Annotated in this window: 51 protein-coding genes, 1 tRNA gene, 1 pseudogene and 1 riboswitch (1 of these 54 only partly in view); of the genes and pseudogenes, 38 read left to right on the forward strand and 15 right to left on the reverse strand. The window is 70.5% G+C overall.

All coding sequences use genetic code 11. The annotated features are described in order from the left end of the window. Positions 1–1,031: HAMP domain-containing protein (locus AC4F3Q_RS09650; protein ID WP_491039783.1), on the reverse strand; the 1,031-nt coding region annotated here is incomplete at its 3' end. A gap of 246 nt (positions 1,032–1,277) precedes the next feature. On the opposite strand from AC4F3Q_RS09650, the gene AC4F3Q_RS09655 reads away from it, so the two are divergent. The 30 genes from AC4F3Q_RS09655 to AC4F3Q_RS09800 all read left to right on the forward strand — a co-directional run bounded on the left by AC4F3Q_RS09655 (position 1,278) and on the right by AC4F3Q_RS09800 (position 29,915). Beyond that, complete coding sequence (locus tag AC4F3Q_RS09655; RefSeq protein WP_210727386.1) at positions 1,278–1,565, forward strand: flagellar FlbD family protein; 288 nt, start codon at positions 1,278–1,280, stop codon at positions 1,563–1,565. A gap of 3 nt (positions 1,566–1,568) precedes the next feature. Continuing rightward, positions 1,569–2,336, forward strand: coding sequence for a motility protein A (locus AC4F3Q_RS09660; protein WP_168447643.1), 768 nt, complete (start codon positions 1,569–1,571; stop codon positions 2,334–2,336). Further along, on the forward strand, positions 2,333–3,265 hold the full coding sequence (locus tag AC4F3Q_RS09665; RefSeq protein ID WP_491039784.1) for a flagellar motor protein MotB: 933 nt from the start codon (positions 2,333–2,335) through the stop codon (positions 3,263–3,265). The genes AC4F3Q_RS09660 and AC4F3Q_RS09665 overlap by 4 nt, the downstream gene beginning before the upstream one ends. Before the next feature lie 2 nt (positions 3,266–3,267). Then, entirely contained in the window at positions 3,268–3,795 is a 528-nt protein-coding gene (locus tag AC4F3Q_RS09670; protein WP_491039785.1) for a flagellar basal body-associated FliL family protein, read from the forward strand. Positions 3,796–4,008: 213 nt separating this feature from the next. Next, positions 4,009–4,860, forward strand: coding sequence for a flagellar motor switch protein FliM (locus AC4F3Q_RS09675; RefSeq protein ID WP_491039786.1), 852 nt, complete (start codon positions 4,009–4,011; stop codon positions 4,858–4,860). Continuing rightward, positions 4,857–5,612 carry a flagellar motor switch protein FliN gene (gene fliN, locus AC4F3Q_RS09680; RefSeq protein ID WP_491039787.1) on the forward strand — a complete coding sequence of 252 codons (756 nt, stop codon included), beginning with the start codon at positions 4,857–4,859 and terminating at the stop codon, positions 5,610–5,612. The genes AC4F3Q_RS09675 and fliN overlap by 4 nt, the downstream gene beginning before the upstream one ends. Further along, positions 5,612–6,259, forward strand: a complete 648-nt coding sequence (locus AC4F3Q_RS09685) for a flagellar biosynthetic protein FliO (protein ID WP_491039788.1) — start codon at positions 5,612–5,614, stop codon at positions 6,257–6,259. Before fliN ends, AC4F3Q_RS09685 begins: the two co-directional genes overlap by 1 nt. A gap of 89 nt (positions 6,260–6,348) precedes the next feature. Continuing rightward, positions 6,349–7,191, forward strand: a complete 843-nt coding sequence (gene fliP / locus AC4F3Q_RS09690; RefSeq protein WP_491040031.1) for a flagellar type III secretion system pore protein FliP — start codon at positions 6,349–6,351, stop codon at positions 7,189–7,191. After that, entirely contained in the window at positions 7,191–7,466 is a 276-nt protein-coding gene (fliQ, locus tag AC4F3Q_RS09695) for a flagellar biosynthesis protein FliQ (RefSeq protein WP_168447648.1), read from the forward strand. The genes fliP and fliQ overlap by 1 nt, the downstream gene beginning before the upstream one ends. Position 7,467: 1 nt before the next feature. Next, positions 7,468–8,232, forward strand: coding sequence for a flagellar biosynthetic protein FliR (locus tag AC4F3Q_RS09700; protein WP_491039789.1), 765 nt, complete (start codon positions 7,468–7,470; stop codon positions 8,230–8,232). Position 8,233: 1 nt separating this feature from the next. Continuing rightward, positions 8,234–9,469 (forward strand): EscU/YscU/HrcU family type III secretion system export apparatus switch protein, encoded by a 1,236-nt coding sequence (locus tag AC4F3Q_RS09705; RefSeq protein WP_168447650.1) that lies wholly within the window; start codon positions 8,234–8,236, stop codon positions 9,467–9,469. Beyond that, complete coding sequence (locus AC4F3Q_RS09710; RefSeq protein WP_491039790.1) at positions 9,466–11,526, forward strand: flagellar biosynthesis protein FlhA; 2,061 nt, start codon at positions 9,466–9,468, stop codon at positions 11,524–11,526. The genes AC4F3Q_RS09705 and AC4F3Q_RS09710 overlap by 4 nt, the downstream gene beginning before the upstream one ends. Further along, the gene (locus AC4F3Q_RS09715; RefSeq protein ID WP_168447652.1) at positions 11,504–12,808 is read left to right on the forward strand and encodes a hypothetical protein; all 1,305 of its coding nucleotides are present in this window, start codon (positions 11,504–11,506) and stop codon (positions 12,806–12,808) included. Before AC4F3Q_RS09710 ends, AC4F3Q_RS09715 begins: the two co-directional genes overlap by 23 nt. 28 nt (positions 12,809–12,836) lie before the next feature. After that, positions 12,837–13,094, forward strand: a complete 258-nt coding sequence (gene csrA, locus AC4F3Q_RS09720) for a carbon storage regulator CsrA (RefSeq protein ID WP_098458489.1) — start codon at positions 12,837–12,839, stop codon at positions 13,092–13,094. Between the two features lie 132 nt (positions 13,095–13,226). Next, positions 13,227–15,629, forward strand: coding sequence for a chemotaxis protein CheA (locus AC4F3Q_RS09725; RefSeq protein WP_491039791.1), 2,403 nt, complete (start codon positions 13,227–13,229; stop codon positions 15,627–15,629). Further along, positions 15,629–16,063, forward strand: coding sequence for a chemotaxis protein CheW (locus AC4F3Q_RS09730; RefSeq protein WP_168447654.1), 435 nt, complete (start codon positions 15,629–15,631; stop codon positions 16,061–16,063). Before AC4F3Q_RS09725 ends, AC4F3Q_RS09730 begins: the two co-directional genes overlap by 1 nt. A 14-nt stretch (positions 16,064–16,077) precedes the next feature. Then, positions 16,078–17,322, forward strand: a complete 1,245-nt coding sequence (locus AC4F3Q_RS09735) for a methyl-accepting chemotaxis protein (RefSeq protein WP_491039792.1) — start codon at positions 16,078–16,080, stop codon at positions 17,320–17,322. 280 nt (positions 17,323–17,602) lie between these two features. Further along, entirely contained in the window at positions 17,603–18,691 is a 1,089-nt protein-coding gene (locus AC4F3Q_RS09740; RefSeq protein WP_491039793.1) for a substrate-binding domain-containing protein, read from the forward strand. After that, positions 18,688–20,337, forward strand: a complete 1,650-nt coding sequence (locus AC4F3Q_RS09745; protein ID WP_491039794.1) for a HAMP domain-containing methyl-accepting chemotaxis protein — start codon at positions 18,688–18,690, stop codon at positions 20,335–20,337. The genes AC4F3Q_RS09740 and AC4F3Q_RS09745 overlap by 4 nt, the downstream gene beginning before the upstream one ends. A 127-nt stretch (positions 20,338–20,464) precedes the next feature. Then, positions 20,465–21,574 carry a protein-glutamate methylesterase/protein-glutamine glutaminase gene (locus tag AC4F3Q_RS09750; RefSeq protein ID WP_491039795.1) on the forward strand — a complete coding sequence of 370 codons (1,110 nt, stop codon included), beginning with the start codon at positions 20,465–20,467 and terminating at the stop codon, positions 21,572–21,574. Further along, complete coding sequence (locus tag AC4F3Q_RS09755; RefSeq protein WP_491039796.1) at positions 21,571–22,392, forward strand: CheR family methyltransferase; 822 nt, start codon at positions 21,571–21,573, stop codon at positions 22,390–22,392. The genes AC4F3Q_RS09750 and AC4F3Q_RS09755 overlap by 4 nt, the downstream gene beginning before the upstream one ends. Next, the gene (locus tag AC4F3Q_RS09760) at positions 22,389–22,772 is read left to right on the forward strand and encodes a response regulator (protein WP_168447658.1); all 384 of its coding nucleotides are present in this window, start codon (positions 22,389–22,391) and stop codon (positions 22,770–22,772) included. Before AC4F3Q_RS09755 ends, AC4F3Q_RS09760 begins: the two co-directional genes overlap by 4 nt. Then, entirely contained in the window at positions 22,769–23,242 is a 474-nt protein-coding gene (locus AC4F3Q_RS09765; protein WP_491039797.1) for a chemotaxis protein CheX, read from the forward strand. Before AC4F3Q_RS09760 ends, AC4F3Q_RS09765 begins: the two co-directional genes overlap by 4 nt. An 11-nt stretch (positions 23,243–23,253) precedes the next feature. Continuing rightward, positions 23,254–23,622, forward strand: coding sequence for a response regulator (locus AC4F3Q_RS09770; protein ID WP_210727388.1), 369 nt, complete (start codon positions 23,254–23,256; stop codon positions 23,620–23,622). Continuing rightward, entirely contained in the window at positions 23,619–24,104 is a 486-nt protein-coding gene (locus tag AC4F3Q_RS09775) for a hypothetical protein (protein ID WP_491039798.1), read from the forward strand. The genes AC4F3Q_RS09770 and AC4F3Q_RS09775 overlap by 4 nt, the downstream gene beginning before the upstream one ends. A gap of 106 nt (positions 24,105–24,210) precedes the next feature. Continuing rightward, positions 24,211–25,674 carry an NCS2 family permease gene (locus AC4F3Q_RS09780; RefSeq protein ID WP_491039799.1) on the forward strand — a complete coding sequence of 488 codons (1,464 nt, stop codon included), beginning with the start codon at positions 24,211–24,213 and terminating at the stop codon, positions 25,672–25,674. An 83-nt stretch (positions 25,675–25,757) separates the two neighbouring features. Beyond that, a complete protein-coding gene (manA, locus tag AC4F3Q_RS09785; protein WP_491039800.1) occupies positions 25,758–26,948 on the forward strand; it encodes a mannose-6-phosphate isomerase, class I in 1,191 nt (396 codons plus the stop codon). An 81-nt stretch (positions 26,949–27,029) separates the two neighbouring features. After that, on the forward strand, positions 27,030–28,070 hold the full coding sequence (locus AC4F3Q_RS09790) for an LCP family protein (RefSeq protein ID WP_491039801.1): 1,041 nt from the start codon (positions 27,030–27,032) through the stop codon (positions 28,068–28,070). A gap of 58 nt (positions 28,071–28,128) precedes the next feature. After that, positions 28,129–28,584 carry a MarR family winged helix-turn-helix transcriptional regulator gene (locus AC4F3Q_RS09795; RefSeq protein ID WP_168447663.1) on the forward strand — a complete coding sequence of 152 codons (456 nt, stop codon included), beginning with the start codon at positions 28,129–28,131 and terminating at the stop codon, positions 28,582–28,584. Then, a complete protein-coding gene (locus tag AC4F3Q_RS09800; RefSeq protein WP_491039802.1) occupies positions 28,581–29,915 on the forward strand; it encodes an MFS transporter in 1,335 nt (444 codons plus the stop codon). Before AC4F3Q_RS09795 ends, AC4F3Q_RS09800 begins: the two co-directional genes overlap by 4 nt. Positions 29,916–30,071: 156 nt before the next feature. On the opposite strand, the gene AC4F3Q_RS09805 is transcribed toward AC4F3Q_RS09800, so the two are convergent. The 4 genes from AC4F3Q_RS09805 to AC4F3Q_RS09820 form a co-directional block, all read right to left on the reverse strand. After that, positions 30,072–31,238, reverse strand: coding sequence for a nucleotide sugar dehydrogenase (locus AC4F3Q_RS09805; RefSeq protein WP_168447665.1), 1,167 nt, complete (start codon positions 31,236–31,238; stop codon positions 30,072–30,074). An 81-nt stretch (positions 31,239–31,319) separates the two neighbouring features. After that, positions 31,320–32,192, reverse strand: a complete 873-nt coding sequence (gene rfbA, locus AC4F3Q_RS09810) for a glucose-1-phosphate thymidylyltransferase RfbA (protein ID WP_491039803.1) — start codon at positions 32,190–32,192, stop codon at positions 31,320–31,322. A gap of 57 nt (positions 32,193–32,249) precedes the next feature. Then, on the reverse strand, positions 32,250–33,203 hold the full coding sequence (locus AC4F3Q_RS09815; RefSeq protein ID WP_491039804.1) for an NAD-dependent epimerase/dehydratase family protein: 954 nt from the start codon (positions 33,201–33,203) through the stop codon (positions 32,250–32,252). After that, positions 33,204–34,214: a glycosyltransferase gene (locus tag AC4F3Q_RS09820; protein WP_491039805.1), complete on the reverse strand. Its 1,011-nt coding sequence runs from the start codon at positions 34,212–34,214 to the stop codon at positions 33,204–33,206. Positions 34,215–34,485: 271 nt separating this feature from the next. Between AC4F3Q_RS09820 and AC4F3Q_RS09825 the strand changes: the two genes are divergently transcribed. Beyond that, positions 34,486–34,998 carry a GtrA family protein gene (locus tag AC4F3Q_RS09825; protein WP_491039806.1) on the forward strand — a complete coding sequence of 171 codons (513 nt, stop codon included), beginning with the start codon at positions 34,486–34,488 and terminating at the stop codon, positions 34,996–34,998. Further along, the gene (locus AC4F3Q_RS09830; protein ID WP_491039807.1) at positions 34,995–35,855 is read left to right on the forward strand and encodes a glycosyltransferase family 2 protein; all 861 of its coding nucleotides are present in this window, start codon (positions 34,995–34,997) and stop codon (positions 35,853–35,855) included. The genes AC4F3Q_RS09825 and AC4F3Q_RS09830 overlap by 4 nt, the downstream gene beginning before the upstream one ends. A gap of 8 nt (positions 35,856–35,863) precedes the next feature. On the opposite strand, the gene AC4F3Q_RS09835 is transcribed toward AC4F3Q_RS09830, so the two are convergent. From AC4F3Q_RS09835 to AC4F3Q_RS09850, 4 genes are all read right to left on the reverse strand, one after another. Then, positions 35,864–37,543 carry an ArnT family glycosyltransferase gene (locus AC4F3Q_RS09835; RefSeq protein WP_491039808.1) on the reverse strand — a complete coding sequence of 560 codons (1,680 nt, stop codon included), beginning with the start codon at positions 37,541–37,543 and terminating at the stop codon, positions 35,864–35,866. Positions 37,544–37,545: 2 nt separating this feature from the next. Beyond that, positions 37,546–40,485, reverse strand: a complete 2,940-nt coding sequence (locus AC4F3Q_RS09840; RefSeq protein ID WP_491039809.1) for a glycosyltransferase — start codon at positions 40,483–40,485, stop codon at positions 37,546–37,548. A gap of 338 nt (positions 40,486–40,823) precedes the next feature. After that, positions 40,824–41,948, reverse strand: a complete 1,125-nt coding sequence (locus tag AC4F3Q_RS09845) for an O-methyltransferase (protein ID WP_491039810.1) — start codon at positions 41,946–41,948, stop codon at positions 40,824–40,826. 29 nt (positions 41,949–41,977) lie between these two features. Next, positions 41,978–43,531 carry a glycosyltransferase family 2 protein gene (locus tag AC4F3Q_RS09850; RefSeq protein WP_491039811.1) on the reverse strand — a complete coding sequence of 518 codons (1,554 nt, stop codon included), beginning with the start codon at positions 43,529–43,531 and terminating at the stop codon, positions 41,978–41,980. A gap of 126 nt (positions 43,532–43,657) precedes the next feature. Between AC4F3Q_RS09850 and AC4F3Q_RS09855 the strand changes: the two genes are divergently transcribed. Continuing rightward, positions 43,658–45,430, forward strand: coding sequence for a glycosyltransferase family 2 protein (locus tag AC4F3Q_RS09855; RefSeq protein ID WP_491039812.1), 1,773 nt, complete (start codon positions 43,658–43,660; stop codon positions 45,428–45,430). Between the two features lie 45 nt (positions 45,431–45,475). Here the strand turns inward: AC4F3Q_RS09855 and serC are convergent, their stop codons facing one another. After that, positions 45,476–46,594 carry a phosphoserine transaminase gene (serC, locus tag AC4F3Q_RS09860; RefSeq protein ID WP_491039813.1) on the reverse strand — a complete coding sequence of 373 codons (1,119 nt, stop codon included), beginning with the start codon at positions 46,592–46,594 and terminating at the stop codon, positions 45,476–45,478. Between the two features lie 84 nt (positions 46,595–46,678). On the opposite strand from serC, the gene AC4F3Q_RS09865 reads away from it, so the two are divergent. The 3 genes from AC4F3Q_RS09865 to AC4F3Q_RS09875 all read left to right on the forward strand — a co-directional run bounded on the left by AC4F3Q_RS09865 (position 46,679) and on the right by AC4F3Q_RS09875 (position 49,673). Continuing rightward, entirely contained in the window at positions 46,679–47,380 is a 702-nt protein-coding gene (locus tag AC4F3Q_RS09865; RefSeq protein ID WP_168447676.1) for an iron-dependent transcriptional repressor DtxR, read from the forward strand. Between the two features lie 104 nt (positions 47,381–47,484). After that, positions 47,485–47,671, forward strand: a riboswitch (cyclic di-AMP (ydaO/yuaA leader). Then, positions 47,659–48,471, forward strand: coding sequence for a C40 family peptidase (locus AC4F3Q_RS09870; RefSeq protein ID WP_491039814.1), 813 nt, complete (start codon positions 47,659–47,661; stop codon positions 48,469–48,471). (Overlaps the previous riboswitch by 13 nt.) Positions 48,472–48,683: 212 nt before the next feature. Next, positions 48,684–49,673, forward strand: a complete 990-nt coding sequence (locus AC4F3Q_RS09875) for a universal stress protein (protein WP_491039815.1) — start codon at positions 48,684–48,686, stop codon at positions 49,671–49,673. Positions 49,674–49,683: 10 nt separating this feature from the next. Here the strand turns inward: AC4F3Q_RS09875 and ddaH are convergent, their stop codons facing one another. The 4 genes from ddaH to AC4F3Q_RS09895 form a co-directional block, all read right to left on the reverse strand. Further along, complete coding sequence (ddaH, locus tag AC4F3Q_RS09880; RefSeq protein ID WP_491040032.1) at positions 49,684–50,493, reverse strand: dimethylargininase; 810 nt, start codon at positions 50,491–50,493, stop codon at positions 49,684–49,686. Between the two features lie 2 nt (positions 50,494–50,495). Next, on the reverse strand, positions 50,496–51,236 hold the full coding sequence (locus tag AC4F3Q_RS09885) for a hypothetical protein (protein ID WP_491039816.1): 741 nt from the start codon (positions 51,234–51,236) through the stop codon (positions 50,496–50,498). 2 nt (positions 51,237–51,238) lie between these two features. Beyond that, positions 51,239–51,748: an OsmC family protein gene (locus AC4F3Q_RS09890; protein WP_168447680.1), complete on the reverse strand. Its 510-nt coding sequence runs from the start codon at positions 51,746–51,748 to the stop codon at positions 51,239–51,241. 78 nt (positions 51,749–51,826) lie between these two features. Beyond that, complete coding sequence (locus AC4F3Q_RS09895) at positions 51,827–52,315, reverse strand: MarR family winged helix-turn-helix transcriptional regulator (RefSeq protein WP_491039817.1); 489 nt, start codon at positions 52,313–52,315, stop codon at positions 51,827–51,829. A gap of 38 nt (positions 52,316–52,353) precedes the next feature. Between AC4F3Q_RS09895 and AC4F3Q_RS09900 the strand changes: the two are divergent. Next, a pseudogene (locus tag AC4F3Q_RS09900) lies at positions 52,354–53,121 on the forward strand (EamA family transporter); the annotation flags it as partial. 103 nt (positions 53,122–53,224) lie between these two features. On the opposite strand, the gene AC4F3Q_RS09905 reads toward AC4F3Q_RS09900, so the two are convergent. Continuing rightward, positions 53,225–53,297: transfer RNA gene (locus AC4F3Q_RS09905), tRNA-Arg, on the reverse strand. A 422-nt stretch (positions 53,298–53,719) separates the two neighbouring features. Between AC4F3Q_RS09905 and AC4F3Q_RS09910 the strand changes: the two genes are divergently transcribed. Continuing rightward, positions 53,720–56,349 carry the 5' portion of a hypothetical protein gene (locus tag AC4F3Q_RS09910; RefSeq protein WP_491040033.1) on the forward strand. It continues 2,260 nt past the right edge of the window, so the window shows 2,630 of its 4,890 coding nt (coding positions 1–2,630); the start codon lies at positions 53,720–53,722; its stop codon lies beyond the right edge, outside the window.

Raw genomic sequence — 56,349 nt, forward strand, 5'->3', positions numbered from 1 at the left:
CCCATCTGCTCGGCGCCGGCGGCGACGGTCTGGACGTTGCGGGAGACCTGCTCGGCAGCGGCAGCGACGACGCCCGCGGCGGCGGAGGCCTCGTGCGCGCCGGAGGCGAGCTCGGAGTTGGTCGCGGCGAGGTCCTGCGCGCCTGCGGCGACCGCGCTGGCGTCGGCCGCGACGAGCTCGAGGGTCGCCCGGAGGTTCGCCTGCGCGGCGACGAGCGACGCGGCCATCTGACCGATCTCGTCCTTCGCGGTGAAGTCGACCTCGCTCGTCAGGTCGCCCTCGGCGAGACGCTCGAGGGCGTCACGCACCGCGGCGACGGGACGGCGGATCTGGCGCGTCACGAACACACCGAGCGCGAGCAGGACGGCCATGACGACGGCGATCGTCGCGATCATGACGGTCATCATGAACGTGGACAGTGCGTCGGCCTCGTCCTGGATGCGGTCGGCGGTCTGCGTGACCTGGACGGTCGTCTCGGAGAGCTCGGTGACGACCTCGGCGCCGAAGTTCGCCGCCTTGCCCGTGCGCAGGTAGTGCACGGTGAGCATGTCGCCCGCGATCGCAGCGGGGACGAGGCCGCGGGTCAGGACGTCGGAGTACTGGGTCCAGGCGGTCGTCAGGTGCTCCTGGTTCGACGACTGCTCGCCGGTCACCTCGACGAAGAGGGAGAAGAGCACGTCGAGCGACGCCGTGGCGCTCTGCGTGGCCGCCTCGACCTCGGCGGCGGCGTCGGTGCGCTGGTCCGCGGTCGACGCCGCGAGGTCGAGCGCGGCGGCGCGGGTGCGCCACACCTCGTTGTTGACGTCGAGGACGGCGTCGTGGAGCCGCTCGGTCGCGTCCGCCATCGAGCCCATGCTCGTGCGTGCCTGGACCAGGCCGACGGCGCCCGTCGCGCCGATCACGAGGCAGGCGACGAGCGCGCCGACGACGAGCCCCATGATCTTGGTGCGGATCGACACGTCACGGAGCCGGCTGGCGAGCGGTGTGCGGGCGGGACGGTCTTCGACCGTCTCTTCCGAGGGGGTGGACACGATGGTCTCCTCATGCTGGTGCTTGTGCGGTGGGGACGTGCGCCACGTCACGTCCCTCATGAGGTGTTCATCGGCCGACGGTGGGCGTGTTCAACAGGACTTTGGAAGCGTTTTCCCAGGGTGGTGCTGTCATCTTCGACAAACGGGACACACCGGCTCTGGTCAATGTCTCATATCGCGGCCGGGGGCACCGATCTGGCTCGTGACGGTTCATGGACGGACCGGTGACGACACCAAGGATCGGTGATGGTTGTGATTGTTGTGACGCGCCTGAACGGGCCGCGCTTCGCGGTGAACCCGGATCTGGTGCAGCGTATCGACAGTGCGCCCGACACGATCCTGACGCTGATGGACGGCACCAAGTACATCGTCCAGGAGGACATGGAGACGGTGATCGACCTCGTGGTCGACTACCGGGCCCGGCTCGTCGCGCGTGCGCAGGAGCTGCAGGCAGAGTCCATGTACGACCAGACGACCGAGCGGCCGTCCGGGTTGAGCGTCGTGCCCACCCTCACCGACGACGAGAGGTCCTGACGCATGGATCCGGCAACCATCATCGGGCTCGTGGTGAGCTTCGGCGGGATCATCGCGATGATCTACCTCGAGGGCTCCCAGATCCAGAGCATCCTGCTCCCTGCCCCCATGATCCTCGTGTTCGGCGCGACGATCGGCGCAGCCCTCGCGAGCTCGACGCTCGTCGACTTCAAGGGCGCGATGCGGGCGATCCCGCGGGCGTTCACGGCGAAGGTGCCCTCTCCGGACGCGTCGATCGAGCGCATCGTGCAGCTCGCCGACCGCGCCCGCCGCGAGGGCCTGCTCGCGCTCGAGGACGAGGCGCGCACGATCGACGACCCGTTCCTGCGCGACGGTCTGCGTGCCGCGATCGACGGCACGGACCCGGAGGACCTGCGGGTCATCCTCGAGGACCGCATCGACGCGAAGCGTCGCGCCGACAAGGTCATCTACAAGTTCTTCAACACGATGGGTGGATACGCCCCGACGATCGGCATCGTCGGCACCGTCGTCTCGCTCGTGCACGTGCTGTCCAACCTCGCGAGCCCGGACGAGCTCGGGCACATGATCGCCGCGGCCTTCGTCGCGACCCTCTGGGGCCTCGCGAGCGCCAACCTCATGTGGCTGCCGCTCGGCGGCCGTCTCGCCCGCATCTCCGATCTCGAGTGCGCTCAGATGGAGATCGTCCTCGAGGGCCTCCTCTCCGTGCAGTCGGGCGCCAACCCGCGCCTCGTCGGTGAGCGCCTGCGCAGCCTCCTCCCGCCCGGCCAGCAGGTCAAGGACGCAGCATGAGCAGGCGCCGCAAGCGGGTCGAGGAAGAGGAGCACGAGAACCACGAGCGGTGGGCCGTCTCCTACTCCGACATGATGACGGTGCTGATGGCGCTGTTCCTCGTCATGTACGCGATCAGCACCGTCGACCAGACCAAGTACGAGGAGCTCGCGCAGTCGCTCTCGTCCGGGTTCGGTGCGGGGGACTCGGTCGTCCTCGTCGACAAGGCCGGGCTGATGAACGAGCACGGCGAGGTCCTGAACGTCAAGGACATCAACGACATCGCGCCGAGCATCTCGTCGGGCGTCGTCACGGGGTCGTTCGACGGCTCCGAGGGTGAGTTCTCGGCCCAGGACTACGCCGAGGCCGAGGCCGAGTACGACCACCTCGAGGAGATCCGCGACCACATCGAGGAGAACCTCGCGCGCGTCAAGCTGTCGGACGCCGTCACGTTCCGCATCACCGAGCGTGGGCTCGTCGTCGGCATGATCACGACCGACGTCTTCTTCGACACCGCGTCGAACGAGCTGACGAAGACGTCGCGCAAGGTGATCGACGCTGTCGGGAAGCCGCTGCGGACGATCAACAACGAGATCGCGATCGAGGGGCACGCGGACATCGTCCCGACCGGCTCGACCGCGAAGACGAACTGGGAGCTGTCGTCCGCACGCGCGACGACGGTCCTGCGCCGCATGGTCGAGAAGTCGCGGCTGGAGCCCGCGCGGATGTCCGCCGTCGGCTTCGGCGACGCCCGCCCGCTCGTCGACAAGACCGACACGAAGTCGCTCGCGGCCAACCGCCGTGCCGACGTCGTCGTGCTCAGCGACAAGCCCGAACGCATCCGTGAGCTGCTCACGGTCGTCGACGAGAACCGCAAGAAGAAGAGCTCGGCCGTGCAGGACGGCGAGGCCACGGCCGCAGCCCCCGCGAGCCAGCAGGAGAAGGAGTAGCCATGGCCGTCGTCGAGCAGCGCGTGATGGGCGCCAAGCCCAAGATCGGCGCGAACAAGATCCAGCCGCGCGAGCGCACGGAGACCGCTGCCCCCGAGCCCGAGTCCACCGAGAAGGCCAAGGGGCGCGGCAAGCTGCCGTGGATCGTCGTCGGCCTCCTCGTCGTCGCGATCCTCGCGGGAGCCGCCTACTTCTTCCTCGTCGCGGGCAAGGACGACGGCGCCGCGAAGGAGCCGCCCGCACCCGTCGCGGGCGAGATGGTGACCCTCGAGTCGATGAACATCAACCTCGACGGCAACCACTACCTCCGCATCGGCCTGGGCCTCCAGCTCACCGAGGAAGCCCACGAGATCGACCTCGTCAAGGCCCAGGACGCCACGATCGCGCTCTTCTCCGGCCGGCCGGTCACCGAGATCAAGAGCGCGGAAGGGCGTGCCGCGCTCAAGAACGAGCTGACCGCCTCGCTCCAGGAGATCTACGGGGCGGACCAGGTCATGGGCGTCTACTACACGGACTTCGTCGCCCAGTAGCCGCACGCGGCGGCAGGCGCGCGGTTCCGCGCCTGCCGCCGCGACCGGCCCGCGCCTGGCGAAGTGGTCGACGCCCGCGCGTCGACGCGCTCTGCGCGTGGTGCCGCAGTACTTCTCATTTCGGACGTGCCCGTGCCGATCGAGGTTGTCGTGACGGAACAACGCAACCTTCGGCCAGCTCCGACGGTGGAGACCTACGACTTCCGCCGACCCATGACCCTGGCGCGCGAGCACTCTCGTGCGATCGAGGTCGCGGGCGAGACGTTCGCACGCCAGTGGGGGACCCAGCTCACCTCCCGCCTGCGCGTCGTCTGCGGCGTCGGTCTCGAGACCGTCCAGATGATCTCGTACGACGAGTACATCGCGACGCTCGCCGACCAGACGCTCATGGCGGTCGGCTCCGTCGAGAACGGCCGGTCGACGGCCGTCCTCCAGACGCCCGTCGAGCTCGCGCTCCTGTGGGTCGACTACCTCCTCGGGGGGCCCGGCCTGCGCGGGGTCGTCCCCGCCCGTGAGCTCACCGAGATCGAGACGGCGCTCCTGACGGACCTCGTGCAGTCCAACCTGCACGACCTGCGCTACGCGTTCGCCGCCGTCGCACCGCTCGACATCAAGCTCGGCGGGTTCCAGTACAACCCGCAGTTCGCGCAGCTCGTGCCCGCGTCGGAGCCGGTCATCGTCCTGACGTACACGATCGCGATCGGTGACGACCGCGACACCGCGACGTTCATGGTCCCGGCCGAGCACCTCCTCGACGCGCTGCGCGCAGGGGAGGCCGCGAGCAAGAGCCGCGCCGCCGACGCCGAGACCGAGGCGGCCCGCGCCAAGATGCACGCCGGCATGCGTGAGGTCCCCGTCGACCTCACGGTGCAGCTGCGCCCCCTGACCGTCCACCCGCGCGAGATCCTCGCGATGCAGGTGGGGGACCTGATCATGCTCAACCACTCCGCATCACGTCCGTTGGACGTGGTCGTCGACGACAAGGTCCTGGCCCATGCGGTGGCCGGGGCGAACGGCCGTCAGCTTGCCTGCCAGGTCGTGGATTTTGAGGAGAACGAACGATGAAGAAGACCCAGGCGGCCCTGGCCGTGGAGTCCGAGCTCGCGCTCAAGGCGGCGCTCGCGCTCGTCGAGCTGATCCCGTCGGACGTGCCCCTGGCCGTCCGCAGCGTCGAGGCTGACGACCTCGCGCCGACCGGCGCCGGGGTCGTCGCGAACGTGGTCGGTGCGGTGAGCGCCGAGCTCGTCGTCGTCGTCGGCGAGACGGTGGACCGTGCGCTCGGCGGTGCGGGCGGTGCGTCCGTGTCGCTCGCCGACGCGCTGCGCCCGTCCCTGCAGGCGGCGTCCGACTCGTTCGGCGAGGGTGTCCTCTCCGACGTGCGCATCGCGCCCGACGCCTCCGACCTGCTCGTCGTGCCGGGCACGCACCTGTTCGCCCTCACGGTCGCTGACGAGGTCCAGGGCTGGTTCGCCGTGCGGATCAAGCAGGCGCCCGCGCCTGCGGCCCCGGCCTCCGAGGCCAAGCCCGTCGAGGAGAAGAACATCCGCCCGATGGACCTGACGAACATGTCCACGATGCGCATGCTCTACGACGTCGAGATGACGCTGACCGCCGAGATCGGCCGCGCCAAGCTCCCGGTCCGCCAGGTCCTCGAGCTCGTCCCCGGCGCCGTCATCGAGCTGGACCGCGTCGCGGGCAGCCCCGCCGACCTCATGGTCAACGGGCGCCTCATCGCGCGCGGCGAGGTCGTCGTCGTCGACGAGGACTATGGCCTGCGCGTCACGGAGATCGTCGACCTGGGGCAAGCAGGTCTGTGATGGGTGACACCGTCGTCGTGCTGCTGCGCGCCCTGGTCTCCCTGGGCGTGGTTCTGGGCCTGATCTGGTGGGCAGGCCGACGCCTGAGCTCCGGCAAGGGTCCGGTCGGCGGCGCGGCGACGGGTCCGCGCGCCGGGCGCGCCACGGGCGTGCTCGGTCGCGGTCTCGGCCGTGTGCGCGACGCGCTGCGCGGTGGCGGCAGCGCCGCGCAGGCGCCCGCGATCGTCGTGCTCGGCAAGCAGGCGCTCACCCCGAAGGCGGGGCTCGCGCTCGTCGAGGTCGGTGGTCGACGCCTGCTGCTGGGCGTGGGGGAGCAGGGCGTGACCGTGCTCGACACGCAGGACGCGCCTGCCGCGCAGCCCGCGGCCGTCGCCGTCCGCCCGGACGACGACCTCGTACGCGAGGCGACCCCGGTCGCCGCGGTGAGCGAGAGCGGGGCGGTCTTCGCAGCCGAGCTCGACCACGCGGTCACGGAGGTCCCGGTCGACGTGGACGAGCCGGCCGAGCCTGCGGCTCGCGTCGCCGCGGACGACGGCGACGCGCAGGTCCTGAGCCTCACGTCGCGCGGGAGCACCCTCGACGGGTCGATCCTCTCGCCCACGACGTGGCGTCGCGCCGCGACGGCCCTCCAGCAGGGACGGCGATGACCTCCACCTTCACCACGGCGCGCGTGCGCTCGAGCCGCGGCCCTGCGCCGCGCGAGGTCGCCATGCTCCTCGGCCTCGTCCTGCTCACGATGCTCGCGATCGTGCTCGCCGGCGTCGTCACCGCGCCCGCCGCGCAGGCTGCGCCCACCGCGCAGGCCGCGCCCGCGACCGCGGTCGCCGCGCAGGTCGCGCACGTCCTGCCCGCCGCCCCTGGCGACCCCGTGCCGCCGACGCCGCCCACCTCGCCCACCGACCCGGCCGGCGACCAGGGCACCCTGTCCGTCTACGTCGACGGCGACCGCGCGAAGCCGTCGAGCTCCGTCGTCGTGCTCCTCGGCATGACGGTCCTGTCGGTCGCGCCCGCGCTGCTGCTCATGATGACCAGCTTCACGAAGATCTTCGTGGTGCTCGGCCTCACGAGGAACGCGCTCGGACTGACGAACGTCCCGCCGAACCAGGTGCTCGCCGGGCTCGCTCTGTTCCTGTCCCTGTTCATCATGCAACCGGTCCTGAGCCAGGTGAACGACCTCGCGCTGCAGCCCTACCTCGACGGCTCGATGGACTTCACGAGCGCGGTCGAGGTCGCCACCGGGCCGCTGCGCGACTTCATGCTCGCGCACACCCGCGAGGACGACATCGCGCTGATGACCCGAATCTCCGACAGCCCGAACCCCGAGACTGCCGCGAGCACCCCGATCCTCACGGTCATCCCCGCGTTCATGCTCTCCGAGCTGCGCGCCGCGTTCATCATCGGGTTCGTCATCTTCGTGCCGTTCCTCGTCATCGACCTCGTCGTGTCCTCGGCTCTCATGAGCATGGGCATGATGATGCTCCCGCCCGTGATGATCTCTCTGCCGTTCAAGCTGCTGCTGTTCGTCCTCGTGGACGGGTGGGCGCTGATCATCACCCAGCTCGTAGGGACGTACACCTGATGGACACCTCAGCCGTCCTGGACATCGCAGCCGAGGCGCTCACGATCGCGGCCAAGCTCGCCGCGCCGATCCTCATCACCTCCCTCGTCGTGGGCTTCGCCATCTCGCTCGTGCAGTCGATCACCCAGATCCAGGAGGTCACGCTCAGCTTCGTGCCGAAGGCGATCGCGGTCGCGGTCGCGCTCCTGGTGACCGGGCACTGGATGATCGAGGAGATGGTGGCGTTCACCAACGAGCTCTTCAGCCGCATCCCTGGGCTCCTCGGCGGCGGCTGACATGACGGTCACGCTCGCGCTGACCACCATCGAGGCGATCGCGCTCGCCAGCGTGCGGATCGCCGCGTTCCTCGTGATCGCCCCGCCCTTCAACCATCGCGGGCTCTCGGGGCAGGTCAAGGCCATGCTCGCGTTCGGTCTCGCGCTTGCGGCCGCGCCGCGCGTCGGGACGACGGGCGGAATGTCGTCGGCCGAGTTCATCACCGCGCTGACCGTGAACGTCGTCATCGGTGCGGGCATGGGCTTCCTCGTGGCGCTCATCTTCTCCGGGATCACGGCCGCCGGCTCCTTCATCGACTTCTTCGGCGGCTTTCAGATCGCGCAGGCCTACGACCCGGGTTCTCAGGTCAACGGCGCGCAGTTCACGCGCCTGTTCCAGATGACCGCGATCGTGCTGCTGTTCGCGACGGGCGCTTACCAGGTCATGCTCCTCGGTGTCGCGACGAGCTTCGAGGTCGTGCCGGTCGGCGCGGGCCTCGACCTGTCCTTCCTCGGCGCCAAGCTCACCGAGACGATCACGACGATGTTCGTGTGCGCGCTGCAGATCGCGGGCCCGCTCATCCTCGTGCTGTTCCTCGCCGACGCCGGTCTCGGCCTGGTCACGCGCGTCGCCCCCGCGCTCAACGCGTTCGTCCTCGGGTTCCCCCTGAAGATCTTGCTCTCGCTCACCTTCGGGGTGTTCGTTCTGCTCGGCCTCCCCGAGATGGTGTCCTCGCTCACGGGCAAGGTCCTCATGTCGTTCGCGGACATGATGGGGGTGGGCTGACATGGCGGGTGAACCGGCCGGGGAGAAGACCGAGAAGGCCACACCGCAGCGGATGAAGAAGCTGCGCAAGGAAGGCGCCCTGCAGAGGTCGCAGGACGTCTCCGCGTGGCTCGGCGTCGGGGCCGCGGCGGTCATGATGCCCGCGGCGATCGGCAACGCGAAGCGTGTGGGGGAGGAGCAGTTCCGCAGTCTCGGCGACATCGTCGCCGACCCGACCGCGGACCGGGCGGTCCGGTTCTTGTCCGACGGGCTCGGCTCGGTCCTCGTGTCGCTCGCCCCCGTGCTCGCGGTCGTGGTCGTGGCCGCGATCGTCGCGAACGTCGCCCAGGGTGGCCTGCACATCGCGACGAAGAAGCTCAAGCCCACGTTCAAGCAGTTCAACCTCGTCCAGGGCATCAAGAAGACGTTCGGCGCCCAGGCGCTGTGGCAGGGCCTCAAGGCGCTGCTCAAGACGGTCGTCATCGGCGTCGTGCTCTACACCGCGATCCAGGGGCTCGTGCCGGTCCTCATGACGGCCGGCGGCCTGTCCCTCTCGACGATCATCGGCGTCGGCAGCGGCGGCGTGCAGAAGCTCGTCGTGTGGGCGGTCGCCGCAGGCCTCGTCCTGGCAGCCGCGGACCTCTTCGTCATCATGAAGCGCAACCGCAAGCAGACGCGCATGACGAAGAAGGAGATCAGCGACGAGAACAAGCAGTCCGAGGGTGACCCGCACATCAAGGGTCAGCGCCGTGCGCGCCAGATGGCGATGAGCCGCAACCGCATGATCGCGAACGTCGCCGACGCCGACGTCGTCGTCGTCAACCCGACGCACGTCGCGGTCGCGCTGCGGTACACGCCCGGTCAGGGTGCCCCGAAGGTCGTCGCGACCGGCAAGGGGGCGGTCGCCACCCGCATCCGTGAGATGGCGACCGAGCATCGTGTCCCGATGGTCCAGGACATCCCGTTGGCCCGGGCTATTCATGCAATGTGCCGAGTGGACGATGAGATCCCCGAGGAGCTGTTCACCGCGGTCGCGCAGGTGCTCGCGTTCGTCATGGCGCTCAAGCGTCGCGGCGCCTCGGCAGGCCAGCACACGATGGCCACGCCGACGCCCGTGCCGCCCACGCCGACGGCTGCCGAGCGCGCCAGACGGCGGCGCGCGGCCCGGGTGGCGAGCCGCGCGAGCGCGCGGCCGCCGGGCCACGAGGACAGCACGAGCGGGACACACGCAGGATCGACGGGACGGGAGACTCGATGAAGAAGGCTGGGCTCAGCAAGCTGGCGGTGCCGATCGGCGTCGTCGGTGTCGTCCTGCTCCTCGTCGTGCCGCTGCCCGCGGCCATGCTCGACGTGCTCATCGTCGTGAACATCACGTTCTCCCTCGTGATCCTGCTCACCGCGATGTACGTCAAGCGCCCGCTCGACTTCTCCGTGTTCCCGTCGATCATCCTGATCGCGACGCTGTTCCGGCTCGGGCTCAACGTCGCGTCGACGCGTCTCGTGCTGCGCGACGCGTTCGCCGGCGAGGTGATCCACGCGTTCGGCAGCTTCGTCGTCGGCGGCTCCCTCGTCATCGGGCTCGTGATCTTCATGATCCTCGTCGTCATCCAGTTCGTCGTGATCACGAACGGTGCCGGCCGCGTCGCCGAGGTGGGCGCACGCTTCACGCTCGACGCGATGCCCGGCAAGCAGATGGCGATCGACGCCGACCTCAACGCCGGCATCCTCACCGAGGAAGAGGCCCGCAAGCGTCGCGCCGAGGTCACCGCCGAGGCCGACTTCTACGGCGCCATGGACGGTGGCTCCAAGTTCGTCAAGGGCGACGCGATCGCCGGCATCGTCATCACGATCATCAACCTCGTCGGTGGCTTCATCATCGGCATGATGCAGCGCGGCATGTCCGCGGGCGAGGCGCTCGAGACGTACTCGCTCCTCACGGTCGGCGACGGTCTCGTCACGCAGATCCCCGCTCTCCTGCTGTCCGTCGCGACCGGCCTCATCTGTACCCGTGCGAGCGCCGAGGACGACCTCGGCACCGCAGCGTCGGGCCAGCTCCTGCAGTCACGCTCGGCGCTCAGCATCGCTGGCGGCGGCGCGATCGTCCTCGGTCTGATCCCGGGCATGCCCAAGCTGCCGTTCTTCGTCGTCGGCATCTTCCTGCTCATCGCGTCGCAGCGGCTCAAGGCGAACGAGGCGAAGGCGGCCCGCGAGGCCGAGCAGGCTGCCGCGACCCAGCTCCCGGGTGCTCCGGCGAAGGACACGAACGAGCAGCTCATCGAGGAGATGCGCGTCCACGCGCTCGAGATCCACCTGTCTCCGGACCTCGTGGACCTCGTGCGCCCCGGCGCGTCCGACGACCTGCTGGGCCGGATCCGCTCGCTGCGCCGCAAGATCGCGCTCGACCTCGGCATCGTCGTGCCGCCCGTGCGCACACGCGACTCGGTCGAGCTCGCGCACGCGACGTACGCGGTGCGCGTGGCCGGCGTCGAGGTCGCGCGCGGGTTCCTGCCGCCGGGCCGCGTGCTCGCGCTCGGCGACGACCTGTCCTCCCTGCCTGGCGACCAGGTCCGCGAGCCCGTGTTCGGGCTCGACGGCAAGTGGGTCCCGGCCGAGCTGCGGTTCGCGGCGGAGATGTCGGGTGCGACGGTCGTCGACCGCGTGTCCGTGCTCATCACGCACCTGTCGAACGTCGTCACGCAGAACGCCGACCGCCTCCTGTCCCGTGAGGACGTCCGCGTCCTGACCGAGGGCGTCAAGCAGGTCAACCCGTCCGTCGTCGAAGAGCTGATCCCCGGGATCATGTCGCTCGGCGAGGTGCAGCGCGTCCTGCAGGGCCTGCTCTCGGAGGGGGTCGCGATCCGCGACCTGTCACGCATCTACGAGGCGCTCACGCTGCGCGCGAAGGTCTCTGCGGACCCCGAGGGGCTCGTCGAGGCGGCGCGCCGCGAGCTCGGCCCGTCGATCACCGCGAGCCACGCCCGCAACAACGTCCTGCGCGTCATCACGCTCGACCCTGTGCTCGAGCACTCCCTCCTCGAGGGGCTGCGTCCGGGGGAGGGCGGCACGCAGCTGTCGATCGACGTGCCGCGCGCCGAGGCGATGCTCGTCTCGTACCAGCAGGTCCGCGCGCAGTCCGAGGGCCGAGGCGAGCACCCCGTGCTCGTGTGCGCGCCCGCGATCCGCCCCGCGCTGCACCGCCTGGTCGCAGGCCAGGTCGGCCCCGCGACCGTGCTGTCGTACACCGAGGTGACGGGCTCCGGCATCCAGATCGAGACGGTGGGGGTGGTCCGCGATGTCGCGGCAGTTGCTGCTTGACGGGCCTGACCTCGAGAGCCTCATGGCGCGCGTGCGCCGGGAGCACGGCCCGACGGCGCGCATCGTCAAGGCCGAGCGCGTCCGCTCGGGCGGCATCGGAGGCTTCTTCGCGCGCGAGTACTTCGAGGTCACGGTCGACGTTCCGGACCCGAACGGCGTGAACGCTCGCACGACGGCGCGTGCGCCCGAGGTCCCGCGGCCGCGCGTGCGCGGCCTCGCCGACCTGCTCGACGCGGCCGACGCCGCGGAGCAGGGTGCCCTCGAGCGGTCGACGACCGCCCAGGCGCACGCCCCTGTCGAGGGCCCGGCGCTCTCCACGACAGGCGACACGTTCGCGTCCGTCCTCGACTCCGTGCGCAACCTCGCGGTCGGCACGGGGGTCGTGAACGAGCCCGAGGGGTTCGTCGCGGCGCGGCCGCGCAGCGTCAGCCGGGACGACGTCGTGCTGGGCCGCCTGCCGGACGACCAGCCTGTGCGCGCCGCCGGCGACGGGCGTGACGTGCGCACCGACGTGCGCCACGAGGCGTCCCGTCTCGACCCGAGCGCGCCGGAGGTCGTCCCGTCCGCGGTCGTGGGCACCGCACGTGCGTCCGTCGTCACGCGCAGCAGCGGCTCGACCGTGAGCGAGCTGCTCGACGTCGGCGTGCCGATCGAGCTGCTGCGCGACGTCGCAGGCCACGTCGACGCGGCCCCGGGCCTGCGGCTGCCGCTCTCCGAGATCTTCATGCACGTGCCGCGCGCCCCACGGCCCCTGCGCGCGCCCGGCGCGGTCGTCGTCGTCGCGGGTGCGGGCCAGCTCGCGGTCGACGCCGCACGCGTCATCGCGCGCCGGCTCGGCATCTCTGACGCCGACGTCGCCCTCGCGGGGGACTTCACCGTCGAGAGCGGCGCGGGCCGCTGGGTCATCAGCGCGGCGGCCGCCCGCAAGCTCGCGACGGAGGCGGGCCGCGCCGGGCTGCCGCTCGTCGTCGCGCTCTGCGTGAGCTCCGAGCGCTACGCGCGCGCCGAGGCCGCCGACTTCCTCGAGGACCTCGACGCCGACCAGCTGTGGGCCGCCGTCGAGGCGGACCGCTCCGCGAAGGACACGACCCGCTGGCTGGGTGCCGTGGGCCGGGACCTGGACTTCGACGCGCTCGCCGTCTCGAAGGTCGCCGAGTCGACGGCGCCCGCCCAGGTGCTCTCCTACGGCGTCCCGGTCGGCTTCCTCGACGGCCTGCCCGCGTCCGCGCCCGTCTGGGCCGCGACCCTCGCGGAGCACCTCGAGGACGCGGTCTGGGACTGAGACGCCGAGCGGACGGTAGGATTCAAGAATGCTGGTGCTGAGCAGGAAGGTCGGGGAGCGGTTGCTCATCGGCGACGACATCGTCGTCACGATCCTCGACTCCCGGGGCGACGGGGTGCGTATCGGCATCGATGCGCCCCGCTCCCTCAAGGTGCACCGCGCCGAGGTCATCGAGGCCGTCACGGCCGCCAACAAGGAGGCGCTCGCCGCCCCGGCGGTCAGCGAGGACCAGGTCCTCGACCTGCTGCCGCCCGCGCCTCGTCCGGCGACGCCGCCGCAGGACTGACCGCTCGCGGGTCGTCGCCCGCGTCGCCCAGATCACCGGGGTTCCCGCAGGTTCGCGGCTCATCTTTCTCACGTGCCGTCCGATAGGTCGGCTGTCGGGCACCAAGCCCGCCATGACGTGAGAAGGAGTGCCATGGACGGCGTCGACGAGATCGTGCGCGAGTTCCTCATCGAGAGCTACGAGAACCTGGACCAGCTCGACCAGGACCTCATCGCCCTCGAGTCGAACCCTGGCTCACGCGAGCTGCTCAGCTCTATCTTCCGCACGATCCACACGATCAAGGGCACGAGCGGGTTCCTCGCGTTCCACAAGCTCGAGTCGGTGACGCACGTCGGTGAGGGCCTCCTCGTCGAGCTGCGCGACGGCAAGCGCGAGATGGACCAGCCGACGACCGACGTGCTCCTCCTCATGGTGGACACGGTCCGCGCGATCCTCGCGCAGATCGATGCCGACGGCTCCGAGACGGGCGTCGAGACCGACGCCGTCGTCGCCCGGATCCAGGGCATGCTCGACGCCGGTCCCGGCGCGAAGCCCGCCGCCGCGGCCCCCGCGGAGGAGTCGGCCGCCGAGGAGCCCGCGCCCGCCGAGGTGTCGGCGCAGGACACGGACGACGACGAGGACGACGAGCCCGAGGCCGTCGCGGAGCCCTTCGAGGTCCCCGCGCCCGTCGAGGATCCCGCGCCGAAGCCGGCCGTCGGCGCACGCAAGGTCGTCCCCCGCGGCGCACGCGCCGCGACCGCGACCGCCACGGAAGCTCCCGTCACGGGAGCGCCCGTGACCCCTGCCGGCAACAAGCAGGTCGGGCGCACGAGCGAGAGCGCACCTCAGCGCGGCTCGACCGCCGAGACCTCCATCCGCGTCGACGTCGACCTGCTCGACGAGCTGATGCGTCAGGTCGGCGAGCTCGTCCTCGTGCGCAACCAGATCGCCCAGATCACCGGTCTCGACGCGAACCCCGAGCTGACGCGCTCCTCGCAGCGCCTCTCGCTCATCGCCACGGAGCTGCAGGAGGGCGTCATGAAGACGCGCATGCAGCCCATCGACCACGTGTGGAACAAGATGCCGCGCGTCGTCCGTGACCTCGCGGCGGCGCTCAAGAAGAGCGTCGACCTCGAGATGATCGGCGGAGAGACCGAGCTCGACCGCTCGCTCCTCGAGTCCGTCAAGGACCCGCTGACCCACCTCGTGCGCAACGCCGTCGACCACGGCATCGAGGACCCCGCCGGCCGCGCGGCCGCGGGCAAGCCCGAGAACGGCGTCCTGACGCTGCGTGCGTACCACGCGGGCGGCCAGGTCATCGTCGAGGTGCGCGACGACGGCAAGGGCATCAACCCCGAGACCGTCGCCGCCAAGGCGCTCGAGCGTGGCCTCAAGACCGTCGAGCAGCTCGACGCGATGAGCATCAACGAGATCCAGTCGCTCGTCTTCCTCCCCGGGTTCTCGACGGCGTCGGCCGTCACGAACGTGTCGGGTCGTGGCGTCGGCATGGACGTCGTCCGCTCGAACATCGAGGCGATCGGTGGCCAGGTCGAGGTCGAGTCCGAGGTCGGGGCGGGCACCGTCTGGCGCCTGCGCATCCCGCTCACGCTCGCCATCATGCCCGCGCTCACCGTCGCGTCGGGCACCGAGATCTACGCGATCCCGCAGGTCAACCTGCTCGAGCTCGTCGCGCTCGACACCGAGCGCACCGCCGAGGCGATCGAGCACGTCGGCAACTCGGAGGTCTACCGCCTGCGCGGGGACCTGCTCCCGCTCGTGCGCCTGACCGACGTGCTGCGCTCCCCGTCGAAGGCGGACGGCTCGATGGTCATCGCCGTCCTGCGCGCCGACAACCAGCGCTTCGGCCTCGTCGTCGACCGCGTGATGAACAACGAGGAGATCGTCGTCAAGCCGCTCGCCTCGCAGCTCAAGACCGTCGGCACGTACGCCGGGGCGACCCTCATGGGTGACGGCCGTGTGGCCCTCATCCTCGACGTCCAGGCGATCGCGCGCCGCAGCCTCGCAGGCGACTCCGCCGAGATCGCGGTCGCTCGCGACCGTGTCGAGGCGGTCTCCGCCGGCGCCGACGGCCAGGACCTCCTCATCGTGGCGATCGACGACGCCCGCCGGGCAGCGGTCCCGCTCTCCGCGGTCACGCGGCTCGAGCAGATCGACGCGCACCGCATCGAGCAGCTCGGCAACCGCGAGGTGCTGCAGTACCGCGGCGAGATCCTCCCGGTCGTCCGGCTCGACTCGATCCTGGGTGGCTCGGGCATCTCGCGCGAGGGGCTCCTCGACGTGGTCGTGTTCAGCCGCGGCCAGCGCTCCGTCGCCCTCGTGGTCGGCGAGATCCTCGAGATCGTCAACGACCGTGGTGCGGAGCGCCGTCCTGCGGACTCGTACGGGCTCGAGCAGCTCGTCGTGCTCGCGGGCAAGGTCACCGAGCTCGTGGACCTGCCGCTCGTCCTGCAGACGGGCGACCCCGAGTACTTCAACGACGTCGTCGTCGAGCCTGACGGCGCGTCCCTCCTCGAGGCACGGACGGTGAACGCCTGATGGCTACCCAGCACGTCACTTTCATGATCGACGGCGCCACGTACGGTGTCCCCGTCATGCACGTCCAGGAGACCCTGGGCCACCAGGCGCACACGCACGTGCCGCTCGCCCCGAAGGGCGTCGCAGGTCTCGTGAACCTGCGCGGACAGGTGGTCCTCACGGTCGACCTGCGCCCGCTCCTCCGGCTCGACCCCCTGCCTGAGGGCAGCGAGCCGATGATGGTCGTCGTCGAGGTGGACGGGGAGGCCGTGGCGCTCCTCGTCGACACCGTCGGGGAGGTGCTCGAGGTGGACGACGCCCAGTTCGAGCCGGTGCCCGACACGCTCGACCCCGCCGTCCGCGACCTCGTGGTCGGCGTCTACAAGCTCGAGCGCACCCTGCTGCTCGCCCTGGACATCAGGGCTGCGGCGACGCTCAAGGAACAGAAGTCCTGAGGAGAAGAGTCACCATGAGCACTGGCTCGCACACCACCGCCACCAGGCCGACGGTCGCCCGTACGTCGTACCCCACCGCCCACGGCAACGCGGAGCGCAGCGACGTCGCTGCTGCTCCGGTCAAGCTGAGCAGCATCCGCAAGCAGTTCGTCGCCATGCTCACCGGCTCGATGGCCCTCGCGGTCCTCGTCACGGGCGTGAGCGTCTACTACCTGCTCCAGGCCGACAGCCAGACGGGCATCATCGTCGTGGTCGCGGTCGCCGTCGTCTGCGGGCTCGCCCAGTGGGTCCAGGCGACGCGCACGGCGAGCGGGCTGCGCCGGTCGGTCGCAGGCCTGCGCGGCGCGCTCGGCGCCGTCGCGCAGGGCGACTTCACGGTCCCTGCTCCCGTCTACCGGCTCGACGAGCTGGGCCAGGCGGCCCAGGACCTCAACGCCGCCCGCGAGTCGCTCGCGCGGCTCATCGCGAACGTCGAGGCGCAGACCGAGACGCTCGGCGGCTCGGTGTCGTCCCTGACGGGGAGCGCCACCGCGGTCACGTCGGGCGTCCAGGAGACGTCGGCGCAGGCCGGCGTCGTCGCCGCTGCGGCCGAGCAGGTCTCGCGCAACGTCGAGGCTGCTGCCGCCGGTGCTGAGGAGATGGGTGCGTCGATCCGTGAGATCGCGCAGAACGCCTCCGAGGCCGCGCGGGTCGCGCAGCAGGCGACGACCGTCGCGGCCACGACGACCGAGACGGTGTCCCGCCTGGGCGAGTCGAGCCAGGAGATCGGTGCGGTCGTCCGCGCGATCACGGGTGTCGCCGAGCAGACGAACCTCCTCGCGCTCAACGCGACGATCGAGGCCGCACGCGCAGGCGAGGCCGGCAAGGGCTTCGCCGTCGTCGCCTCCGAGGTCAAGGACCTCGCCCAGGAGACGGCGCGTGCGACCGAGGACATCGCCCGCAAGGTCGAGGCGATCCAGAACGACACGGCCCAGGCCGTCGCGGCGATCGAGGAGATCTCGGGGATCATCGCGTCGATCAACGACTACCAGCTCACGATCGCGTCCGCGGTCGAGGAGCAGACGGCGACGACGAACGAGATGTCGCGCTCCGTCGCCGAGGCGGCGACCGGCTCGACCGAGATCGCGACGAACATCATCGGCGTCGCGACGACGGCGAGCGCTGCGGACTCGGCCGCTCAGGAGACCGGGGCGATCGTCGCGTCGCTCGGGGACCTGACGAACGCGCTGCGTCGCGAGGTCGAGCACTTCAAGCGCTGACACGAGCTGCGCCAGAGGCGCGGGCCGTCCCGGAGGGGGCGGCCCGCGCCTCTGTCGTCTGCCCGCACGTGCGCTGCACGCTCATGCCCGCACGCCCGTGCCAGGAAGCCTCCGCACAGCCGGGCAAGAGCGTGCCGGGCGCCTCCCGCACGCGGTGCCGACCGCGCCGGAACGGCTCATTCTCGGGACTCCGGCGCCGATGAGAATGGTGGGACGTCTGTCCCACGCTTTCGAGGAAGACCCGTGGCCACGACCGGGTCTCGACGAGGAGAACAGCGCGATGCGATCTGCACGGACAGCTGCGGCGGCCTTCATGGTCGCTGCGGTAGCGATGACTGCGGCCGGTTGTGCGGCCGGCCAGGGGGACGACGCGTCCCTCGTCGGCGTGGCGATGCCGACGACCACCCTCTTGCGGTGGGTCGACGACGGCGAGGACGTCCAGGAGCAGCTCGAGAACCTCGGCTACGACGTCGACCTGCGGTACGCGGAGAATGACGTCGCCGTCCAGGTCCAGCAGATCGGCGACATGATCGACGCCGGCGTCGACCTCCTGATCATCGGTGCGATCGACGGTACCGCGCTCAAGGACCAGCTCGCGCGGGCCGCGAGCGCCGACATCCCGGTCGTCTCCTACGACCGTCTGATCCGTGACACCCCCGACATCGCGTACTACGCGACGTTCGACAACCTCTCGGTCGGAGTCATGCAGGGGCACAGCCTCGCCCGCGGTCTCGGGCTCGAGGATGCGGACGGCAACAAGATCGAGGGCGCGGGCCCCTTCTCGGTCGAGCTGTTCGCAGGCTCGCCCGACGACAACAACGCCACCGTGTTCTACGAAGGGGCGATGAGCGTGCTCGACCCCTACATCGCGGCGGGTGACCTCGTCGTCACCTCCGGCGAGAAGGACTTCGCGACGATCGCGACCGAGGGGTGGGACTCCGCGAAGAGCAACGAGCGGATGACGAAGCTGCTCTCGACGCACTACTCGGGCGGGGAGCGGCCGGACGGCGTGCTCGCACCGAACGACGGTGTCGCGATCTCGGTGCTCGAGGCGATCAAGTCCCACGGCGCGCCAGCAGGCGTCGTCGTGACCGGTCAGGACGCGGAGCTCGCCTCGGTCAAGTCCATCGTCGCCGGTGAGCAGACCAGCACCATCTACAAGAACACCCAGCTCCTCGCCGAGGTCGCGGTGTCGATGGGGCACGCGCTCCTCACGGGCCGTGAGCCGGAGACGAACGACATGACGAGCTACGACAACGGGGTGAAGGTCGTCCCGACGATGCTGCTCACCCCCCAGCTGGTCACCCAGGACAACCTTGAGCGCGTGCTCGTCGAGTCGGGCGCGTTCACCGCGGAGGAGATCCGATGAGCACCGTCAGCGAACCCACCATGGCGCCCGACGGCGTCGAGCCTGGAGGCCGTCGCGTGCGGCTGGCCTGGTTCTGGGACCGTCCGGTCGGCGTGAAGTTCGGCGTCGTCATGGGCGTCCTCGCGGTCGTGTTCGGCATCGTCGGCGGGCTGGGTGCCTTCGCGCTCCAGCGCGCGGGCAGCGACATGGAGGAGATCAACCTGCTGTCGGGCGAGCTGCAGAAGGGCTTCGGCGACCTGCGCACCGCGCAGGACCGCAGCCACCTGCACATCCGTCGCGCTGCGCTCGCGCAGTCGCCGGAGGAGCGCCAGCAGATCTTGACCTCGACGGACTGGAACGACCGTGAGGTCGCCCGCCTGATCGGCGTGCTGGACGGGTACGAGCAGTCGCAGACGCAGCAGTGGGAGGACTTCAAGACCCGCTGGGCGGACTGGACGTCCTATCGCGACGCGACGGTGCGCCCGCTCGTGGAGAAGGGCGACGCGCAGGCCGCTGCGACGGCGCTGACCGCGGACGCGGCCGGCGACCCGGACCGTGCGGGCCGTGCGCTCGAGCTCGCTCAGGGCTCGGTGGAGTTCCGCGTCGGCGAGGTCATGCAGGCGGCGAGCAACCGGATCAGCCTGACGATCGTCGCGCTGCTGACGGGCTTCGTCGTCGGTGCGATCGTGGCGGGTGCGCTCGCGGTCGTGGTGACGCGCCGGATCACGAGGGACATCCGCGAGATCGACGCGTCGGTCGAGGCGCTCGCGCAGGGCGACCTGACGCGCACGGTGTCGGTCAGCTCGAACGACGAGCTGGGCCGCATGGCCCGGTCGTACGACGTCGCGCAGCGGCACCTTCGTGAGGTCGTGACGTCGGTGATCGTCGAGTCCGACGGCGTGACGGACGCGGTCTCGCACCTCACGGCAGCGTCGACGCAGGTCGCCGCGGGCGCGGAGGAGACGTCCGCGCAGGCGGGCGTCGTCGCTGCGGCCGCGGAGCAGGTGTCGCGCAACGTCCAGGCGACGGCGGCCGGCTCCGAGGAGATGGGCTCGTCGATCCGGGAGATCTCGCAGAACACGAGCCAGGCCGCCCAGTTCGCGACGACCGCGGTCGCCATGTCGAACGAGGCGTCGCGCACGGTCGGCGAGCTGGGTGAGTCGAGCCAGGAGATCGGTTCGGTCGTCAAGCTCATCACGTCGATCGCGGAGCAGACCAACCTGCTCGCGCTCAACGCGACGATCGAGGCGGCTCGCGCCGGCGACGCCGGCAAGGGCTTCGCCGTCGTCGCGAGCGAGGTCAAGGACCTCGCGGGCGAGTCGGCACGTGCTGCCGAGGACGTCGCGCGTCGCATCGCCCAGGTGCAGACGCAGACGCAGTCGGCGGTCGCCGCGATCAGCGAGATCGTCACGATCATCGACTCGATCAGCGACTACCAGATGACGATCGCGTCGGCGGTCGAGGAGCAGACGGCGACGACGAACGAGATGGCGCGCGCGGTCACCGAGGCCGCTGCGGGCTCGGGCGAGATCGCCGCGAACATCACGGGCGTCGCGACGGCGGCCGAGCAGTCGGCTGCCGCGGTCTCGGACATGTCGACGACCGTGTCGGACCTCGCGACGATCTCGCAGCGTCTGCGCAGCCACGCGCACACCTTCTCGGTGTGACCCTCAGCGTGGCCGTCGTGCGGCCGATAGGGGTCATGACGATGCGTCGTCTCTCGCGCACGCAGGGCGGGCCAGCACGGCCCGCCCCAGGACTCCCGGGCGACCGGAACGACAGGAGGAACGTCTGATGGCGATCAGGGTTCTCGTGGTCGACGACTCGGTCGTCATCCGTCGGCTCGTCGTCCAGGCGCTCGAGAGTGACCCGGGCATCGAGGTTGCGGGGACGGCGGCGAACGGCCAGCTCGCTCAGAGCAAGTTCGAGCAGCTGCGGCCGGACGTCATCACGATGGACGTCGAGATGCCGATCATGAACGGCGTCGAGGCGGTCCGTGCGCTGCGCGCCAAGGGCGTCCGCGTCCCGATCATCATGTTCTCGACGCTGACGGCGCGCGGTGCGACGGCAACGCTCGACGCGCTCGCTGCCGGGGCGACGGACTACGTCACCAAGCCGGCGAACGTCGGTTCGGTCCAGGAGAGCCTCAAGCAGGTCGCGGAGCAGCTCGGCCCGAAGATCCGGGCGCTCGCTCCGCGGTCGCTCCGCAGCTCGCTGCCCGCCGCACGGCGGGGCGCCCCGGCAGGGACGCCCGAGCCGGTCGTCCGCAAGGCCGTGACGCTGCCGAAGGCGCCGACGCACCCGGTGCGTGCGGTCGTCGTCGGCTCGTCGACCGGAGGGCCCGAGGCCCTGTCCCGGCTCGTGTCCGGCCTGCAGAAGCCGCTGCCGGTGCCGATGTTCGTCGTGCAGCACATGCCGCCGGTGTTCACCGCTCAGCTCGCCGCGCGGCTGGACCGCATGGGACCCTCGACGGTCGTCGAGGCGACCGACGGGATGGTGCCGCGCGCGGGGACGATCTACATCGCCCCGGGCGACTGGCACATGGTCCTCGCCGGGCGGTCGGCGAACACGCACGTCAAGCTCCACCAGGAGCCGCCCGTGAACTTCTGCCGCCCGAGCGTCGACGTGATGTTCCAGTCGGTCCTCGCGTGCTACGGCAAGGACATCCTCGGCGTCGTGCTCACGGGCATGGGGTCGGACGGCAAGGTCGCCTCGGGCGAGATCGTCCAGGCCGGCGGCACCGTCATCTCGCAGGACGAGCAGACCTCGGTCGTGTGGGGCATGCCGGGAGCCGTCGCCGCCGCAGGCGCGACGCACCGGATCCTGCCGATCGACGAGATCGCCCAGGCGATCACCGCGCGCGTGAACCGCGCAGACCAGTTCATCGAAGGGAGGACGGCATGACGCTCACATCCGAGAGCTTTTCGTTCGTCGCCGACCTCGTGCGGCGCAGGAGCGCCATCAGCCTTGCCCCGGGCAAGGAGTACCTGGTGGAGTCGCGGCTGCTGCCGCTGGCCCGCCGGACGGGCAAGTCGGTCGACCAGTACATCGCCGACCTGCGCAGGCGGACCGACATCGACGAGCAGGAGCTCGTCGTCGAGGCCATGACGACCAACGAGACGTCGTGGTTCCGTGACATGCAGCCGTTCACGGCGCTCACGAACCACATCGTCCCGAGCCTCCTCGAGGGTCGGGTGCTGCCGACCCTGAGGATCTGGTCGGCGGCGTGCTCGACGGGCCAGGAGCCGTACTCGATCGCGCTCACGCTCGACGAGTGCCTGCCGCCCTCCGTGCGCGCCGAGATCACCGCGACCGACCTCTCGACCGAGGTTCTCGACAAGGCGCGGTCGGGCTGCTACACCCAGCTCGAGGTGAACCGGGGCCTCCCGGCGAAGCACCTCGTGCAGCACTTCACCCGTGCGGGTGCGCAGTGGGAGATCAGCAAGGAGCTCCGCTCCCGCGTGCGGTTCATCAAGCACAACCTGCTCGACGCCCCACCGACCGGAGGACCGTTCGACATCGTCTTCCTCCGCAACGTCCTCATCTACTTCGAGCTGCCCGTCAAGCAGGACATCCTGCGACGGCTGCGCAGCGTCGTCCGTCCCGGCGGCTACCTGGTCCTCGGTGCAGCCGAGACCACGGTCGGCGTGGACGACACGTGGCAACGCATTCAGGTCGACCGAAGCTCCATCTACCGCCTGGGAACAGGGAGAGACTCATGAAGGCCCTTGTCATCGACGACTCGCGCACCATGCGCCGGATCGTCTCCTCCGTGCTCCGAGGGATCGGGTACGAGGCGATCGAAGCAGGTGACGGCCAGGAAGCTCTCGACGCCCTCCAGGCGAACGACGGCGTCGTCCTGTGCTGCATCGACTGGAACATGCCCGTCATGGACGGCCTGACGTTCGTCACCAAGGTGCGCGAGCGCGCCGAGTGGCGCGACATCACGCTCATGATGGTGACGACCGAGGGGGAGCACGGGCAGATCGTCCGTGCGCTCGCGGCCGGCGCGCACGAGTACCTGATCAAACCGTTCACCCCGGACGCGCTCCGGGACAAGCTGGAGCTGCTCGGGCTGCTCCCCGTCCAGGAGGTCCGATGAGCGCCCTCGACACCACTCTGATCGCTGACCCCTCGCAGATCCTGGGCGTGGCCCAGGACGTCTTCGCCGCGCTGATCGACGACGGCGAGGTCCTCGTCCACGAGGGTGTCGTCCCCGAGTCGTTCGACGTCCCGGTGACGGCGTGGGTCGACATGCTGCGTGCCGACTCGCCCCACGGCGTGCGTACGATGGTCCGGGCGGAGGAGGCGGACGCCCACCTCGTCGTTCGTGCCCTGCTGCGCATGGAGCCTGACGAGGTGGTGGGCGAGGAGGACCTCGTCGACGCGTTCGGCGAGATCGCGAACGTCGTCGGCGGCAACCTGAAGTCGCTTCTGCCCGAGCACGCCGAGCTGACGCTGCCGACCGTGGCCGCGGAGCCCCCGGTGCTCGGACGCGAGATGATGGTGGCGCAGACTCCGCTCGAGTGGCGTGGTTCGTGCTTCGTCATCTCGCTGTGGATGCTGGTCTGAGAGGAAGAACCATGGAGCTGAACGTTCTCGTCGCTGACGACAGCCGCGTCATGCGGCAGATCGTCATCCGTACGCTGCGCCAGGCCGGGTACGACGACTGGCAGATCAGCCAGGCGGCGGACGGCCAGGAGGCGCTCGAGATGGCGCTCGCCGAGCAGCCGGACCTGATCCTGTCCGACTGGAACATGCCGCGCATGAGCGGCATCCAGCTGCTGCAGGCGCTGCGCGCCCAGGGCAGCGACATCCCGCTGGGGTTCGTGACGTCGGAGGGGTCTGTCGAGATGCGCGAGCAGGCGGACGCGGAAGGGGCGCTGTTCCTGGTGTCCAAGCCGTTCACGCCTGAGGCGTTCCGCGACGCGATCGACCCGCTGCTCGCATGAACGGCACCCCGCTCCCCGCAGCGCTCGAGGTGCGTGAGCTCCTCGAGGGTCTCGTCGGTCGTGACTTCGACACCAAGACGGGCGGCCCGATGGTCGACCCGGCCAAGGGTGCGTGCGTGGCCGAGTACGTCGACGACCAGATGCAGCTCGCCGCGATCATCGCCGCGGACCTCGGTCTCGCGTCGGCGGCTGGCTCGGCGATCGGCCTGATCCCGGCGAAGGAGGTCGAGGCGTCCGTCAAGTACAAGGAGATGTCTGCGGCCCAGATCGAGAACTTCTCCGAGATCCTCAACGTCATGGCGTCGCTCTTCAACGCGGACGGCGCCCCGCACCTGCGCCTGACGAACGTCACGCCTCCTGGCCAGGCCCTCGCGGCCGACGCGCAGAAGCTCCTCATGGCGTACGTCCCGCGGCTCGACGTCACGATGGAGATCCCGGGCTACGGAGGCGGCGCGCTGTCCGTCGTCGTCGCGCCGGACTGATCCGCCCCGATCTCCCTCGGGCTGCCTCGGCGGCCCGGGGGAGATCGTGCGTTCATCAGGTGGGAGAGCGGCGCATGAACTTGCGCGCGCGTGGGAATATGCGCCCATGACTTCCTCCCCCTCCACGTCGACGGCGCCGAGGGGTGCTGTCGACCGCTTCTTCAAGATCTCCGAGCGTGGCTCGACGATCGCCGCCGAGGTCCGTGGCGGCCTCGTCACCTTCTTCGCGATGGCGTACATCGTGGCCCTCAACCCCCTGATCATCGGCACGACCCAGGACGGCACGGGCCAGTTCCTCGGCGGCGGTGCAGCCCCGGACCTCGCGAAGGTCGCGGCGGTCACGGCGCTCGCTGCAGGCGTCCTGACGATCCTCATGGGTCTGCTCGCCAACTTCCCGATGGCTCTCGCTGCGGGCCTCGGGCTCAACGCCGTCGTCGCGTTCCAGATCGCGGCCATGCCCGAGATGACCTGGGCCGACGCGATGGGTGTGGTCGTGCTCGAGGGTCTCGTGATCCTGGTCCTCGTCCTCACCGGCTTCCGCACAGCGGTGTTCCGGGCGGTGCCACGCACCCTGAAGGTCGCGATCTCGGTCGGCATCGGCCTGTTCATCACGCTCATCGGCCTCGTCAACGCGGGCTTCGTGCGCAAGGCCCCGAGCGGCGTCGCGCTCGAGCTCGGCATCGGCGGGTCCCTGCAGACGTGGCCGGTCTTCGTGTTCGTCGTCGGTCTCGTGATCGCGATCGTGCTCACGATCCGCGGTGTGCGCGGTGCGCTGCTCATCGCGATCGCCGCGGGCACGGCCCTCGCGTTCGTCATCGAGGCCGTCGCGAAGCTGGGCCCGGCCGTCGAGAACCCGAAGGGCTGGAACCTCAACGTGCCGGGCCTCGACGGCTCGCCCGTCGCGGTGCCGGACTTCTCGCTGCTCGGGCAGTTCTCGCTGCTGGGCTCGTTCGGCAAGCTCGGCATCGTCGCGGTGCTGCTCCTGGTGTTCTCCCTCCTGCTCGCGGACTTCTTCGACACGATGGGCACGATGGTCGCCGTCGGCTCAGAGGCGAAGCTGCTCGACGCCGAGGGCAACCCGCCGAGGTCGACGCAGATCCTCGTCGTGGACTCGATCGCCGCGGCAGTCGGCGGCATGGCGTCGACGTCGTCGAACACGAGCTACGTCGAGTCGACGTCGGGTGTCGCAGCGGGAGCGCGCACGGGCCTCGCGTCGGTCGTCACGGGCGTGTGCTTCCTGCTCGCGACGTTCCTCGCGCCGCTCGTCCAGCTCATCCCGAACGAGGCGGCCGCGCCCGCGCTCGTGATCGTCGGCTACCTGATGATGACGCAGGTCCTCGACATCGACTGGAAGGCTCCCGACGTCGCGATCCCCGCGTTCCTCACGCTCGCCGTGATGCCGTTCTCCTACTCGATCACTGCGGGGATCGGCGTGGGCTTCATCGCGCACGTGGTCGTGAAGCTCGCGAAGGGCGAGGTGCGGCGCATCCACCCGCTCATGTGGGTCGCTTCCCTGATGTTCATCGCGTATTTCACGATCGAGCCCCTCAAGGCCCTCCTGGCTGGGTAGTGTCGTCAGCGACGTCCTGCGGCCCCGTACGCTTGAAGCGTGCGGGGCCGTAGTCGTGGACGCCCAGCACGGGGAGGGACTCGATGTACCGCCTGACGAACGCGGTGAAGTACTACGACTGGGGCTCGACGACGGCGATCCCCGGCTTCCTGGGGACGGAGCCCGACGGGCGCCCGGTCGCCGAGGTCTGGATGGGGGCTCACCCGTCGGGGCCGTCGTGGGCAGCCGGCCGCAGCCTCCTGGAGATGATCGAGTCGGAGCCAGCCGAGATGCTCGGCGAGCGGGTGGTGGGGGAGCACGGTCCGCGGCTGCCCTTCCTCTTCAAGATCCTCGCCGCGTCCCGGCCGCTGTCGCTGCAGGTGCACCCGAACCGCGCGCAGGCGATCGAGGGTTTCGCACGCGAGAATGCGGCCGACGTCCCGCTCGCGATGCGCGAGCGCAGCTTCCACGACGACCAGCACAAGCCGGAGATGCTCCTCGCGCTGACCCGGTTCGAAGGGTTGTGCGGGTTCCGCAGCCCGCGCCGGGTCCTGGAGCTCCTGGAGCCGCTCGGTGGCCCGCTCGCGGAGACGATCCGTACGGCGCTGCTCGCCGACCCGTCGGCCCGCGGCACGCAGGCGGCCTTCGAGGGCGTCCTCGAGGCGCGCGGGAGCGTGGCGCCCTCGGACATCGAGGAGACGGTCAAGGGGTGCGAGGCGCAGCTCGTCACCGGGTTCGGTGACCACCGTGCCTACGGCACCGTGGTCGCGCTCGCGCACTGGTACCCGGGTGACCCGGGTGCCGTCGCGTCTCTCATGCTCAACCGTTTCACGCTCGAGCCGGGGGAGAGCGCGTTCGTGGGGGCTGGAGTCGTGCACGCGTACCTCGCAGGTCTGGGGCTCGAGACGATGGCGAGCTCGGACAACGTGCTGCGTGCTGGCCTGACGCACAAGAAGATCGACGTCGCCGCCCTGCTCGAGTGCACGGTGTACGACGACAGCCCGGTCGTGCGTCCGGTTCCTGTGCCGGGGCGGGGCGGGCAGCCTGCGACGATCCGCGCGGAGGCGCGGGAGTTCGCGCTCGCGCTGGCGGCGCCGGCGCGAGCGGGCGGTCCTCAGTACGTGACGCAGGACGGTCCGCGCGTAGCCGTGTGCACGCGAGGCTCGCTCGGGCTGCGCGCGGCCGACGGCTCAGAGCTCGCGCTCACGAAGGGCGAGTCCGTGTTCGTCCCTCACTCGGCGGGGCGTCTCGAGGTGCGCGGCGACGGCGAGGCGGTCGTGGTCTTCGTCCCGTGAGCGGGTGGTCTTCGCCGTCGGCGGTGTGAGGCCGGGGCGATCACGTGCCTCGGGTCCGGGGTGTCCACCTACGTTGGACGCATGGTGCGAGGCAGGTGGAGCCGACGGCGGCTGCTGACGGTGATGGCGTTGTCGCTCGCGGGGCTGCTGGTCCTGGGGGCCGGGGTCGTCGCCGGCGGTGTCCTGTGGGCGGACAGCCGCATCGAACGGATCAGCGACCCGTTCGCGGGGCTCGACGACGCTGAGCGCCCGACGGTCGCCCCCGAGGTGGCGCAGGGCGACGGTGCTCCGCTCAACTTTCTCGTGCTCGGCTCGGACTCCCGCATCTCCGCGGGTTCCCCTGAGGACTGGGAGGTCGGCGCGCAGCGCACGGACGCGATCATGGTCGTGCACGTCGCAGCGGACCGCCGTGACGTGACCGTCGTCGGCATCCCGCGCGACTCGTGGGTGCCGATCCCGGGCCATGGCGAGGCCAAGATCAACGCTGCGTACTCGTGGGGCGGGCCTGCGCTGATGATCCGCACGGTCGAGCAGCTGCTCGACGTGCGGATCGACCACTTCGCGGTCGCGGACTTCGAGTCGTTCAAGGACCTGACAGATGCGCTCGGTGGGGTCCAGGTGTCCGTCCCCGAGGACACGTACTCGAAGGGCGAGCTCGTCGTGAAGGCGGGAGAGCAGCGTCTCGACGGCGAGCAGGCGCTCGCGTACACGAGGCAGCGGTACGGGCTGCCCGGCGGCGACCTCGACCGGATGCGGCGCCAGCAGGCGTGGATGCGGTCGATCGTCCAGGAGACCGCGACGACCGGGACCCTCTCGAACCCGGTGCGGCTCGCCAACCTCGTCGAGATCATCACCGGTGCCGTCGCGGTCGACGACAGCCTGGACCGGGAGGCGCTCCTGTCGCTCGCGACGAGTCTGCGGCACCTGCGGGGTGACGACGTGGAGCTCTTGACGGTCCCGCTCGCGGGGTTCGGCTGGAGCCCCGACGGGAAGCAGTCGATCGTCGAGCTGGACCACGGGGGGCTCGAGCTGCTCGCCGAGACGATCGCCGACGACACGGTCGACGACTACGTTCGCGACAACGCGGAGGAGCTCAACGTGCTGGACGGCGTCGTCCGGTAGTGACCCAGATCCCCCTATCTTTACCTCAGGTAATGAACTAAGGTAACGATCTGTGGGGATGGACGACGAGTGCAGCAAGCCGAAGCGACGTGGGACCTCTCAGGCCTCGCTCGGACGTGACCTCGCGGCCGCGCTCACGAAGGTCAACCGCCGCATGCGCGCCGCACGGGGCGAGCAGTCGCTCTCCGAGGGGCAGCTCGGCGTCCTGACCGCCCTCGACCGGCACGGGTCGATGTCGCCGGGCGCGCTCGCCGAGCACGAGCACGTGCGCCCGCCGGCGATGACCCGCACCGTCGCGCACCTCACCGAGATGGGGTTCGTGGCGAAGGTCGACCACCCGACCGACCGTCGCCAGGTGCTCGTCGAGCTCAACGACGCGGGCCGCGCGGTGATCGCCGAGGTGCGTCGCCGCCGCGACCAGTGGTTGACCCAGCAGCTCGGTGCACTGACCTCGGAAGAGCGAGCCCTCCTCGCAGACGCTACGAAACTGATGACACGGATCGCCAACGCATGAGCCAGACCTTCGCCTCCCTCAAGTTCTTCAACTACCGCGTGTGGTTCGTCGCCGCACTCATCGCCAACATCGGCACCTGGATGCAGCGTGTCGCCCAGGACTGGCTGGTCCTGACCGACCTCTCGAACAGCTCCGGCGTCGCCGTCGGCGTCGTCACCGCGCTGCAGTTCGCCCCCGCGCTCTTCCTCTCCCCGTGGGCGGGCGTCCTCGCCGACCGGCTCGACAACCGTCGCCTCCTCATGGTCACCCAGGGTGCGCAGGGAGTCCTCGCCCTCGCCCTCGGTGGCCTGGTCCTGAGCGGCCGCGCCGAGCTCTGGCACGTGTACGTCCTCGCGACGCTCCTCGGCGTCGCGACCGCGTTCGACGGACCTGCCCGTCAGACGTTCGTCGCCTCGATGGTGCCGGACTCAGGCCTGCCGAACGCCGTCGCGCTCAACTCGGCGTCGTTCAACGCGGCGCGCATGATCGGCCCCGGCCTCGCCGGCTTGCTCATCGCCGCCGTGGGGGGCACCGGCTGGGTCTTCCTCATCAACGGCGTGTCCTTCGCCGCGACGATCGGCGCCATGATGCTCATGCGTCGCACCGAGCTGCGCCCCCGGCCGCGCGTCGAGCGCGCGAAGGGCCAGCTGCGCGCGGGTGTCGCCTACGTCCGGCACCGCTCGGACATCATGGTCATCATGATCGTCGCGGGCGTCGTGTCTGCGCTCGGACTCAACTTCCAGCTCACGTCCGCCCTCATGGCGACGACCGTGTTCGGCAAGGGAGCGGGGGAGTACGGCATCCTCGGCTCGATCCTGGCGATCGGCTCGCTCGGCGGAGCGCTGATGGCGGCGCGGCGCAAGCGTCCGCGCGTGCGACTCGTCATCGGCGCCGCGTTCGCGTTCGGTCTCGCAGCGGGCGCGATGTCCCTCATGCCGACGTACGCGACCTTCGCCGTCGCGTCGATCGTCGTCGGCTTCTGCACGCTGACGATGCTCACCTCGGCGAACGCCGCGATCCAGGTCAGCACCGACCCCGCGTTCCGCGGCCGCGTCATGTCGCTCTACATGATGGTGCTCATGGGCTCGACCCCGCTCGGCTCGCCGCTCGTCGGCTGGATCGGGCAGACGTTCGGCGCACGCTGGTCGATCGGCGTCGGCGCGATCGCGTCGCTCGTCGTCGCGGTGGGCGCGCTCCTGTGGACGCGCAAGCACTGGAACTTCGAGCTGCGCTACCGCGTCAGCGGGCGGCCGCACGTGCAGGTGCACTACCTCCCGCCCGTCGACTCACGGGCTGCCGTCCTGCGTTCCGAGGCCACCGAGCAGTCGCGGGACACGGCGACCGCGGCGTAGCTCTGCGCCTGGGCCCGCACCCCGTGGTGGGCTGGATCGGGGACCTGCGTCGGACCCGCTGGGCTGACGGCGATCGGGTTCTGGAGCAGGGCGAGGGCGTTGTTCGCCGCCCATACCATCACCCGGATCGCCTGCGTGGACCTCAGAGGCCCGACGCTAGTCCCGCCCGTAGATGTCCCGGGTGTACACCTTGCTCGCGATGTCCGCGAGCTCCTCTGCCTGTCGGTTCGCGACGACGACGTCGGCGCACGCCTTGAACTCTTCCAGGTCTCGGATCACGGGAGAGCCGAAGAACTCGGTGTCCGCAAGGCTCGGCTCGTAGACGACCACCTGGATGCCCTTGGCCTTGATGCGCTTCATGACACCCTGGATCGACGAAGCCCGGAAGTTGTCCGAGCCGGCCTTCATCACCAGGCGGTACATCCCGACGACCTTCGGCTTCCGACGCAGGATGTCGTCGGCGACGAAGTTCTTGCGGGTCGTGTTCGACTCGACGATCGCTGAGATCAGGTTCTGGGGGACGTCGCGGTAGTTCGCGAGCAGCTGCTTGGCATCCTTCGGGAGGCAGTAGCCGCCGTATCCGAACGACGGGTTGTTGTAGTGAGTGCCGATGCGGGGGTCGAGACCGACGCCCTCGATGATCTGTGCCGTGTCGAGCCCGTGCGTCGCGGCGTACGTGTCCAGCTCGTTGAAGTAGGCGACGCGCAGCGCGAGGTACGTGTTGGCGAACAGCTTGATCGCTTCTGCCTCCGTCGAGTCCGTGATGAGCACGGGGACGTGGGGCTCGAGCGCGCCAGCGCGCAGGACCTCGGCGAAGACCTGTCCGCGCGGGGAGCTGTCGCCGACGACGATCCGCGACGGGTGCAGGTTGTCGTGAAGGGCCTGTCCCTCACGCAGGAACTCCGGGGAGAACGCGATCCCGGCATCCGGGTACCGAGCCCGTAGGCCTGCCGTGAAGCCGACCGGAACGGTGGACTTGATCACCACGTACGCGCCCGGGTTCACGCTGAGGACCTGGCTGACGACACTCTCGACCGACGACGTGTCGAAGTAGTTCGTCTCCACGTCGTAGTCGGTAGGTGTCGCGACGATGACGATCTCCGCCGCGGCGTAGGCAGCGTCTGCCTCCGTGGTCGCCGTGATGTTGAGCGGGACGTTGGCGAGGTGATGCTCGATGTCGCGATCCTCGAGAGGCGAGCGCCCCTCGTTGATGGCCGCGACCCTCTCGCCGTCGATGTCGACCGCAGTGACCTCGTGGTGGCGTCCCAACAACACCGCGAGCGAGAGTCCGACGTAGCCTGTGCCAGCAACTGCGATCTTCATGAGTTCCAGCCTAGAGGATCACGCCGCGACAACCGGGCCACGCCCCGGGACCCAGGGAGTGGTGCGGTGTGGCCCGACCTATCAGCGGCGCTCCTGGTCCAGCAGTCCCAAGAGGTAGCTGCCGTAACCGGACTTGGCGAGGGCGGTACCCCGCTCAGCAAGCTCTTCGTCGGAGAGGAACCCACGGCGCCACGCGATCTCCTCAGGGGCGCCGATCTTGAGCCCTTGGCGGTTCTCGATGGTTCGCACGAAGTCGCCTGCCTCAAGGAGGGAGTCAAATGTGCCGGTGTCGAGCCACGCGGTGCCGCGGGGCAGCACGCCGACCTGGAGACGACCCTGGCGGAGATACTCCTTGTTGACGTCCGTGATCTCGTACTCGCCTCGTGGTGAGGGTGCGAGCGCCTTGGCGATCTCCACGACGTCGTTGTCGTAGAAGTAGAGGCCGGGCACCGCATACGAGCTTCTCGGGTGCGTGGGCTTCTCTTCGAGGGAGAGCGCGTGCCCTGCATCGTCGAACTCGACGACGCCGTAGGACGAGGCGTCCGCGACGCGATAGGCGAAGACAGCGCCGCCGTCGACGTCGGCGAAGCGCTGGAGCTGCGACCCGAGACCCGGGCCGTAGAAGATGTTGTCGCCGAGCACGAGCGCGGCCTTCTCTGAGCCGATGAACTCCTCGCCCAGGACGAATGCCTGCGCGAGCCCGTTGGGCTCCGCCTGGACGGTGTACTCGATGGAGATCCCGAACTGTGAGCCGTCACCCAGAAGCCGCTCGAACTGCTCTGCGTCGTGCGGCGTGGTGATCACGAGAACGTCACGGATGCCCGCGAGCAGCAGCGTCGACAGGGGGTAGTAGATCATCGGCTTGTCGTACACCGGCACGAGCTGCTTGCTGACGCCAAGAGTGATGGGGTGCAGTCGAGTGCCGGAGCCGCCGGCCAGGATGATTCCACGCATGGTGACCATGATGCCGCATCGAGGTTGCCCGTGGTCGGATCTGCCCGAGCCTGCGGGTCAGGGAACCTCGGCCAGGTCGCCACGGAGATAGCACGCGAGCACGTCGGCGTACGTGGCACGGATGCCAGCCTCGTGCGTGGTCCGTCGGGCCCCCACGACCTCGTGGGCGTAGCGCGAGACCACGCGGAGGTCCCGGACGTGCGCGGCGGTGTCGACCGGAGGGACATGGAGCTCGCCTGCCCGGCGGTGGCTGATCTGCCGGACGAGCGCCGTCAGTGCGCCGATCGACAGCGCCGACCCGTGGGAGAGGTGCCGCACCCGCGACGAGAGGTCCCCGTCAGCTTCCGCGCGTGCGAGGAATGCGGCTGCCAGCTTGGCGGCGTCGTCGACGTAGAGATAGTCGCGGAGCGTGTCGAGGGGAGCGAACACCTGCACCGTCTGGCGTCGGACAGCCTGCAGGCAGAGCTTCGAGACGAGTCCCTGGTTCTTCGTCAGGTCCTGGCCGGGGCCGAACAACGTGCTGATCCTGCCGAGGACATGGGGAAGGCGACCGGAGAGCGCCGCGGACGTGACCTGCTCGTTGGCCCGCTTGGCCCGCGCGTACGCACTCGTGGGTGCAGGCGCAGTCGACTCGTCGTAAGGCCCGAGCCTGTGGCCGGCGTACACCGAGGCCGACGACGCGAGGAAGAACGCGCCGCGGCCGGAGCAGGCCCGCGCCGCGAGCGCACGGACGAGTCCGTCGAGGACGGCCGTCTCGCGCTCGAACAGGCTGGGGTCGGATCCGATGACGCCAGCTCCCGCCGCCCAGAAGATCGACCACCGTCCTCCGTCGGCGGCCGCGAGGAAGCGGTCCAGGTCCTCGCACAGCGTCCGGACGGCATCAGGCGCGTCGTCCCAAGGCACGCGGGCGCCAGCGAAGAGGCGCGTGCCAGCGCTCCCGGCGAGGTGACGATCGAGCGCGCGCCCGAGGAGCCCTGACCGCCCGACCACCCAGACGAGGTGGGTGTCCATTCAGTCCTCCGCAGCCGCCCGCTGGCCGAACCGCTTGGCGGGATCCTCGAGGGTGACGTAGTTCGGACGCCCCATCGACATGCTCGCAGCGAGACCGAGGTACTCGGCGATGATGCCCAGAGAGCCGAGCGTCACGCCACCGATGACGAGGACGCACACGATCACGGACGTCCAGCCGGCGACGTCAGGTGCACCAGTGATGCGGGCTGCCACCAACCAGGCCGCGAACAGCAGGCCCCCGACCGCGCACAGGCTCCCGAAGGCCGACACCAGTCGCAGGGGGCGGTTGCCGGAGGACAGGACGAGCCGCCAGAAGTGGGAGACCAGGGAACGGAGTCGGTAGTTGGCCGCCTCCCGGCCCTCGGACCGCATGTTCACGCTGATCGTGGCGACGTCGGTCGTCACCCAGCCGAGCGCGATGTCGAGGTAGACGTTCGGACCCGCGTACGCCGAGACGGCCCGCCCGACATCCCCGGCGATCAGTCGGTACGAGTGGAAGGCAGGCGTGTCTCGGGAGGTCAGGAGCGGCAGGACGAGGCGCTTGGCGATCCAGGACGCGGCGTTGCGCAGCGCGCCGTGCGGCGGCGAGTTGCCGGGTGCCGCATAGACGAGGTTGGCGCGCTCGGCGTACGCGGCGTCGATCAGGAGGGCGATCGCGGCGGGGTCGTGCTGGCCGTCCTCGTCCATCGTGACGATCCAGTCGCCGCCCGAGGCGCCCATCCCAGCGATGGTCGCGGCGTGCTGACCGAAGTTTCGGGAGAGCCATACCGGCCGGACCCACGGCTTCTCGGCGGCAAGCGCGCGGATCGCCCGGTCGGAGTCGTCAGGCCCGTGGTCCCACACCAGCAGCACCTCGTGGATGACGAACTCGCGCCCGGCGGGCGTCACCTGCGCGCTGCGGAGGCCCTCGAGCTCGGCGATCAGGGGCGGGAGCGTGGCCGCCCCCCGGTAGACGGGGATCACGACGCTGACAGACACGGGCGACGGAGCGGGACGCTGCGTGCTGGCCAAAGCACCCTCCACTGGTTGGTCGCCCCTGGGCGATCGATCGGCTGACGTCGACCTCCGGACCCAGCTCTTGGACCGTCGCGAAGGCACGCGACAGCACCGGTGCGCCCGAGCGACGGTCCCATGCTAGCCGTGCCGGGGCAGCGTCGATGGACGAGAGGCGTCAGCGGCGACCTCGTCGCGGCTACAGTTGATCTGCTCAGGGCCGCCCTGGGTGATGCCTGCCCCGGCGTCTGTCGACGGTCACCGACCGGTTAGAACGTGAGGCGTGAACGTGATCCGACCAGTCCGCGGCACAGGCCGCACCCGGGCGGTCCGTGCGATCCTCGCCGACCGGCGCGTCGCCTACGTGATCGTCGGAGGGCTCAACACCCTGCTCGGCACGGCCTGGTTCGTCGCCTTCCAGCTGCTGTTCCAGGCGCTGGACGTCGGTCGCTTCGACTACATGGCCGCCCTGGTCTGCGCCCAGGCGGCTTCCATCATGACGTCGTTCCTGGCGCAGCGGTACTTCGTCTTCAGGGTCCGCGGGCACTTCTGGGCAGACCTCGCGCGCTTCGCCACCGTCAGCATGACTGCCTTCGGCGTGAACCTCGCCCTGCTACCGATCTGCGTGGAGCTCCTCGGGTGGCCGAAGATCCCCGCGCAGCTCGCGGTCACGGCGATCATCGCCGTCGCGACGTACATCGCCCACCGGGACTTCTCGTTCCGGCGGCCTGGCACGGCCCCGAGCCCGGGCGACGACGTCCGCACCGATACGGGGCGCACCGACACGGAGGCACTCTCATGAACCCGCGCGTCTCGATCGTGGTCCCGGCATACAACAACGGGGCCGTGATCGCCGAGACCTTGTCATCGATCCTCGCGCAGACCTGGCAGGACCTCGACATCGTCGTCGCCGACCATGCCTCCACGGACGACACCCTCAGCGTCATCCAGCGGTTCGCAGCCACGGACGAGCGCATCCGGGTGTTCTCCACCCCAGCGGGGGGCGGTGCCCTGCGGAACTGGAACCGCGTGACAGAGCTTGCGCATGGCGAGCTGATCAAGCTCGTCTGCGGCGACGACGTGCTGTATCCCACCATCGTGGAGGAGCAGGTCGCCGAGTTCGACAAGGCGTCCGCCGAGGGGCGCCCGGTAGTTCTCGTCGCCTCGCAGCGGGACCTGATCGACACGACAGGCAGCACGTTCGTCCGTGCGCGCGGCCTGGGTGCCCTCGACGGCCGCACCGACGGCAAGGTCGCGCTGAGGGCCACGGTGCGCGCGGGTGGGAATCTCTTCGGGGAGCCCGCCTGCGTGCTTCTGCGCCGCGAGACCCTCGTAGCTGCCGGAGGCTGGCACGACCTCCGCTACTACCTCGATCTCGGGGGATACGCGGGAGTGCTGGCGGCTGGCGACATGATCGCGCTCCGGCGTCCCCTCGCCGCGTTCCGTGTGGGCGGGGGACAGTGGTCCGTCAGGCTCGCCGGACAGCAGGCAGCCGACGCCGCCCGGTTCCACCGCATCGCCCAAGGGCTCGCGCCAGACGTCATCACCGACACAGACGTGCGGATGGGGGACTGGCGCGCGAAGATCCTCGCTCTCCAGCGCCGCGCCGCCTACGTCTTCCTGAGTGCACGGGCGGGACTGCGGTCGAGCGCACGCTGACCGAGCGGTCAGCGTCGCGCAGGATCCGGCATCTCGTACAGCACGATCGTCGGGCCTGCCGTCACGTCGCCGGCCACGCCGCGAGCGACGTGCCGGAGCTGCCGCACCACGTTCAACGGCTCGAGAGGGGTGACGGCGGCGTCGATGTTCGAGGAGCTCCAGCGGCGGACCTCGACGAACTGCTCGTCAAGCTGCTCGTAGAACTCCTGCTCGCGCGCGTAGCGCGCCTCCCGCAGATAGCGCCCGTACATCCCGCTGCTCGTCACGACGTACCGTGCCCGCGGCGCGCGCTCGTCGTCGGCGCTGACCCGCAACCTCCCATCGACCGTCTCGAAGCTGTCGAAGATCGGCCACGGTGCTCCCGGGAGCAAGGGCGTGTAGCCCTCGTAGACCGTGTTGTCCTGGGTGATCCCGTTCGCCTCGAAGTACTTGAGAGCCTCGGCACGGTTGTCGGGCGCGGTGAATCCCACGAGGGCAGCGGCCGACGTCGCGATCTGGTTCGCGAGCACGATGCCGACCACCGTCGCGGCAACCGGAGCCGCAGCACGCCCGAGCCGCGCTGCGCGGAGCACCTCAGCCAGGTGGGCCATGCCGACCGGGGCGAGCAGGAGCACCGTCGTGTACATCGGGAGTCCCCAGCGGTTCCAGTGCAGCGTCAGCACGCTGATCCCGAGCCACATGACGACACCAATGAGGTAGGGGAGCGCGATCAGCACACGTTGCGTGACCAAGCGCCATGCGCCGAGCAGCGCGAGCAGGGTCATGAGCACTCCGAAGTACCGGAAGCCGTCGTCGGCGTAGAAGCCGAGGTTGCCGAAGAACCCGAGTCCGTCTGCACCGAGGTGTCCCGTGGAGTTCTGGCCGACGAGCTGCTCGCGAACGGCGGTGAAGTTCGTGAACAGGACCGGCGACAGCACGAAGACGCAGACGAGGAACGCCACCGGTGCCACGAGCAGATGAGCGACGGTGCGGCGTCCTGCGTGGTCGCGCAGGCCGGCGGCGATGACGCACGCCGCGACGATGACGCCCGCGAGCGCGCCCGGGTACTTCGCGATGAACCCGACCGCCACTGCCGCGCACGCTGAGAGAAGCCACACCCAGCCCGGGCTCTCCATGTATCGCATGCACGCGTACACCACGATGAGCCCTGCCAGCACGAGCGGGACGTCTGGGGTGGCGTAGTGGCTGTTGCTGATCAACGGGGGGAAGAACGCGATCGTGGCGGCTGTCAGGACGCCGATGCGCGGCGACAGACGCCGACCGATCATCATCCCGAGCGGGATGCACAGGATGCCCAGCGCCGCGATGACCGCTCGGGCGATCAGGTAGAAGGGCGCCTGATCGTCCGCGTAGACCAGCTCGGGCGGGGCTCCGTGGACGAGATACCCGTACAACATGTATGCGAAGTACGTGAGCTGGATCTCGAGGTGGTCGGGGCGCGAGAACGCCGCAGGCTCGAAGGAGTTGCGTTCAGCCATGTCGATCGCGCCGCGGACGACGACCCACTCGTCCGGGTGGAGCTGCAGGGGCAGGCCCCAGCCGAGGCCGACGAGCCGCAGGACGGATCCGCCAGCGAGGACGATCACGAACCAGAACCAAGGGTTGAGCGTGAACCGAGGCAGCCGGGAGCGGATACGCGCACGCGCGGGAGCGTCCGTGGCGTCCCGTCGTCCCGTGGTGATCGGCACGGTCACGTCGTCGGCTCCGAAGCCCGGTCGCGGCGCAGGGCGTGCACTGCCTCGACCAGCGTGAGTGCACGGGCCTCGAAGCTGTGCTCAGCTCCCACCCGGTGGGCGAGAGCGATCCTGGTCGCGTCGTCAGGGAACGCAGCTGCGAGGCCTGTCGGTGAGGCGAGGGCGACCAGGTCTTCGGGGCTCGAGTACTCGAGGACAGCGCCGTCGAACAGCTCGCTGATCCCGGTGACGGGGTCGCTGACGACCCGGGCGCCGCTGGCCACAGCGTCGAAGATGCGGTTGGCGATGAACCCGTCACGTGCCATGTCGGTCCAGTGGTCGTTGAGGACGACCCCGGCCCCGCGATACAGGTCGCCCAGCTGCTCGTTCGGGAAGTACGTGCCCTGGTGGAGCGACGCGGGGATGTAGGGCTCCCACCGCGTTCCCCAGACCTTCGGTTCGAGTCCTGCCCGGATGGCGTCCATGACGATCGCACGCGGGTGGTCGTGACGTGCCTGTCCGACGAAGACGACGTCGTCCGTGCGCCCGGCACCGTCACCCTGGGGGTGGAAGACGCGTGGATCGGTCGCCTGATGCAGGACCCGCACCTGCGTGCCCGTTGCTGCAGTCATCCGCGCGGCCCACGTGTGCGAGGCGGCGAACACGAGGTCGAAGCCGGCGATCTCCTCGGCGGAGACCTCGTCCGGGTGGCTGATCACCCACAGGATGTTGAGGCGGCCGGGCTGAGGGCTCGCCACGTCAAGGCCTCGCACGACGAGGGCGACGTCGTCGAAGGCGCTCGCGGGACCGTGATGCGCCCCATGACGCATGACGACGGCTTCTTGACCCGCCTTCCGCAGCCCGGCTGCCAAGGCCTCGCAGAAGTGCGTGTCCCCCCAGGCATCGCCGCGAGGGCCGGCGTTCGCCGAGTTCTTGATGCTCCAGCGCAGGCGAGGAACGAGGTTGCCGCCGCCCAGGTCCACCGAGTCACGGAACGGCGTGCGGATGACGACGGGCCGTGGCGCCGCGTACGGCGGCGCGTCGAGGCCCATCGCCACGATCTGGAGCCCCACCGCATGGTAGAGATGCCCCTCGGCCTTCGGGAGACGGCCGCGCCACCGGGCCATGAAGATCCGCCGGTTCTCGCGGATGTTCGCGCCTCGTCCTGGCGTCTTGCTCTCGTGGTGCTCGATCACTGAGGTCGTCGCGACGGCGAAGCGTCGGCCGGTGAGCTCCGTGGCGCGGAGGCAGAGGTCGACGTCCTCCATCCCGTTGACGTAGATCGGGTCGAAGCCCTTGAGGGCGATGACGGTTCTGGCGTCGTAGAGGGTCGCCGCTGCCGTGACCGCGGAGAACTCGAGCGGCGCGACCTTGGCCGCATCTTCGCGCGGGCTGTGGGCCAGCAGGTGGACCGGAAGGGCGTCGTCGGCGGGGAACACCGTGCCCGCCGCCTGGATCGTGTCGTCAGGGTAGAGGAGGAGCGGCTGCACGCCGACGACGTCACCCTGCCTGAGACGTTCGACGAGGGGAGCGAGCCAGCCGTCGCGGGTGACGGTGTCGTTGTTCAGGAACAGGATCAGCTCGCCGGTCGACTCCCGGACCCCGATGTTCGACCCGATGGCGAAGTTGAGGTTTCGGGGCGTGCGGACGAGACGGACGCGGTCGATGCCTGCGAACATGGCGCTGAGCGCGAGCGACACCTGGGCCGAGGAACCGTTGTCCACGACGATGACCTCGACGTCGGCCCCTGCGCATGTCGACAAGACTGCATCGACGGCGTGGCCGGTCATGCGTGAGTCCTGGTAGGTCGGGATGACGACCGACACGCGCCCGGAGGTGCGCTGGTCCGCCGTCGCACGCAGCTCGTCCCAGTCCACGAGAGCCTTGCCGAGCACGGCGAACTGCCAGTGGTCGGACTCCGAGGTCGTGATCCGGACGTCGTCGGAGGCGGCGGCGTCGTCGTCGTAGTCACAGCCGATGAAGGGCAAGCACTGGGGTGTCGTGAGTCGTGCGACCCGGATCGCGTAGTCGTGGTCGACCCATCGGCGCAGCGCCGTGTCGAAAGGGCCCACCTCGCGCGCGATCTCTCGATCGACCACGAGGACGTTGAGGTCGATGTGGTTGAGGACGAGCAGGTGGTCTATGTCGCCGCGGTAGGCGCGATAGGTGACGGTGTCGTCGCCGCGGAGCAGTCGTGTCCCGGAGTATCCCGCGCGGATACCGTCCCGGTGCATTGCGCGCAGCATGGAGTCGAGGAAGTGTGGGCGCCACTGGTTGTCGGAGTCGAGGAAGGCGACGTAGGCCCCCCGGGCGATCTCGAGGGCACTGTTCCGGCTCGCGCAGACGCCGCTGTGCTCGTTCGCGACGACGCGGATCCTCGGGTCCGAGCTCGCGAACTGCCTGAGGACGGCGAGCGTGTCGTCGGTCGACCCGTCGTCGACCACGACGAGCTCCCAGTCCTGGAACGTCTGGGCCTGGATCGAGCGCACAGCGTCGGTGACGCGTGCCCCTCGGTTCCACACCGGCATGATCACAGAGACTGTTGGCGCACCGACCGGTGGCAGCGGCGACGCGCTCACGTCGGCGAGCCACGCCGCCTCGGCGTCCGCGTCCCACTCCGCGGTCGTGCGCGAGCGGGTGAGACCTGCTTGGGTCGCGACACGCGAGGCGCTGGCGACCATGGTCGACCGGGCCTCGCCCCAGGTGACCTGGCGGTGCTCCGGCGCATAGGCGAGGGGAAGCCTCGTCTCGGGGGTCAGGAGTGCGACGAAGGCCTCGACGATGCCCCATCGTTCGCCGGGCTCCAGAGCCTGACCGTCCAAGGGGCCCAGGAGAGTCGACGGGTCGAACAAGGGGGACCAGGGCTTGTCGAGCCCGTCGGTGCGCAGGTAGTCGAGCACGGCAGACAACGATCCGCTGCGCCACGCGGTCGTGACGTGGCCAGGTAGCGTCCCCATGCTGATCAGCGGATGCGGCGAGTACCCCCGCCTGTGGCCGACCTTGACGAGGTGTCGAGCAGCAGCCTCGGGGCTCTTGAACTGGCGCCCCGTCTGGGCAGCATAGAACTCCGCGTCGAAGAGGCCGGACTCGACGAGGAGCCGCCATGCCGGTGGCTTCGTCGCGGTATCGGTCTTCGAGGGCCCTGCCACCAGTCGGCGCGAGCCCCGGAGGAGCCTCCTCAACAATGGCATGGGCGTGTGCCTGACTGGCATCGTGCGGGTGGTCCTCTCAGGTTCGGCAGGCTGCACCTGCGAACGTCGTCCTGTGGCACTTCGGGCATCGGTCCAGAGCGACCCTACGGCAGATGCACCTGCATCGTGGTAGATCGTGGCTGGCGGGAGATGACCTCGAGGGAGCGCCCGGCGACCGACCCGGTGGTCCAGCTCTTGACGACGGCCTGCTCGTCGGGGCGGTCGGTGTCATCGAGCACGATGAGCGAGCCATCGCGCAGGTGTCGCGCCAACAGTGGGAATGCGGGCTGACGGCTCATCGGCTGTGCATCTCCGGGAGGGCCGTCCACCAGGACGATGTCAAGCTCTGGAATGTCGGTCAGGGTCTGTGTCGAGTACCACATGTCCTCACCGTCAGAGAATGGGGCGAGCGGGGCGATCCGAAGGTCGACGAGGTCGTCGAGACCGAGCCGCCGCAGCTCCTGCCTCGTCTGGTTCCCGAAACGCGGGTCGTGCTCGAGCGAGATCAGGTGCCCGCCTCCGCGGGCGCGCAGGGCGGAAGCGATCCAGACCGAAGAAGCGCCTGACCCGCACTCGAGGACGGTGGGGTGGGCGTCAGCCTCGAGGATCGCGGCGACCAGGACGTGGAGCGTCGTCGCTGTCGCAGCCCACCCGCCCAGCGTGGGCCACCGGACGGGGCCCGGGCCAGCGACACGGTCGGCCATCTGGGACAGGTCGAGGACCGCGGACGGCACCTGCTCGACCGCTGTCGTGAGGTTGACCGTCCTCCGGTACGTCATGGCGAGGGTACGGTCGATCCGGTCGAGCAGCTCGGAGTGCCGCTCGACCGCTCTGCTGACCGGGACCCCGCGGCTCGGGGCCTGACCCACCGAGCCGAGAGAGTGCTCGAGGAATGCGGCAGAGGCCTCGACGCGCGTCTCCAGCCGGGCCAGGGTGAGGTCCTGGACAGCGAGGCGCTGGGAGTCCTTGCGTGCGAGCTTCTCCGACGCACCTGCCCAGCGATCCAGGTCGTGCTGGAGAGCGCGGAGGTGCCGATTCGTCTCACGCGATGTCGAGCGCACCAGCTGGGCGAGAGCGCGCGCGCTGAGGAAGAGAGCGACGCACAGGTTCACCAGCGCGAGCGCGACGAGCGTCACCGCGGTCTCGAGCTTGCCGAGCCCGCCGGCAAGTGCGGCTCCTGACGCCACCAGGATTGTCGTGGCGTAGCCGAGCCTCCGCGCGAAGTGCATGACAGTTCCCTTCGGGACGTGACGCGGCGTCAACTGCGCCGGAGTCGGCGACTGAGCTCGGCAAGCATCCCACGAGCCCCCGCGCGGATCATGGCGGCACTGGCGCGGAATCCCCTCGGTGCGGCGCCCTGTGGGGCAGGTCGCGGAGCGGTGCGGCGGGACTCCTTCTCGAGCCTGGCGATCTTCTTCGTCAGCTGCCGCTCTCGCTCGGCGGGGCCAGGTACAGGTTCGTCCGTCGGCGCGGACACGTCGAGAGCGGTGAGGGCGCCCTCGAGGGCAGGAGTCCACCAGATCCCCCAGACGGCGTCGATCTGCGTCTGCAGGTCGCCTGCCGGGAGGTTCCTGCTGGCGCGCTCGTGCGCGGCCGTGCGCAACAGGCTCACCGGCGCGTCCGGGCCCGGCATCCGCACGAGGCCCGCATCGTGCTCGCCGGCGAGCTTGACGAGCTCGCCCAGGACGCCGGGGCAGAGCGCTGCGCTCACGGGGACGTCCAGTCGGAACGCCGCGGGAAACACGTCCTGGGGAGCATGCTCGACGAGCGAGACGCGCGGCTCGCCCTCGAGCCACTCGCGCAGCAGCCGGAGCTCGAGGTCCGGATCGTCGAGAGGCGGGCGTCGGCCGTCGTGCAGGCGAGACCACGGGGCGACGAGCGAGACGTGCAGGTCCGTGAAGCTCGACGCCAGGAGATGGTCGACGCACACGCGAGCGCGCGCCGCGTCGACCTCCTGCGCGACGACGACGGCGTGAACCATCGGGACGCGCCAGACGCGCCCACCCGTCGTGCGTCGACGACGGATGAGCGGTGCACGCTGTGCCAGGTAGGGCTTGTCGTGGTGCAGGACGTCGTCGAGTCGACGCTGAGCGTTCGTCGGCCCCAGGTGCCACGCGACAGCGTCACGGGCTGGCACGAACACCGCCCCGCGTGCTGCGAGCCGGTAGGCGAGGTCGGAGTCCTCGCCGAGAGCCAGCGACGTGTCCATACCGCCCGACGCCATGTAGAGGTCGCGTGAGACCGAGCCGGCCGCGCCGGTGAAGGTGGAAAAGACGTACGGGCTGTCGGTGTTCAGGTCGTCGGTGCGGGCGTAGACGTCCTCGACCCACTGGCTCCTTGTGCCGTCCACCTCGAGCTGCCGGGCCAGGTCCTCGTCGGTCGTTGCACCGGCGATGTCCGACGGCGCGACGTCCCACGAGTCGACAAAGCGGATGTCGCCCTTCGTCGCGACGTCCTTCAGCCGATCGTGCCATCGCAGGTGGGCAGTGAGATGGTCCGCCGGGACGACGATGTCGGAGTCGAGCCAGACGAGGATCTCGCCTGTCGTCGCGAGCACGCCCTCGTGGCACGCATTGGCTCGGCCCCAGCCCTTCTCGGGGCGGATGATGCGCGTGTTCTTGTGGTGGACCTCGGGAAGGACGTATGGCTCGGGAGAGCCGTCGTCCACCACGACTACCTCGACGAGGTCCTCTGGATAGTCCTGACGGGCCAACGAGGCCATCGTGAGGTCGAGCGTGTCGGCTGAGCCGAAGGCGGGGACGATCACGGCGACCGTGCGGTGCGGGCGCCAGTCGTGCGGCAGGTCGATCATCGCGTCACGCCATCTGTTCCGGCGAGCGACGCCCGGAACTCCTGACGTGCGGACCCCAGTCTGTTCCCCTTGTGACACCGCTGTAGAGTAACAGCCGATTATCGGCGACCGAGGAGGGGTGGGGGCGTGGCAGGTTCTGAGCCGATGGTCGCCGACAGCAGCGTCTCTCTCGGCGATCTGCTCGACGTGCTCGAGCGGCTTCCCTCTGGTGAGCCGGTGGAACTGACGCTCGCCGACCTCGACGACCTGCGCGCCCTGACCGTCCTCGCTATCGACCGGTTGCCGGCCACCACGGTGCGGATCACCGTCAAGCGCTACCGTCCCCCGCTCGCACGCTGGCGCGGGTCGCTGGGCTACCTCCCGGGCCTGGCGTCGTCTCGAGTCTCCTGGCCGGCGGCTCGGACCGGCCCGGTCGAGGTGGAGGTCGTGCTCCGCGAGCCTCTCGACCTCTCCACCGTTGCGGCGGCGGTCTGCGACATGCTTGTCCCCACCAACGTCGCGGCCTTCTGGGGCTCGCCCCAGCTCGCCGTCGCCCCGGGGACCGGCGCTGACGTCCTCGCGCTGCTGCCGCAGCCATGGGCGCTGCGACCGCAGGTCGAACCCGAGCCTGACGTGCTTCTCGCCACCGACATCCTCCTGGCTCCGCCAGACTTCGACGCCTCCGGCATCCAGCATCGGAGCCGCCTCGACGTCGCGCCAGGGCCCGCGCTCGGCGGGACGGCCGGTCCGCTCATCGACCTCAGGAAGCACAACCCGATCGGGCGGCTCGGCAAGGTTGGCGGCGAGTGGCCGGCGCGCAGGGCGCGGATCGCCACCACGGGCGTCGACCGGTGGGTCCTGTCCGTCGAGGGCGAGCCGGTCGTGGTTCTTGACAACCGGGCTGAGATTCCGTCGTCGGTCGTCGAGCTGCTCAGGCCGTGCTCGACGCTGGACCTCAGCAGCATCGACGAGCCCGCGGACCCCGCGACGGCGGGCGCCCTCGCCACGAGGCTCGCCGAGCTCGCCGCTACCGGGGTCGTCCTGCACAGCGGAGCACACCTCGTCCAGCACGTCCCGACGCTCGCGTCGACGGTCCGCGACATCATGGGACGCGCAGCAGCGCCCGCGTCCGGTTTTGCCAACCTTGCCCTCTCGGTCGAGCAGCGTCGCGCGTCGATGCGCGAGCACGCGGGCGTTCTCGCGCTGGGGCGTGCGGCGGAAGGGCTCGGAGCGGCGCGCATGCTCCCGCACGTCACCGCGCTGCTCGTGACGAACAGGCCCGAGCTGGTCGAACATGCGGTCGGGTTGATGGTCGCGCAGACCTACCCGTACCTCGACGTCCTGGTCGTCACGCACGGGAGAAGTGCGCCGGACACGAAAGCATGGTCCGACGAGGCGCGAGCGAAGCTCTCGGGGTGCATCGAGCTCCCGGCTTCGGTGCCGTTCGGCGACGCGCTCGCGCTGGCGACCGAGAGGGCGGCGGGGCCGCTCGTGCTGAAGATCGACGACGACGACCACTACGGGCCGGAGTTCGTGTGGGACCTCGTCCTCGCGCGGCTCTTCTCGGGAGCCCAGGTCGTCGGGAAGCAGGCGGAGTTCACCTACCTCGAACCGTTCGACGTGACGGTCAGGCGCGGCTTCGGGGTGGAGACATACTCCGAGCAGGTGGCGGGCGGCACGATGCTCATGTCGGTCGCGGACATCGCGCAGGTCGGAGGATGGCGAGGTGTGCCGCGCGCCGTCGACCGTGCTCTGATGCAGCGGTTCGTCAAGGCCGGCGGGGTGACATATGTCGACCGAGGCATCGGTTTCGTCTACGTGCGGCACGGCCGCGGGCACACGTGGAGGGCCGACGCGGGGCACTTCCTGCGCAACGCCAGGGAACAGTGGTCCGGACTCTTCCTGCCCGCGCTCGGCTGACCTGAGAGGCCCTGCGCCGCCGGCGTCCCCCGGGGAGCGGCCGGCTCAGCCGAGCCGCTCGACGACGTAGTCCACGGCCTGCGTGAGCCGTGCGACGTCGTCGGGATCGACGGCGGGGAACACGCCGACGCGCAGCTGGTTGCGTCCGAGCTTGCGGTAGGGGAAGACGTCGACGACGCCGTTGTCGCGCAGCGCCGCGACGACGGCGGTCGCGTCGATCGTGTCGTCGAGGTCGATCGTCGCGACGACGTTCGAGCGGGCGGCCGGGTCGGTGACGAACGGCGTCGCCCAGTCGCGGGCGTCGGCCCAGTCGTAGAGGGTCGCGGCGGAGCGTGCGCAGCGCTCGGCCGACCAGGCGAGACCGCCCTGGGCGCCGAGCCACTCGACCTGCTCGGCGAGCATGACGAGGGTCGCGACGGCGGGGGTGTTGAGGGTCTGGTCGAGGCGCGAGTTGTCGACCGCGATCTTGAGCGAGAGGATCTCCGGGATCCACCGCTCGCTGGCGAGGCGTTCGGCGCGCTCGACGGCGTCGGGGGAGAGGACCGCGAGCCACAGCCCGCCGTCGGAGGCGAAGACCTTCTGCGGTGCGAAGTAGTAGACGTCGGTCTGCGAGACGTCGACTGCGAGGCCACCGGCCCCCGACGTCGCGTCGATCGCGACGAGCGATCCTTCGGAGCCTGCGGGGCGCACGACGGGCGCCATCGCCCCTGTCGACGTCTCGTTGTGCGGCCAGGCGTACAGGTCGACGTCGTCGCGGAGCTCGGGCAGGACGACGGTGCCGGGCTCGGCTGTCCGGACGAGCGAGTCGGCGAGGAACGGGGCTGCCGACGTGGCCTTGGCGAACTTGGCGGAGAACTCGCCGAACGCGGCGTGCGAGGCGCGGTCCTCGACGAGGGAGAACGTCGCGACGTCCCAGAACGCGGTCGCGCCACCGTTGCCGAGCGCGATCTCGTACCCGTCCGGGAGGTCGAAGAGGTCGGCGAGCCCGGTGCGGACGCGGCGCACGACGTCGCGCACGGGTGCCTGACGGTGGGAGGTGCCGAGGAGGGAGCGGCCGGCCGCGGCGAGGGCTGCGACCTGAGCATCGCGGACCTTCGAGGGGCCTGAGCCGAAGCGGCCGTCAGCGGGGAGGAGGTCGGTGGGGATCTGGATCGTCTCGGGCACTCTCAGAGGATAGCGGCGCCGCCCGTGCTGACACCGTGTTCGCCTAAACTGTCCCAGGACACCGACAACAGGAGGCTGGGTAGCGTGAGCGACCTCATCGACACCACCGAGATGTATCTCCGGACGATCTACGAGCTGGCCGAGGAGGGCATCGTCCCGCTCCGTGCCCGCATCGCCGAGAGGCTGGGGCACTCGGGGCCGACGGTCTCCCAGACGGTGGCCCGCATGGAGCGTGACGGCCTCGTGGTGGTGTCGGGGGACCGCCATCTCGAGCTGACTCCAGACGGTCACGCGAAGGCGATGCGGGTCATGCGCAAGCACCGCCTGGCGGAGCGTCTCCTGACCGATGTCATCGGTCTCGAGTGGGAGTACGTCCACGACGAGGCGTGCCGCTGGGAGCACGTCATGAGCGACCGCGTCGAGAAGCGGCTCCTCGATCTGCTGGACCGTCCCACGCACTCTCCGTACGGCAACCCGATCCCCGGACTCGGCGAGCTCGGGGACGAACGTCCCGAGCAAGGGTTCCTCGAGGGAGTGGTGTCCCTCTCGGTCGTCAGCGGCCTCCTGGCCGACGGCGAGAGCCGCACGGCGCAGGTGGCGCGGCTGGGTGAGCCGCTGCAGACCGATGTCGTGCTTCTCGCGCGGCTCGCGTCCGCCGGTGTCGTGCCTGGTGGCACCGTCGTGCTGACCGCGACGGGGCGGGACGTCGCGGTGACGGCGGAAGGCAAGGACACGGTTCTCGAGCTCCCGGCCGAGGTGTCGAGGCACATCTTCGTGGGCTCCTGAGCCCCGTCGAACCCCGCGAGAAGTTGTCGTGACCGGAGCGTGACATTCGCGCATCTCATGGGGTACCTTCGATCTGGCCTCATCCGGAACCCCGGAGGAGGCGCACCTGCAGAACGCCGAGCTCTGCCACTGCAGGTGTCGCACCACAGACCGCTGGCAGAGGCGGGGGAACCACCAACGGCTCCGGTTCGCCGGAGACTTGGGGTGAAGTCGGCCGGTTCGCCGGTCGGCCGGGCAGCTCTCTAGCCCGAACCCGACAGCTAACTTCGTAGGCGTTCATGGAGAGGCTCAACTACGTGACGCTCAGCACGACTCGCGCCAAGCACCGCGCGGCCCGTCGTCCCATCAGCCAGGTCATCGTCGACGCGGCAGGGGACAACCTCAGCACCGCGGGGAAGCGCACCGTCGCTGTCGCCGCGACCTCCGGACTCCTCGTCTCGATGCTGGGCACCTCTGCCAGCGCGGCCACCGACGCGAACGTGTCGATCGGCACGGCAGACGTCTCCGCACTCACCTCCCAGGCTCGCGCCCAGCTCCAGGCCGCCCCTGCGGTCACGGTCGCTGACGCGTCCTGGTCCGTCTCGGCTGGGACGGTCAAGCCCGTCAAGGTCAAGCCGGCCCCCGAGGCCCGCCAGATCGTGTCTGAGACCCCTCGTGCGAACGAGAGCGCGTCCCGCAGCCAGACCCGCACGCCCGCCGCCGACGAGACGCAGAGCGCTCCGAAGTCCGCCGAGAAGACGGCGCCTCCGGCCGCCGCGTCCGGCTCCGCGGTCATCGAGATCGCCTCCCGCTACGTGGGCGTCCCGTACGTCTACGGCGGTACGACGCCGAACGGCTTCGACTGCTCCGGCTTCACGAGCTATGTGTACGCCCAGCTCGGCATCGACCTCCCGCGCAGCTCGGGTGCCCAGCGCGGGATGGGCACCGTGATCCCGCGCAGCCAGGCCAAGCCCGGCGACCTCATCTGGACCCCGGGCCACGTGGCGATCTACGCCGGTGGCAACACCCAGATCGACGCCCCGCGTCCCGGCAAGTCGATCCAGTTCCGGAACATCTGGCAGTCGAACCCGACGTTCATCCGTCTCGGCTGAGCACAGCAGACTCCTCGACAAGGCCCGGACCGTCTCTGACGGTCCGGGCCTTCGTCGTGCCCAGGAGACGGCGAGGCGCGAGGCGCGCAAGCTCCCGCGATCGTGGGTGAGACCCGCACCGAGCAGGGCATAGGCAGGGTGTTGAGAGGGTAAAGTCGAAGCACGGAGGGCGCGACGAGCGTCTGCCGCGGAACTCAGAGAGGAGCTCGCAGATGACGCACCGCGACGTGGTCCTGGTGGGGGTGGACGGGTCCTCGCCGAGCCTGCACGCGCTCGACTGGGCTGCCGCCCAGGCGCTCCGGCTCGGTTGGCCGCTGCACGTGGTCTGCGCCTACTCCCTGCCGTCGTTCACGGCAGCGAGCCTCGACGGCGGTTATGCGGCCCTCGACGACACTGCGATCCTCGACGGCGCCAAGGCCGTCCTGGAGGAGGCGAAGGCCCGTGCCGAGGCCACCGGCATCGAGGTCCGGGCGTCGGTCACGACCGGGGACCCGGCGGGCGTCCTCGTGGACATGTCTCGTGAGCACCGCCTCGTCGTGGCGGGCACGCGCGGGCACGGTGGTTTCGCTGGGCGGCTCCTGGGAACCGTGTCGTCGGCGCTCCCCGCGCACAGCCACTGCCCGACGGTCGTCGTCCCGTACCTCGGTGAGGACGGCGAGCGCACCGCGATCTCCTCGGTGGCGTCGAACGCCGGTCTCGAGCCGGTCGACCAGCGGCCGCTGTTCCCGATCCGTCGCATCGTCGTCGGCATGGACGGGTCGCCGACGGCGGAGGGGGCGCTCCGGGCAGCGCTGCTGCAGCAGAAGGTCTGGGACTGCGAGCTGGTGGCGGTCGCCGGGGTCCCCGTCGGGGCCGGGGCCGGGTTGCTCGCGTGGCTCCCGGCTGCTGTCGACCACGAGGCCGTGCTCGCGGACGTCGCTGAGGGTCTCAACGTCATCGTGGACCGGGTCCTCGCGGACTTCCCGGGGCAGAAGGTGCGGCGGATCGTGCTCGACGGTACGGGTGCCGAGCTGCTCACCGAGTTCTCCACGGCTGCTGACCTGGTCGTCGTCGGGTCGCGCGGCCGGGGCGGGTTTGCGGGCCTGCTCCTCGGTTCGACGTCGCAGGCCGTCCTGCACCACGCTAAGTGCCCGGTCATGGTCGTGACCAAGAAGTCGAGCGACGCGGTCGCCTCGGCTGACGAGGCCGAGCAGGCCGGCTGACGGCGCTGCGTCAGCCGCGCAGGACGAGGGTGCAGCACTTGGCCCCGCCGCCGCCGAGCAGCAGCTCGGGCAGGTCGACGGGGACCGGGGTGTAGCCACGCTCCCGGAGCGCGTCCGCGAGGCGCGTCGCGCGCGCCGCCATGACGATGTGCTCGCCGTCGCTCACTGCGTTGAGCCCGAGCACGGCCGCGTCCTCGTCGGTCGCGTTCAGGGCGTCCGGGAAGAGGCTGCGCAGCCGCTCCTGCGAAGGGCCGCTGAAGGCGCTCGGCAGGTACGCGACGTCGACGGTCTCGCTGCCGTCGCCGCCCTTGAGGACCATCAGAGCGGTGTCGAGGTGGTAGAAGCGCGGGTCGACGAGCTCGAGGGTGACGACCTCGCGGCCCAGGACGTCGCTCGCCTCGGCGTGCGCCTCGCGCGACGTGCGCAGCCCGGTGCCCGCGAGCAGGAGGTCGCCGACGAGCAGGAGGTCGCCTTCCCCCTCGTTCGTCTCGACAGCCTCGTGCGGGCGGAAGCCGAGCTCTGCGAGCCGCGCGAGATAGGCCGGGCCCTCGGCGGCGCGCTCCGCGTGCGAGAACTTCGCGCCGTAGGCGACACCCCCCACGACGGTCGCGCCGTTCGCGGCGTAGACCATGTCCGGGAGCCCGGGGAGCGGGTCGATGAGCTCGACCGTGTGCCCGAGGTCGACGTGGACGTCCCGCAGCCGCTGCCACTGCGTCATGGCGGCGGCCTGGTCCACGGGGACCGAGGTGTCCATCCACGGGTTGATCTCGTAGGAGACGGTGAAGTAGGTGGGCGGGCACATGAGGTAGCGGGCCGGCACGGTCACGTCCCTTCGACCTGGAGGGGTGCGGCCGCGGGGTCGGCCTGCTCGACGATGCGTACCGGCTCCCCGATGCGGAGGGGAGGCGGGCCGAACGCTCCGGCAGCCTGCCGCACGACCCCGCGTGCGAGCGCCCGGCCGCCGATCGCGCCGACTGCGGCACCGACGCCGAACGGGACGAGGCGCCCGAGCGCGAGGCCGGACTGCTTGGCGAGGTACCGCTTGAGGAACCTGCCCGTGAGGACCTTGTTGACGCGCTTGATCGTGGTGGACGGCGCGGCTGCGGCCAGGACGCGTCCCCACGCGACCGGGCTGATGCCGGCGGTCGCGAGAGCGGCGGTGCCGTCGTCGCCGAGGATGGCGGCGAGGACCAGCGCCCGGCGGCGCTCGACGTCGTCGACGGCGATGCCGTGCACGTCCGCGACGGCGAGGGTGTACGCGGCCGATGCCGCGAAGAACGTCGCGAGGTCGCTCACCGTGAGCGCGGTCGCGGTGGCGGTCCCGACCGCGGGGATCGCGGCTGCCGCTCCGACCGCGGCTCCGGTCGAGGTGACGACGCGCAGGAACTCCTTTTCGAGGAGCGCGAGGATCTGCTCGGGGCTCGCTTCGGGGTTGCGGGCTGCGACACGGTCGACGTGCGCACGGATCACGGGGGAGGGGATCCGCACCGCATGGTCGAGCGCGGCCTCGAACGCGCTGCGGCGGTCGGAGCTCTTCCCGCTGATCTGCGCGGCGGCTGCCATCGTCAGATGCCGTCCTCGGAGGAGTGGGAGACCGTCTCGCCCGTAGCCTCGTCGATGACGCTCAGGGTGACGGTCGCGCCGGACTTGATCGTGCGACCGACCGTGCAGCTCGCGTCGATCGCGCGGCTGACGACGGCGAGCAGGCGGTCGCGTGCGTCGGGCTCGAGGGCGGAGAGGTCGACCTCGAGCTTCTCGACGAGTTCCGTGTAGCGCTCTTCCTCGACGTTCTTCACGGTCGTCACGTCGATGCGCGCGGCGTAGTCCGGGCCGAGGCGTCGCGCGAACGCGACGTCGGAGGACAGTCCGGTGCAGCCGACGAGCGCGAGCTTGAGGAGCTCGCCCGGGGTGAAGCGGCCGTCGTGCTCGGTCGAGCCGATCGCGACGCGGGCGCCGCGGCCGTTGAAGCCGGCGTACTGGCGGGGGCCGACCCGTTCGATCCAGACGGCGTCGGGGGCGACGGCAGGGACGGTCTCCTCGGCGAGGGCGGCGGCAAGAGCGGGGTCGAAGGTCATGGGGTCAGTTTTCCACGGGCCTGCGACGTGCGCGGATCGGCGGGCGTCGACATCCACCTGGAGAGACCGGCGCCCGAGCTACTCGTCGAGCGCGGCGAGCCACGTGGTGAGGATGCGCTCGAGCTGGACCGCGTCCCGTTCCGGCAGTGCTGCGAGCAGGCGGGCCTCGTTGGCGAGGTGCTCGGTGAACGCGTCGTCGATGAGGGCGCGGCCTGTGGGGGTGAGCGCGACGACGCGGCTTCGACCGTCGTCGGCGGCGGGGCGGCGCGTGACGAGGCCGGCGGCGACGAGCCGGTCGACCCGCTTGGTCATCGCGCCTGTCGTGACCATGGTGTGGTCGCTCAGCTCGCCCGGGGTGCGCTCGAAGGGTGCGCCTGCCCGGCGGAGCGCCGCGAGGACGTCGAACTCTCCTTCGGTCAGGCCGTGGCGACGGTAGACGACCTCGAGCTGTTCGGTGAGGGCGTTCGCGAGGCGGTGGAGGCGGCCGAAGACTCCCTGGGGGCGGGGGTCGAGGTCGGGGCGCTCGCGGCGCCACTCGTCCTGGATCCGGGAGACGTGGTCAGGCATGTGGACAGAATACCTTCCGAGGAAGCAAACTGTCTTCCATGGAAGATAATCGTCGATGGATCGCCGTGACGGCGGTCGCCCCTGTCCTCTGGGGGAGCACGTACTACCTCACCCACGCCGTCCTGCCCGACGGTGCACCGCTCTGGGGAGCGATCCTGCGCGCGCTCCCCGGCGGGCTCCTGCTCCTCGCCCTGCGCCGACGCCTGCCGCGCGGGTCCTGGTGGTGGCGCGCCCCCGTGCTCGGCGCGCTGACGACAGGGCCGTTCTTCGTTCTCGTCTACGTCGCTGCGCAAGAGCTGCCGTCGGGCGTCGCCTCGATGATCATGGCCCTCTCGCCCGTCGCGATGATGGCGCTCGGGTGGGCCCTGCTCGGCGAACGTCCAGGGCTCGCCGCAGCGCTCGGTGCGGCCGTCGGCATCGGAGGTGCCGTGCTCATCCTCGCGGGCGGGGCGGGGGAGGTCGCGCCGTGGGGTGTCGCCGCGTCGGCCGCGGGGCTCGTCATGTCGTCGGTCGGCTTCGTGCTCGCCCGCCGCTGGCGGGCCGGCGTCGACCCCGTCGCCCTCACCTCGTGGCAGCTCACCTCGAGCTCGCTGCTGCTCCTGCCTGTCGCGCTGCTCGTCGAAGGCGCGCCGCCCCGGCTCGACGGCGTACAGGTCGTCGCGTTTGCCTACATGAGCGTCGTCGCGACAGGGCTCGCGTACGTCGCGTGGAACCTCGGGCTCGCGCACCTGCAGGCGGGGACCGTCGGTCTCGTCGGCCTGCTCAACCCGGTCACCGGGGTGCTGCTCGGCACGGTGGTGGGCGGGGAGTCGCTGACGATCCTCCAGGGGCTCGGCATCGTCGCCGTGCTCGGGGGGATCGCCCTCGCGCAGGTGCGCGGAGCTGGGCGACGGGCCGAGGCCCGAGCGGTGCGCCTGGGCAGACTCGAACTGCCGACACCCGCTTTAGGAGAGCGGTGCTCTATCCACTGAGCTACAGACGCGCGCCCGGCCGTCGCGGTCGGGCGGGTCGAGCCTACTCGGTCGAGGCTCCGGTCCCCGAATCCGCGCCCGTTTCGGGCGGTGTTCACGACAGGATCGAAGGTCCCGTCGGAAACGACGACGCGTCACCTCGTCGTTCGAGCCGCGCCCGTGCGACCGGGGTCTCTCAGGCTCCGCACAGACAAGATCTCGCGGCTCGCGGCGCGTTGACACCGGGTGAAGGAGCGTGCAAGATCATCCATGACGGCGCGCATCGCCTGCCCCCTGCGCGGTGCGCGCTGTCCCTCATTCTCGGCCCTCGAGCCGGACCCCATCCCTCTCTTTCGGCCATGGGTGTCCCATGTCTCGGGCCTCGCAACCCGCCCTGCGGCGCGTCACCCCCACTCTCACCCCGCCGCCGGTTAGCGTTTCCAACGTGAACGTCATGGCCAGCAACCAGCGCCCCGAGGGGGAGCAGCCCGCCGGCGCCCCGAACGCGCCCGTGATCGTCGCTGCGCCCACGACCTCCCAGATCGTCGCGCGGTCCGTCAGCACCTGGCGCACCGCGCTCGCCGCCCGCGCCGGCGGCTCCTCGCTCGCGGACATCCGCCTGCTCGGCGACGCCGTGCTCGACCTCACCGCAGCGCACCCGTCAGGGATCGCGCAGCTCTTCGCCGGTCGCCCGACCCAGCTCGCGAACATCTTCCGCGAGGGCATCTCCCTGCCCACCGCGCGGCGTCGGGCACGGGCGGTCGCAGCACGCGCCAAGGAGCAGACCGAGCGCTACGGCATCGCCCCGACCTACCTCGCGATCGGCGTCGCCACGTGGACCGAGGAGGTCGGTGACGAGTCCGCGAACGACGTCGCGGCGCTCGCCCGCATCGCCGGAGCGGCGCCCGGCCCGTCCGGGGCGTCCGAGTCGGAGCCGCGCGAGTCGCGGCGCACCGTCCGCGCCCCCGTCCTGCTGCGCCCCCTGCGGCTCCAGGCCCGAGGCTCCGGGGAGTCCGACTACGAGCTCATGCTCGAGACGTCCGCCGAGCTCAACCCCGTCCTGTCGCGCGCGCTGCGCTCGCGCGGCGCGCTGCTCGACCCGGTCGCGCTCGCGCAGTCGGCCTTCGACTCGGGTGCGTTCGCGCCGAGCATCGTCACCGACCGTGTCCACGCGCTCGGCTCTGCCGTGCTCACCGACTTCACGCTCACCGAGAAGCTCGTCGTCGGCTCGTTCGTCCACCCGGGCCAGGCGCTCGTCGACGACCTCGACGAGCTCTCTGGCCTCGACCACCACGAGGTTGTCGCGGCGCTCGCGACCCTCGCCTACGAGGACGAGCACGTCCGGGCGCACCCGCCGACACGGACGTCGGTCCTGCCCGCCGAGGACGGCGACGACGCGGACGACAGCCAGGGCGCCGACCCCGAGCCCTTCGACGAGGTCCACGACGACGTCGCGTCCACGGTCGCGCGCGCGTTCGTCCCGCAGTCCTTGCCCGAGGTGCGCCAGGGCGACGAGGATCCGGCGGACGAGCGGGGCGTCGGCGACCTCGATCCTGCCCAGCGCCACCTGATCGACGCCGTGACGACGGGGCGCCACGTCTTCGTCGACGCGCCCGCCGGCGCGGACGTCCCCGGGACCGTCGCGGCACTCGTCGCCGACGCCGCCGCCTCCGGCCGCTCCGTCCTCTACGTGCCCGGCCACCGGCGCGCCGCCGAGCAGGTCGTCGCACGCATGGACAGCCTCGGGCTGTCCGACCTCCTCATGGACATCGAGCCGTCGCCCACCTGGCGCGCGGGAGTGTCCCGCCGGCTCCTCGCCGCGATGACGCTCGAGCCTCCGTACATCGACCGGCACGCGCTCGGGCGCCTGCGCGCCGACCTGATCGACACCCGCCGCCGCCTCGCCGGGTACATCGAGTCGCTCCACCTCGTGCGACGCCCCTGGGGCGTCTCGGCGTACGACGTCCTGCAGGCGCTCGCCCGCCTGACCGCCGCACGACCGTCACCCTCGACGCACGTCCGCCTCTCCCCGGCGACCACGACCGCCCTGACGGGCGAGGTGCGCGAGAACGCGATCGACACGCTCATCCGCGTCTCAGAGCTCGGGGCCTTCACGATCCGGCCCACGTCGACCCCCTGGTACGGCGCAGACCTCATCGAGGACGACGCAGCCCGTGCCGCGCACACGCGCGCCGAACGGCTCGCGAACGACCTCCTTCCGCGCCTCGACGCGCAGATCGAGCAGGTGCGCGCGTCGTCGGGCCTGGTCGAGCCGACGTCGCTGCGCGCCTGGGGCGAGCAGCTCGCGATGATCGCCGGCCTGCGCACGACGCTCGACGTCTTCCAGCCGATCATCTTCGAGCGGACCGCCGCCGACCTCGTCGCCGCGACCGCGACGCCGAAGTGGCGCACGCTCAACGCCCCCGAGATGACGGGCCGTCAGCGCCGCCGCCTCGCCAAGCAGGCCAAGGACATGCTGCGCCCCGGCACCCGGGTCGACGACCTGCACGGCGCGCTCGTCAAGGTGCAGGCGCAGCGTGAGCAGTGGACGGCGATGTGCCCGGGGGGCGGCTGGCCGCGGCTCCCCGAAGGTCTCGCCGTGATCGAGGCGACCTACCGCGAGGTCCTCGCCGACGTCGAAGCGCTCGAGCCCGTGCTCGCGTCGACCCCGGCAGGCGGCGGGCTCCTCGACATGCCTCTCGCCGCGCTCGTCGAGCGCACCGAACGCCTCGCGGCGGACCGCGCCGCGCTCGACACGCTCCCCGAGCGCACCGCGCTCCTGCGCGACCTGCGCGCCGCGGGCCTGTCCGCGCTCGTCGACGACCTGCACGACCGGCACGTCTCGAGCGGCCTCGTCGGCCCTGAGCTCGAGCTCGCCTGGTGGTCGTCGGTGTTCGAGGAGATCCTCCGCCAGGACGTCGCCCTCGCCGCGTACGACGGGGCAGCGCTCGAGGCGCTCGCGGCCCGCTTCCGCGAGCTGGACCGCGCGCACGTCGCCGCGCTGCCCGGCCCTGTCCTGACCGCCGCGATCGGCGAGGCGACCCTCGCGATGCGCAAGCACCCGGAGGACACCGAAGAGCTCTT

Source organism: Flavimobilis sp. BM9 (assembly GCF_058313055.1).

Coding starts and splice junctions, on each gene's coding strand:
- AC4F3Q_RS09725 (WP_491039791.1), top strand. CDS start 13,227: ATGGACGGCGTCGACGAGATCGTGCGCGAGTTCCTCATCGAGAGCTAC.
- AC4F3Q_RS09715 (WP_168447652.1), top strand. CDS start 11,504: ATGTCGCGGCAGTTGCTGCTTGACGGGCCTGACCTCGAGAGCCTCATG.
- AC4F3Q_RS09685 (WP_491039788.1), top strand. CDS start 5,612: ATGGGTGACACCGTCGTCGTGCTGCTGCGCGCCCTGGTCTCCCTGGGC.
- manA (WP_491039800.1), top strand. CDS start 25,758: ATGTACCGCCTGACGAACGCGGTGAAGTACTACGACTGGGGCTCGACG.
- AC4F3Q_RS09750 (WP_491039795.1), top strand. CDS start 20,465: ATGGCGATCAGGGTTCTCGTGGTCGACGACTCGGTCGTCATCCGTCGG.
- AC4F3Q_RS09730 (WP_168447654.1), top strand. CDS start 15,629: ATGGCTACCCAGCACGTCACTTTCATGATCGACGGCGCCACGTACGGT.
- AC4F3Q_RS09770 (WP_210727388.1), top strand. CDS start 23,254: ATGGAGCTGAACGTTCTCGTCGCTGACGACAGCCGCGTCATGCGGCAG.
- AC4F3Q_RS09850 (WP_491039811.1), bottom strand. CDS start 43,531: ATGATCGACCTGCCGCACGACTGGCGCCCGCACCGCACGGTCGCCGTG.
- AC4F3Q_RS09765 (WP_491039797.1), top strand. CDS start 22,769: ATGAGCGCCCTCGACACCACTCTGATCGCTGACCCCTCGCAGATCCTG.
- AC4F3Q_RS09670 (WP_491039785.1), top strand. CDS start 3,268: ATGGCCGTCGTCGAGCAGCGCGTGATGGGCGCCAAGCCCAAGATCGGC.
- AC4F3Q_RS09710 (WP_491039790.1), top strand. CDS start 9,466: ATGAAGAAGGCTGGGCTCAGCAAGCTGGCGGTGCCGATCGGCGTCGTC.
- AC4F3Q_RS09790 (WP_491039801.1), top strand. CDS start 27,030: ATGGTGCGAGGCAGGTGGAGCCGACGGCGGCTGCTGACGGTGATGGCG.
- csrA (WP_098458489.1), top strand. CDS start 12,837: ATGCTGGTGCTGAGCAGGAAGGTCGGGGAGCGGTTGCTCATCGGCGAC.
- AC4F3Q_RS09660 (WP_168447643.1), top strand. CDS start 1,569: ATGGATCCGGCAACCATCATCGGGCTCGTGGTGAGCTTCGGCGGGATC.
- fliN (WP_491039787.1), top strand. CDS start 4,857: ATGAAGAAGACCCAGGCGGCCCTGGCCGTGGAGTCCGAGCTCGCGCTC.
- AC4F3Q_RS09665 (WP_491039784.1), top strand. CDS start 2,333: ATGAGCAGGCGCCGCAAGCGGGTCGAGGAAGAGGAGCACGAGAACCAC.
- AC4F3Q_RS09870 (WP_491039814.1), top strand. CDS start 47,659: ATGGAGAGGCTCAACTACGTGACGCTCAGCACGACTCGCGCCAAGCAC.
- AC4F3Q_RS09655 (WP_210727386.1), top strand. CDS start 1,278: ATGGTTGTGATTGTTGTGACGCGCCTGAACGGGCCGCGCTTCGCGGTG.
- AC4F3Q_RS09840 (WP_491039809.1), bottom strand. CDS start 40,485: ATGGGGACGCTACCTGGCCACGTCACGACCGCGTGGCGCAGCGGATCG.
- AC4F3Q_RS09675 (WP_491039786.1), top strand. CDS start 4,009: ATGACCCTGGCGCGCGAGCACTCTCGTGCGATCGAGGTCGCGGGCGAG.
- AC4F3Q_RS09705 (WP_168447650.1), top strand. CDS start 8,234: ATGGCGGGTGAACCGGCCGGGGAGAAGACCGAGAAGGCCACACCGCAG.
- AC4F3Q_RS09740 (WP_491039793.1), top strand. CDS start 17,603: ATGCGATCTGCACGGACAGCTGCGGCGGCCTTCATGGTCGCTGCGGTA.
- AC4F3Q_RS09760 (WP_168447658.1), top strand. CDS start 22,389: ATGAAGGCCCTTGTCATCGACGACTCGCGCACCATGCGCCGGATCGTC.
- AC4F3Q_RS09895 (WP_491039817.1), bottom strand. CDS start 52,315: ATGCCTGACCACGTCTCCCGGATCCAGGACGAGTGGCGCCGCGAGCGC.
- fliP (WP_491040031.1), top strand. CDS start 6,349: ATGCTCGCGATCGTGCTCGCCGGCGTCGTCACCGCGCCCGCCGCGCAG.
- AC4F3Q_RS09700 (WP_491039789.1), top strand. CDS start 7,468: ATGACGGTCACGCTCGCGCTGACCACCATCGAGGCGATCGCGCTCGCC.
- AC4F3Q_RS09755 (WP_491039796.1), top strand. CDS start 21,571: ATGACGCTCACATCCGAGAGCTTTTCGTTCGTCGCCGACCTCGTGCGG.
- AC4F3Q_RS09735 (WP_491039792.1), top strand. CDS start 16,078: ATGAGCACTGGCTCGCACACCACCGCCACCAGGCCGACGGTCGCCCGT.
- AC4F3Q_RS09775 (WP_491039798.1), top strand. CDS start 23,619: ATGAACGGCACCCCGCTCCCCGCAGCGCTCGAGGTGCGTGAGCTCCTC.
- AC4F3Q_RS09805 (WP_168447665.1), bottom strand. CDS start 31,238: ATGAAGATCGCAGTTGCTGGCACAGGCTACGTCGGACTCTCGCTCGCG.
- rfbA (WP_491039803.1), bottom strand. CDS start 32,192: ATGCGTGGAATCATCCTGGCCGGCGGCTCCGGCACTCGACTGCACCCC.
- AC4F3Q_RS09795 (WP_168447663.1), top strand. CDS start 28,129: ATGGACGACGAGTGCAGCAAGCCGAAGCGACGTGGGACCTCTCAGGCC.
- AC4F3Q_RS09745 (WP_491039794.1), top strand. CDS start 18,688: ATGAGCACCGTCAGCGAACCCACCATGGCGCCCGACGGCGTCGAGCCT.
- AC4F3Q_RS09885 (WP_491039816.1), bottom strand. CDS start 51,236: ATGGCAGCCGCCGCGCAGATCAGCGGGAAGAGCTCCGACCGCCGCAGC.
- fliQ (WP_168447648.1), top strand. CDS start 7,191: ATGGACACCTCAGCCGTCCTGGACATCGCAGCCGAGGCGCTCACGATC.
- AC4F3Q_RS09780 (WP_491039799.1), top strand. CDS start 24,211: ATGACTTCCTCCCCCTCCACGTCGACGGCGCCGAGGGGTGCTGTCGAC.
- AC4F3Q_RS09800 (WP_491039802.1), top strand. CDS start 28,581: ATGAGCCAGACCTTCGCCTCCCTCAAGTTCTTCAACTACCGCGTGTGG.
- AC4F3Q_RS09830 (WP_491039807.1), top strand. CDS start 34,995: ATGAACCCGCGCGTCTCGATCGTGGTCCCGGCATACAACAACGGGGCC.
- AC4F3Q_RS09845 (WP_491039810.1), bottom strand. CDS start 41,948: ATGCACTTCGCGCGGAGGCTCGGCTACGCCACGACAATCCTGGTGGCG.
- AC4F3Q_RS09890 (WP_168447680.1), bottom strand. CDS start 51,748: ATGACCTTCGACCCCGCTCTTGCCGCCGCCCTCGCCGAGGAGACCGTC.
- AC4F3Q_RS09875 (WP_491039815.1), top strand. CDS start 48,684: ATGACGCACCGCGACGTGGTCCTGGTGGGGGTGGACGGGTCCTCGCCG.
- AC4F3Q_RS09815 (WP_491039804.1), bottom strand. CDS start 33,203: ATGGACACCCACCTCGTCTGGGTGGTCGGGCGGTCAGGGCTCCTCGGG.